The organism is Kribbella sp. NPDC055071 (assembly GCF_053608045.1).
In genome coordinates this window covers 452,673-510,343 of sequence record NZ_JBSGUS010000002.1, presented here as the reverse complement: position 1 = coordinate 510,343, position 57,671 = coordinate 452,673, and the positions used below count along the sequence as shown (strand labels likewise).

At 68.2% G+C, this 57,671-nt stretch carries 44 protein-coding genes (1 of these 44 only partly in view); 21 read left to right on the top strand and 23 right to left on the bottom strand.

The genetic code is table 11. The annotated features are described in order from the left end of the window. Positions 1 to 147 precede the first annotated feature (147 nt). The 10 genes from ACWF4Z_RS05775 (at position 148) to ACWF4Z_RS05730 (ending at position 12,677) form a co-directional block, all read left to right on the top strand. Positions 148 to 1,077, top strand: a complete 930-nt coding sequence (locus ACWF4Z_RS05775; protein WP_452241941.1) for a LysR family transcriptional regulator — start codon at positions 148 to 150, stop codon at positions 1,075 to 1,077. Between the two features lie 177 nt (positions 1,078 to 1,254). After that, the gene (locus ACWF4Z_RS05770) at positions 1,255 to 2,178 is read left to right on the top strand and encodes a carbohydrate ABC transporter permease (RefSeq protein WP_452241777.1); all 924 of its coding nucleotides are present in this window, start codon (positions 1,255 to 1,257) and stop codon (positions 2,176 to 2,178) included. A gap of 10 nt (positions 2,179 to 2,188) precedes the next feature. Beyond that, positions 2,189 to 3,064, top strand: coding sequence for a carbohydrate ABC transporter permease (locus ACWF4Z_RS05765; protein ID WP_452241776.1), 876 nt, complete (start codon positions 2,189 to 2,191; stop codon positions 3,062 to 3,064). Between the two features lie 32 nt (positions 3,065 to 3,096). Further along, positions 3,097 to 4,452: an ABC transporter substrate-binding protein gene (locus ACWF4Z_RS05760; RefSeq protein ID WP_452241775.1), complete on the top strand. Its 1,356-nt coding sequence runs from the start codon at positions 3,097 to 3,099 to the stop codon at positions 4,450 to 4,452. Positions 4,453 to 4,459: 7 nt separating this feature from the next. Then, entirely contained in the window at positions 4,460 to 6,856 is a 2,397-nt protein-coding gene (locus ACWF4Z_RS05755; protein ID WP_452241774.1) for a glycoside hydrolase family 95 protein, read from the top strand. Continuing rightward, positions 6,853 to 7,782 (top strand): alpha/beta hydrolase, encoded by a 930-nt coding sequence (locus ACWF4Z_RS05750; protein WP_452241773.1) that lies wholly within the window; start codon positions 6,853 to 6,855, stop codon positions 7,780 to 7,782. The genes ACWF4Z_RS05755 and ACWF4Z_RS05750 overlap by 4 nt, the downstream gene beginning before the upstream one ends. 1 nt (position 7,783) lies before the next feature. After that, positions 7,784 to 8,206 (top strand): nitroreductase family deazaflavin-dependent oxidoreductase, encoded by a 423-nt coding sequence (locus ACWF4Z_RS05745; protein ID WP_452241772.1) that lies wholly within the window; start codon positions 7,784 to 7,786, stop codon positions 8,204 to 8,206. 318 nt (positions 8,207 to 8,524) lie between these two features. Further along, complete coding sequence (locus tag ACWF4Z_RS05740; RefSeq protein WP_452241771.1) at positions 8,525 to 10,066, top strand: aldehyde dehydrogenase family protein; 1,542 nt, start codon at positions 8,525 to 8,527, stop codon at positions 10,064 to 10,066. Continuing rightward, a complete protein-coding gene (locus tag ACWF4Z_RS05735) occupies positions 10,063 to 11,370 on the top strand; it encodes an aminotransferase class III-fold pyridoxal phosphate-dependent enzyme (RefSeq protein WP_452241770.1) in 1,308 nt (435 codons plus the stop codon). Before ACWF4Z_RS05740 ends, ACWF4Z_RS05735 begins: the two co-directional genes overlap by 4 nt. Then, positions 11,367 to 12,677, top strand: a complete 1,311-nt coding sequence (locus ACWF4Z_RS05730) for an aminotransferase family protein (protein WP_452241769.1) — start codon at positions 11,367 to 11,369, stop codon at positions 12,675 to 12,677. The genes ACWF4Z_RS05735 and ACWF4Z_RS05730 overlap by 4 nt, the downstream gene beginning before the upstream one ends. Before the next feature lie 4 nt (positions 12,678 to 12,681). Here the strand turns inward: ACWF4Z_RS05730 and ACWF4Z_RS05725 are convergent, their stop codons facing one another. Together ACWF4Z_RS05725 and ACWF4Z_RS05720 are read right to left on the bottom strand one after the other, a co-directional pair. Further along, positions 12,682 to 13,638 carry a methylenetetrahydrofolate reductase gene (locus tag ACWF4Z_RS05725; RefSeq protein ID WP_452241768.1) on the bottom strand — a complete coding sequence of 319 codons (957 nt, stop codon included), beginning with the start codon at positions 13,636 to 13,638 and terminating at the stop codon, positions 12,682 to 12,684. A gap of 63 nt (positions 13,639 to 13,701) precedes the next feature. Continuing rightward, on the bottom strand, positions 13,702 to 14,208 hold the full coding sequence (locus ACWF4Z_RS05720; RefSeq protein ID WP_452241767.1) for an Lrp/AsnC family transcriptional regulator: 507 nt from the start codon (positions 14,206 to 14,208) through the stop codon (positions 13,702 to 13,704). An 83-nt stretch (positions 14,209 to 14,291) separates the two neighbouring features. Here ACWF4Z_RS05720 and ACWF4Z_RS05715 point away from each other — a divergent pair, with 83 nt between their 5' ends. The 5 genes from ACWF4Z_RS05715 to ACWF4Z_RS05695 are packed head-to-tail and all read left to right on the top strand — an operon-like array spanning position 14,292 to position 19,127. Continuing rightward, a complete protein-coding gene (locus ACWF4Z_RS05715; RefSeq protein ID WP_452241766.1) occupies positions 14,292 to 15,698 on the top strand; it encodes an MFS transporter in 1,407 nt (468 codons plus the stop codon). Beyond that, the gene (locus ACWF4Z_RS05710) at positions 15,698 to 16,636 is read left to right on the top strand and encodes a carbon-nitrogen hydrolase family protein (protein WP_452241765.1); all 939 of its coding nucleotides are present in this window, start codon (positions 15,698 to 15,700) and stop codon (positions 16,634 to 16,636) included. The genes ACWF4Z_RS05715 and ACWF4Z_RS05710 overlap by 1 nt, the downstream gene beginning before the upstream one ends. After that, positions 16,578 to 17,768, top strand: coding sequence for a trans-sulfuration enzyme family protein (locus tag ACWF4Z_RS05705; protein WP_452241764.1), 1,191 nt, complete (start codon positions 16,578 to 16,580; stop codon positions 17,766 to 17,768). The genes ACWF4Z_RS05710 and ACWF4Z_RS05705 overlap by 59 nt, the downstream gene beginning before the upstream one ends. Further along, positions 17,765 to 18,235, top strand: coding sequence for a RidA family protein (locus ACWF4Z_RS05700; RefSeq protein WP_452241763.1), 471 nt, complete (start codon positions 17,765 to 17,767; stop codon positions 18,233 to 18,235). The genes ACWF4Z_RS05705 and ACWF4Z_RS05700 overlap by 4 nt, the downstream gene beginning before the upstream one ends. Positions 18,236 to 18,263: 28 nt before the next feature. Further along, entirely contained in the window at positions 18,264 to 19,127 is an 864-nt protein-coding gene (locus ACWF4Z_RS05695; RefSeq protein WP_452241762.1) for a helix-turn-helix transcriptional regulator, read from the top strand. Here the strand turns inward: ACWF4Z_RS05695 and ACWF4Z_RS05690 are convergent. Continuing rightward, positions 19,037 to 20,218, bottom strand: coding sequence for an MFS transporter (locus ACWF4Z_RS05690; RefSeq protein WP_452241761.1), 1,182 nt, complete (start codon positions 20,216 to 20,218; stop codon positions 19,037 to 19,039). The genes ACWF4Z_RS05695 and ACWF4Z_RS05690 overlap by 91 nt on opposite strands. Positions 20,219 to 20,420: 202 nt before the next feature. Between ACWF4Z_RS05690 and ACWF4Z_RS05685 the strand changes: the two genes are divergently transcribed. After that, complete coding sequence (locus tag ACWF4Z_RS05685; protein ID WP_452241760.1) at positions 20,421 to 25,916, top strand: hypothetical protein; 5,496 nt, start codon at positions 20,421 to 20,423, stop codon at positions 25,914 to 25,916. Positions 25,917 to 25,918: 2 nt separating this feature from the next. On the opposite strand, the gene ACWF4Z_RS05680 is transcribed toward ACWF4Z_RS05685, so the two are convergent. From ACWF4Z_RS05680 to ACWF4Z_RS05645, 8 genes are read right to left on the bottom strand one after another with little or no spacing between them, the layout of a single operon-like run. Continuing rightward, positions 25,919 to 27,406, bottom strand: a complete 1,488-nt coding sequence (locus ACWF4Z_RS05680; protein ID WP_452241759.1) for a glycosyl hydrolase family 28-related protein — start codon at positions 27,404 to 27,406, stop codon at positions 25,919 to 25,921. Further along, positions 27,403 to 28,287, bottom strand: a complete 885-nt coding sequence (locus ACWF4Z_RS05675; protein WP_452241758.1) for a 2-hydroxy-3-oxopropionate reductase — start codon at positions 28,285 to 28,287, stop codon at positions 27,403 to 27,405. Before ACWF4Z_RS05675 ends, ACWF4Z_RS05680 begins: the two co-directional genes overlap by 4 nt. 13 nt (positions 28,288 to 28,300) lie before the next feature. Then, positions 28,301 to 28,951, bottom strand: a complete 651-nt coding sequence (locus tag ACWF4Z_RS05670) for a bifunctional 4-hydroxy-2-oxoglutarate aldolase/2-dehydro-3-deoxy-phosphogluconate aldolase (protein WP_452241757.1) — start codon at positions 28,949 to 28,951, stop codon at positions 28,301 to 28,303. Then, the gene (locus ACWF4Z_RS05665) at positions 28,948 to 30,054 is read right to left on the bottom strand and encodes a hypothetical protein (protein ID WP_452241756.1); all 1,107 of its coding nucleotides are present in this window, start codon (positions 30,052 to 30,054) and stop codon (positions 28,948 to 28,950) included. Before ACWF4Z_RS05665 ends, ACWF4Z_RS05670 begins: the two co-directional genes overlap by 4 nt. Then, entirely contained in the window at positions 30,054 to 31,274 is a 1,221-nt protein-coding gene (locus tag ACWF4Z_RS05660) for an enolase C-terminal domain-like protein (protein ID WP_452241755.1), read from the bottom strand. The genes ACWF4Z_RS05665 and ACWF4Z_RS05660 overlap by 1 nt, the downstream gene beginning before the upstream one ends. Positions 31,275 to 31,280: 6 nt before the next feature. After that, complete coding sequence (locus ACWF4Z_RS05655) at positions 31,281 to 32,153, bottom strand: carbohydrate ABC transporter permease (protein ID WP_452241754.1); 873 nt, start codon at positions 32,151 to 32,153, stop codon at positions 31,281 to 31,283. Beyond that, the gene (locus ACWF4Z_RS05650) at positions 32,150 to 33,061 is read right to left on the bottom strand and encodes a carbohydrate ABC transporter permease (protein WP_452241753.1); all 912 of its coding nucleotides are present in this window, start codon (positions 33,059 to 33,061) and stop codon (positions 32,150 to 32,152) included. The genes ACWF4Z_RS05655 and ACWF4Z_RS05650 overlap by 4 nt, the downstream gene beginning before the upstream one ends. Positions 33,062 to 33,102: 41 nt before the next feature. Further along, on the bottom strand, positions 33,103 to 34,410 hold the full coding sequence (locus tag ACWF4Z_RS05645) for an ABC transporter substrate-binding protein (RefSeq protein ID WP_452241752.1): 1,308 nt from the start codon (positions 34,408 to 34,410) through the stop codon (positions 33,103 to 33,105). Between the two features lie 169 nt (positions 34,411 to 34,579). Between ACWF4Z_RS05645 and ACWF4Z_RS05640 the strand changes: the two genes are divergently transcribed. The 3 genes from ACWF4Z_RS05640 to ACWF4Z_RS05630 all read left to right on the top strand — a co-directional run bounded on the left by ACWF4Z_RS05640 (position 34,580) and on the right by ACWF4Z_RS05630 (position 37,834). Next, complete coding sequence (locus ACWF4Z_RS05640) at positions 34,580 to 35,368, top strand: NAD-dependent epimerase/dehydratase family protein (RefSeq protein ID WP_452241751.1); 789 nt, start codon at positions 34,580 to 34,582, stop codon at positions 35,366 to 35,368. Then, complete coding sequence (locus ACWF4Z_RS05635; protein ID WP_452241750.1) at positions 35,365 to 36,141, top strand: IclR family transcriptional regulator; 777 nt, start codon at positions 35,365 to 35,367, stop codon at positions 36,139 to 36,141. Before ACWF4Z_RS05640 ends, ACWF4Z_RS05635 begins: the two co-directional genes overlap by 4 nt. 88 nt (positions 36,142 to 36,229) lie before the next feature. Next, positions 36,230 to 37,834 carry a glycosyl hydrolase family 28-related protein gene (locus ACWF4Z_RS05630; protein ID WP_452241749.1) on the top strand — a complete coding sequence of 535 codons (1,605 nt, stop codon included), beginning with the start codon at positions 36,230 to 36,232 and terminating at the stop codon, positions 37,832 to 37,834. Between the two features lie 1,363 nt (positions 37,835 to 39,197). Here ACWF4Z_RS05630 and ACWF4Z_RS05625 read toward each other — a convergent pair. Then, the gene (locus ACWF4Z_RS05625) at positions 39,198 to 41,291 is read right to left on the bottom strand and encodes a DUF222 domain-containing protein (RefSeq protein ID WP_452241748.1); all 2,094 of its coding nucleotides are present in this window, start codon (positions 41,289 to 41,291) and stop codon (positions 39,198 to 39,200) included. A gap of 289 nt (positions 41,292 to 41,580) precedes the next feature. Next, positions 41,581 to 44,313 carry a carbohydrate-binding protein gene (locus ACWF4Z_RS05620; protein ID WP_452241747.1) on the bottom strand — a complete coding sequence of 911 codons (2,733 nt, stop codon included), beginning with the start codon at positions 44,311 to 44,313 and terminating at the stop codon, positions 41,581 to 41,583. Between the two features lie 376 nt (positions 44,314 to 44,689). Between ACWF4Z_RS05620 and ACWF4Z_RS05615 the strand changes: the two genes are divergently transcribed. Continuing rightward, the gene (locus tag ACWF4Z_RS05615) at positions 44,690 to 45,916 is read left to right on the top strand and encodes an MFS transporter (protein WP_452241746.1); all 1,227 of its coding nucleotides are present in this window, start codon (positions 44,690 to 44,692) and stop codon (positions 45,914 to 45,916) included. A 166-nt stretch (positions 45,917 to 46,082) separates the two neighbouring features. After that, a complete protein-coding gene (locus ACWF4Z_RS05610; RefSeq protein WP_452241745.1) occupies positions 46,083 to 47,384 on the top strand; it encodes a diguanylate cyclase in 1,302 nt (433 codons plus the stop codon). Here ACWF4Z_RS05610 and ACWF4Z_RS05605 read toward each other — a convergent pair. The 10 genes in view from ACWF4Z_RS05605 to ACWF4Z_RS05560 are tightly spaced (at most 10 nt apart) and all read right to left on the bottom strand, a layout consistent with a single transcriptional unit that may run on beyond the window. Next, positions 47,381 to 48,427: an LLM class flavin-dependent oxidoreductase gene (locus ACWF4Z_RS05605; RefSeq protein WP_452241744.1), complete on the bottom strand. Its 1,047-nt coding sequence runs from the start codon at positions 48,425 to 48,427 to the stop codon at positions 47,381 to 47,383. The two genes, ACWF4Z_RS05610 and ACWF4Z_RS05605, sit on opposite strands and share 4 nt — an antisense overlap. Further along, the gene (locus ACWF4Z_RS05600) at positions 48,424 to 49,203 is read right to left on the bottom strand and encodes a DUF1684 domain-containing protein (protein ID WP_452241743.1); all 780 of its coding nucleotides are present in this window, start codon (positions 49,201 to 49,203) and stop codon (positions 48,424 to 48,426) included. The genes ACWF4Z_RS05605 and ACWF4Z_RS05600 overlap by 4 nt, the downstream gene beginning before the upstream one ends. Beyond that, the gene (locus tag ACWF4Z_RS05595) at positions 49,200 to 50,309 is read right to left on the bottom strand and encodes an LLM class flavin-dependent oxidoreductase (protein ID WP_452241742.1); all 1,110 of its coding nucleotides are present in this window, start codon (positions 50,307 to 50,309) and stop codon (positions 49,200 to 49,202) included. The genes ACWF4Z_RS05600 and ACWF4Z_RS05595 overlap by 4 nt, the downstream gene beginning before the upstream one ends. Beyond that, entirely contained in the window at positions 50,299 to 52,197 is a 1,899-nt protein-coding gene (locus ACWF4Z_RS05590) for an FAD/NAD(P)-binding protein (RefSeq protein WP_452241741.1), read from the bottom strand. The genes ACWF4Z_RS05595 and ACWF4Z_RS05590 overlap by 11 nt, the downstream gene beginning before the upstream one ends. Next, positions 52,194 to 53,510, bottom strand: a complete 1,317-nt coding sequence (locus ACWF4Z_RS05585; RefSeq protein WP_452241740.1) for an NtaA/DmoA family FMN-dependent monooxygenase — start codon at positions 53,508 to 53,510, stop codon at positions 52,194 to 52,196. The genes ACWF4Z_RS05590 and ACWF4Z_RS05585 overlap by 4 nt, the downstream gene beginning before the upstream one ends. Continuing rightward, positions 53,510 to 54,532 (bottom strand): LLM class flavin-dependent oxidoreductase, encoded by a 1,023-nt coding sequence (locus ACWF4Z_RS05580; RefSeq protein WP_452241739.1) that lies wholly within the window; start codon positions 54,530 to 54,532, stop codon positions 53,510 to 53,512. Before ACWF4Z_RS05580 ends, ACWF4Z_RS05585 begins: the two co-directional genes overlap by 1 nt. After that, positions 54,529 to 55,584 carry an NADPH-dependent FMN reductase gene (gene ssuE, locus ACWF4Z_RS05575; protein ID WP_452241738.1) on the bottom strand — a complete coding sequence of 352 codons (1,056 nt, stop codon included), beginning with the start codon at positions 55,582 to 55,584 and terminating at the stop codon, positions 54,529 to 54,531. Before ssuE ends, ACWF4Z_RS05580 begins: the two co-directional genes overlap by 4 nt. Before the next feature lie 8 nt (positions 55,585 to 55,592). Beyond that, complete coding sequence (locus ACWF4Z_RS05570) at positions 55,593 to 56,549, bottom strand: ABC transporter substrate-binding protein (RefSeq protein ID WP_452241737.1); 957 nt, start codon at positions 56,547 to 56,549, stop codon at positions 55,593 to 55,595. A gap of 10 nt (positions 56,550 to 56,559) precedes the next feature. Then, the gene (locus ACWF4Z_RS05565) at positions 56,560 to 57,507 is read right to left on the bottom strand and encodes an ABC transporter substrate-binding protein (protein WP_452241736.1); all 948 of its coding nucleotides are present in this window, start codon (positions 57,505 to 57,507) and stop codon (positions 56,560 to 56,562) included. A gap of 3 nt (positions 57,508 to 57,510) precedes the next feature. Beyond that, positions 57,511 to 57,671, bottom strand: partial view of an amino acid ABC transporter ATP-binding protein gene (locus ACWF4Z_RS05560; RefSeq protein ID WP_452241735.1) — the 3' portion only. The gene runs 592 nt beyond the window's last position; the window shows 161 of its 753 coding nt (coding positions 593-753); its start codon lies off the right edge, out of view; it ends in the stop codon at positions 57,511 to 57,513.

Genomic DNA, 57,671 nt, shown 5'->3' with positions numbered 1-57,671 from the left:
GGCACCGCCATTCAGACATGCCGGACTGCTCCGGAACAACGCCGATGTACGAATACAGGGATTTCGTCCGACGAATACCGATCGGCGCCGCCCCGGAGTCCGGCTGATAACGTCCGAATCAGTCGAAGTGCGGAGGATGCGGTCGTGATGGACGTCGAGCTGTCCTGGCTCCGTACCTGGATCGAGGTGGTGGACTCGGGCGGGTTCGCCCGGGCGGCCGCACGTCTGCACCTGTCCCAGCCCCGGGTCTCGGCCCGGGTCGCCAGCCTCGAGCGCGCCCTGGGCTGTGTCCTGATCGAACGGCGGATGCGTCCGCTCACCCTGACCGACGACGGCAAGCGGTTGCTTCCCCGGGCCCGGCTGATCGTGACCGAACTGGACGACACCGTCTCCGACTTGCGCGCCACAGCCGGATCGCTGTCCGGGAAGCTGGCGATCGCGAGCTTCGCCAGCGGGAGCTCGGAGTTCCTTCCCGGCATCCTCAAACAACTGCGCACCGCCAACCCTCTGCTCGAGATCGCCGTCCTCGACGGCGACGTCGACATCAGCGACGAGTGGCTCGCCGACCGGCGCGCGGCGATCGCGCTCCGTCCGCTCCGGCCGGAGCCGGCCGAGCACACCTGGATCTACCGCGGCCTGTGGCGCGAACCGTTCGTCGTACTGACGCCGCCCGGCCACCCGATCCTGGCCATGGACACGATCGGCCTCGACGACGTGGCGGCGTACCCGATGATCACGATCGGCGATCCGCTCGGCGACCCCAGCCTCGGGTACGAGGCGTGGTCGGCGATGCAGGCGAGCCGGATCGAACCGGCCGGCGGCATCGTCTCCCACCAGCCGACCACGCTGGCGGCGATGGTCCGGGCCGGGCACGGCATCGGCCTCATCAACGGGCTCGCCGCGGCGATGGTGCGCACGGACGGACTGGAGGTGCGGCAGGTGGACACCCCGCAACTCCATCGCGACGTCGGCCTGTGGTGGACCTCGGAGCGTCCGCTCAGCCGGGCCGCGCAGGCCTTCGTGGACCTCGTCCTCGCGGCGGACCGCCCGGCCGGAACCCTGCCGATCCCGACCTGAGCGGGATACCAGCCTCCTATTCGCCGGACGAATACTGTCGATCCGGAATGCGTCGTTGCACCGGTACGGGCGGGCATGACTGAATGTCCACAAGATTAATTCCGTGAGTCGTACCGAATTCGCAGCCGGTCATTCCAGAAATCGGCTCGCCGCATTTGTTCCGCGAAGGAGCTCACCGTGGTGACACTCGCCGCCGCCACGCGGTCACGCACGAAACGAGTCACCGGCCCGGCCCACCGGACCGACGGGAAACTGGCCCTCGTCCTCATTCTTCCGGCCACCGTGGGGTTCATCGTCTTCGCCGCCGTACCCGTATTTCGAGGTATTTACCTGAGCTTCACGAGATTCCGGATCCTGACGCCGGCGACCTGGACCGGGCTGGACAATTACCGGCGGTTGCTCGGCGACTCCGTGTTCTGGAGATCGCTCGGCACCACCGTCGAGTACGTCGTCCTCTCGGTCGCCCTCGGGCTGGCCGTCTCGCTCGCGACGGCGGTCATCATGCACCGGCTGACGCGATCGAGTGTGATCCGCGGGATCGTGCTCCTGCCTTTCCTGGTGTCGGGTGTCGTCGCCGCGCTGATCTGGCAATGGATGCTCGATCCCGGGCTCGGCATCGTGAACGTGGTCGTCAAGGCGGTCACCGGCCACGAGGTGCTGTTCCTCGGCTCGCAGGGCTGGGTGATCCCGACGCTGGCGTGCATCGGCGTGTGGAAGTCGATGGGGTACAACGCGATCCTGATCTTCGCCGGGCTGCAGACGATCGCGCCGCAGATCTACGAGGCCGGCCGGCTGGACGGTGCGACCGAACCACGGATGTTCCGGTACCTCACGCTGCCGCTGCTGCGGCCGATCATGGCGATGGTCGCCGTCCTGACCGTGATCAGCTCGTTCCAGGTCTTCGACCTCGTGGCCGTGACCACCAAGGGCGGCCCGGCGAACGCCTCGAACGTCCTGCCGCTCTACATCTATGCGAAGGGCTTCAACGAGTTCGACTTCGGCTACGCGCTGACCATGTCGATGGCGCTGTTCGTGCTGCTGCTGGCGATCACGTTCGTGCAGCTGCGGCTCCTGCGGGCCAACGAATCCGACACGAACTGAGGGCGCACCAGTGAAGCCATCCATCGGCAGGACCGCGGCCTGGATCTACCTGATCGGGTTCCTCGTCGTCACGATCTTCCCGTTCTACTGGATCGTCCGTACGGCGTTGTCCAACAACTACGCGCTGCTCGACCACCCGTCGTCGCTGCTCCCGGTCGACCTCACGCTCGGTCCGTTCGAGCGCGTGCTCGGACTGGCCACCCGGGAGCAGGCCGTCGCCGAGGGCGGTTCCGGGGCGACCATCCAGCTCGGCCTGTACCTGCGGAACTCGGTCATCTACGCCACCTCGCTGACCGTGCTCGTCGTCTTCTGCTCGCTGCTCGCGGCGTACGCGTTCTCGCGGCTGCACTGGCGGGGCCGCGATCTGGTCTTCGGCGTCTTTCTCAGCGCGCTGATGATCCCCGGCATCATGACCCTGTTCCCGAACTTCGTGCTGATCCACGATCTGGGTCTCACCAACACCTTCGCCGGGCTGATCCTGCCCGGTGCGTTGTTCTCCGCGTTCAGCATCTTCTTCCTCCGCCAGTTCATGCTCGGGCTGCCGACCGAGATCGAGGACGCGGCCCTGATCGACGGCCTCGGCCGGCTCCGGCTGCTGTTCCGGATCACCGTCCCGATGAGCCAGGGACCGATCACCACACTGGCGCTCCTGACCTTCATCAACGCCTGGAACGACTACTTCTGGCCGCTGATGATCGCCGGCAACTCCGACGTCCGGCCGCTGACCGTTGCCCTCGGCGTCTTTCAGCAGGCTTCACCCCAGACGCAGCCGGACTTCGCCGGCCTGATGGCGGCCACCCTCGTCGCCGCGTTCCCGATGCTCCTGCTCTTCCTGCTCTTCGGCCGGCGGATCGTCGACTCGATCGGCTTCACCGGACTCCGGTAGCCGGCCTCACTCCGAACCTCTAAGGGGAAACGGTGCACACTTCTCGACTCACCAAGGCTGTCGCCGCGACAGTCGTCGTACTGACCGCTCTGGCCGGCTGTTCGAAGGACGGCTCCGGCGACGCCGGTGGCGCGACCACCGTCAACTGGTGGACCTGGTCACCGGACCAGGCGATCGCCTACCAGCAGTGCATTCCGGCGTTCGAGAAGGCGAACCCGGACATCAAGGTGAAGATCACCAACTACAACGTCAGCGACTATTTCACCAAGCTGACGGCCGGCTTCGTCTCCGGTGACGCCCCGGACGGGTTCATGAACAGCGTGACCTTCCTGCAGTCGTACGCCGGGCAGGGACAGCTGCTCGCGCTCGACGACTACATCAAGAAGGACAACCTCGATCTGGGGCAGTACGCGATCGGGGCCGAGGGCTGGAAGTACAAGGACGGCAAGCAGTACGCGCTGCCGATGGACTGGGCCACCGGTGCGCTCTACTACAACAAGGATCTGCTCGCCAAGGCCGGCTACACCGACAAGGACGTCGCGGCGCTCAACTGGACGCACACCGACGGCGGCACCTTCTGGAAGATGATCAAGCATCTGACGGTCGATGCCAGCGGCAAGCGCGGCGACCAGCCGGGCTTCAACCCAAGCACCGTGAAGACGTATGGCCTCGGCAACCTCGAGTCCACCGGCGACCCGTTCGGCCAGAACGCCTGGGGTTGGCTGCTGCCGAACGACGGCATCAACATTCCCGACAAGCAGCAGTGGGCGACCGTCTTCAACTACAACGACCCCAAGGTCGTGCAGTCGGTCCAACTCGTTCGTACGCTCGCCAACGACGGGTTCACGCCGAAGCTCAACCAGTTCACGACCGCGAACAGCCAGCAGGTCGGCTCCGGCAAGGTCGCGATGGTTGTCGGCGGTACCTGGGAGGCCGCGACGTACGGCGGGCTGAAGGGCACCAAGGTCGGTACGGCGCCACTCCCGGCCGGCGCCGACGGCAAGCGGGCGCTGATGACCAATGCCAACGGCAACAACATCTGGGCCGGGAGCAAGCATCCCGACCAGACCTGGAAGTGGGTCAAGTACCAGGAGAGCGAGGACTGCCAGACGACCGCGGCGAAGTACAACGCGTCGCTCTTCCCGTCGATCGCGGCATCGATGAAGGCACTGGCCGACCAGCAGACCGCGAAGGGCATCGACTTCTCGGTGTTCAACCAGTACCTGACCAGCGGTGCGCTCGTACCGTGCCCGGTGTACAACAACGGTGCCGCGCTGACCAACGCGATGACTCCGCAGTTCGAGGCGTACTTCACCAACAAGGCCGACGACAGCATCTTCGCGAAGATGCAGGACCAGAGCCGTACCCTGCTGGCCGAAGACAAGTAGCCGATTCATGCTGACCCCATCACCTACGCCCGACCAACAGCCCGTCACCCCAGCAGGCGAACTCTGGTACGACCAGAGCGGCGAACGCTGGTTCGACGCACTCCCGATCGGCAACGGCCGGCTGGGCGGCATGGTGTACGGCGGGCTGCCGACCGAGCGGATCGATCTGTCCGAGTCGACGGCCTGGTCCGGTGGGCCGTCGACCGCCGACCTCGATCCGACGGCTCGAGAGCACCTTCCGCACATCAGGAAGCTGCTCTTCGCAGGTGATTACGCCCAGGCTCAGCAGTTGGCCGCCGACCATCTGCTGGGCACCCGGGCCTCCTTCGGCACCAACCTGCCGCTTCCACACCTGTGGCTGACCTTCGATCACAGCAACGCCACCGCCTACCGACGAGCGCTCGACCTGGACCGAGCCCTGGTGTCGGTCGCCTACGAAGTCGACGGGGTCCACTTCACCCGGGAGGTGCTCGCATCGCACCCGCACGGCGTGATCGCCGTACGGCTCACTGCGGACCGGCCGGGTGCGATCAGCTTCACGACCGGCCTCGCCGGGTCGGTGTTCCCGGGGCGGACGACCACCACGAGGACCGGGATCGCGTTCAGCGGCAGAGCGGTCGAGTCGCTGCACAGCGACGGCGCCACCGGAGCACTCGTCGAGCTCCGCGTCCACGTCGAGGCGCTCGGCGGATCGACTCGGCTCGGGGATGAGTCGTACGAGGTCGTCGGTGCGGACTCCGCCGTCCTGTTCGTTGCCGTCGGCACCGACTGGGACGGCGAGGATCGTGTCGACGACCTGGTGGCCGCGGCCGTCGCAGCCGGCTACGACGAGATCCGGACGGCACACGTCGCCGATCACTCCGGCCTGATGCGCCGGGTCTCGTTGCGCCTGGGTGATGGGCAGGACGCAGAGCCGACGGACCGACGACGGGAATGCCTGGCCGCCGGGCGGGTAGACGACGGACTCCTCGCGCTGTACTTCCAGTACGGCCGCTACCTGACGGTCGCCGGATCGCGCGCCGACTCGCCGCTACCCCTCGCCTTGCAGGGTCTGTGGAACGACGGCCTCGCCAGCAGCGCCTCGTGGAGCAACGACTTCCACCTGGACATGAACACCCAACAGAACTACTGGGCCGCGGAGTCCACGAACCTCGCCGAGTGTCACAGTCCCCTGTTCCGCCTGCTCCAGCGTCTCGCCGAGACGGGCAGGTCGACCGCGACCCAGCTGTACGACGCTCCCGGCTGGGTCGCCCACACCGTGACCAACGCGTGGGGCTACAGCGCCCCCGGCACCGCGATGGGGTGGGGCCTGAACGTCACCGGCGGCGCCTGGCTCGCCACGCACCTGTGGGAACACTTCGAGTACGGCGGAGACCAGCAGTTCCTCCGGGATACGGCGTACCCGGTCCTGCGTGGCGCCGCCCTCTTCCTGCTCGCGTACCTGACCGAGGACCCGGCCACCGGGGAGCTCGTCGCAGGTCCGTCCGAGTCGCCCGAGAACTGGTACGTCGCACCGGACGGCTCCCGCTGTTCGGTTGCCATGGGCAACACAGTGGACCGGGTGTTCGCCGCCGCCATCCTGACCGACTGCGCCGCCGCCGCGGAGATCCTGGCCGTCGACGCGGTCCTGCGCCGCCGGATCGGGTCGGCGCTGGCGCGGCTTTCGCCGTACCGGATCGGACGGCACGGCCAGTTGCAGGAATGGCTGCACGACTTCGAGGAAGCCGATCCCGCCCACCGGCACACCTCCCATCTGTGCGCGCTCTATCCCGAGCGCCAGCTCACGCCACGCACGACACCCGACCTGGCCCGCGCCGCGGAGGTCACGATCGACCGTCGGCAGACCGCGGCCGGCTGGGAGCAGACCGAGTGGGTCGAGGCCAACTTCGCCCTCTTCCATGCCCGCCTGCTCCAAGGCGACCAGGCGCTCAGACATCTCACGAGCCTCGTCACCGATGCGAGCGAGGCCAATCTCCTGAGTTACTCGGTCGGTGGCGTGGCCGGAGCCGCGCAGAACATCTACTCGTTCGACGGCAACGCGGGTGGGACCGCGGCAGTCGCCGAGCTGCTTCTCCAGTCCGACCGCACCGAACTCGAACTGCTGCCCGCCCTCCCCTCCACCTGGCTCGACGGCTCGGTCCGGGGCCTCCGCGCCCGCGGCGGCCTCACCGTCGACATCACCTGGGCGAACGGGCGTCTCGAGCACGCCACCATCTACCCGTCGGGCTATCCGTCGGGCGCCGCGACCCATCGCGTCCGGTACGGCGATGACGTCGCGGACCTGGTGTTCGTGGACGGGCAGCCGGTGACTCTGCGGGTGAATCACCGGAATCCGGTGATGTCCGACGCGGGTACCGGCGGCAAGACTCGCAGTGGTTCGCGGGCGAAGGGAGACCTTGGGTGAGTACTGAGCAGCGCGCGACGCTCGATGCGATCTTGCGGCAAGCGCCGTTCCCTCCGGATATCGGCGTCAAGGAGCAGCGGGAGCAGCTTCGCGCCTTGTTGTCGGCGCAGCCGCTGCCTGCTGACCTGACCGTCACCGCGGGCGAACTCGGCGGCGTGGCCACGGCCGAAGTCACCGTCGAGGGCATCGAACCGCGCCACACGGTCTTGTACTTCCACGGCGGCGTGTATGTGCTCGGCGAGGCGGCGCTCTCAGCCGACCTGGCGTCGCAGATCGGCCGGCGGATCGAGGCCAAGGCGATCTCGGTCGAGTACCGCCTCGGCCCCGAGCATCCCTATCCCGCCGCGGTCGACGACGCGGTGGCGTCGTACCGAGGCCTGCTGGACAACGGCGTCTCGCCCGCGGACATCGTCCTGGCGGGCGAATCCGCCGGCGGTGGGCTCGCGGTCGCCGTCCTGATCAGCGCCCGCGACCAGGGCCTCCCGTTGCCGGCGGCGGCGTACCTGATGTCGCCGTACGTCGATCTCACGCTCAGCGGGGAGAGCATGCGGACCAAGCGCGAGGCCGACCCGCTGATGAGCTTCGATGCGCTCCTCGCCCGGATCTCCGACTACACCGCGGGACAGGATGCCGCGCTCGGCCTCATCAGCCCGATCTTCGCCGACCTGTCCGGCCTGCCGCCCCTCGTCATCCAGGCCGGATCGCACGAGGTCCTGCTCGACGATGCCGTTCGGCTCGCCCGCCAGGCCGCGGCCGCTGATGTCGAGGTCACCCTCGAGATCACCCCCGGAGTGCCGCACGTCTTCCAGGCGTACCACGCGATTCTCGACGAGGGCGCGACGGCGCTGGACCGCGCGGGACGGCTGCTGGCCGGGCATATCGCCGAAGCAGCCGGCGTTGAAGATCAGCGAGCGATCGGAGCTTGACATGAGCGACTGGAACACCCAGAACATCGATGCATTCCGGGCGAACGACGGCAAGCTCGGCGGACCCTTCGAGGGTGCCCCGGTGGTCCTGCTGCACCATCGCGGCCGCAAGAGCGGACGGGAGTACATCGCTCCGACGATGTACCTCGCCCACGAGACCGACCCGGACACGATCTACGTCTTCGCGTCCAAGGGCGGCGCCCCGACGAACCCGGAGTGGTACATCAACCTCACCGCCGCCGGCGAAGGCGTCGTCGAACGAGGCACCGAGACCTATCCGGTGAAGGTTCACGAGATCACGGGCGCCGAGCGCGACCGCATCTACGGCATCCACGCCGGCCGGTACCCAGGCTTCGCCGAGTACGAGCGCCAGACCGCCGGCATCCGGATCATCCCCGTCCTCGAACTCAAGCGCGCTCAGTAGTCCGACCACACCCGCAGGCGGGTTCCTGCGGGTGTGACGGACGCTGTCTGGCGATCGTGCCCGGATTGGTGGTACAAAGGCGTCGTCAGCGTCCGCGTTGCCGATCGGCTGCGGACGGCCGTGAGTGGCTGGTTCACAGTCTGTTGAGGGGAGCGAGGCCCATGCGTCCTCCGGGCTCCCTCAAGCCGCTCACGATTCTCCCCCCTGGGTAACGCTTGCCCGTTCCGCCACCAGTGCTTGCACTCGGTGGCCATTGGCACGTCCCCAGGGTCCCGGCCGCCTCCGGCCCCCTTTCCCCCTCTCGTGGAAGGACAATCGATGGCGACATTCCGCGTCACCTATGCAACTCTCACCGCCGACAACGACGAGTTACACGCCGCCTACGAGCACGGCGTGACGACCGCACGCACCTGGCTCGGCAGCACCCTGACCGGTTTCGTGAACGGCGAGCCGACGACCGGCGAAGCGTTCACCCTGACCAGCCCGGGCGATCCCGAGCTGGTGTTGTGCACGGTTCACGCCGCGACGGCGGCCGAGGTCGACGCCGCGGTCGCGGCCGCGAAGGCGGCGGCTCCGTCCTGGTCGGACCGCCCGTGGCGCGAGCGCGTCGACGTCCTGCGCAAGGCCGCGGACCTGATCAGCGAGCGCTCCAACGAGCTCGCCGCGCTGATGTCACTCGAGGTCGGCAAGAACCGGCTCGAAGCGCTCGGCGACGTCGAAGAGTCGGCGGACCTGATCCGCTACTACTGCGACCAGTTCAGCAAGAACGACGGCTTCGTCCGGTCGATGGACCAGCTGTCCGATCGCGAGCTGACCACGAGCGTGCTCCGGCCGTACGGCGTCTGGGGCGTCATCAGCCCGTTCAACTTCCCGATGGCGCTGGCCGCGGGTCCCACGGGTGGTGCGCTCGTCGCCGGCAACACCGTCGTACTGAAGCCGAGCCCGCAGGGCAGCTTCACCGCGGTCAAGCTGTACGAATGCTTCCGGGACGCGGGCCTGCCTGCCGGCGTGCTGCACCTACTGCCCGGCGGCGACGAGGTCGGCAAGCAGGTCGTCGCCAACCCGCAGGTGGACGGTCTGACCTTCACCGGGTCGTACGCGGCCGGCATGCAGATCTACCGCTCGTTCGCCCATGACTACCCGAAGCCCGTGGTGTGCGAGATGGGCGGGAAGAACCCGGCGATCGTCTCCGCCAAGGCCGACCTCGCCACCGCCGTCGCCGGTATCGCTCGCTCTGCCTTCGGCTTCTCGGGCCAGAAGTGCTCGGCCTGCTCGCGCGTGTACGTCGAACGCCCGGTGTACGACGAGTTCCTGGCCGGACTCGCCGAGCGGGCCGGTGAACTCGTCGTCGGTGACCCGACCGCGCGCGACGTCTTCGTCGGCCCGGTGATCGACGACGCCGCCGTGGACCGGTTCCGCGCCGCGGTCGAGCACACCGAGAAGGCCGGGAAACTGGTTGCCGGCGGCAAGGTCATCGAGGGCCGCTACCTGCAGCCGACGGTCGTCACCGGTCTGCCGGACGACGACCGGCTGCTGACCGACGAGCTGTTCGTGCCGTTCGTCGCGGTCCAGCCGGTCGACTCGCTCGACGAGGCGATCACCCTGGCCAACGCGACCGAGCTCGGCCTGACGGCAGGATTCTTCTCGGCCGACGATGCCGAGGTCGACGCGTTCCTCGACCGGATCGAGGCCGGCGTCGTCTACGTGAACCGCGCCGCCGGCGCGACCACCGGCGCCTGGCCCGGCGTCCAGCCCTTCGGCGGCTGGAAAGGTTCCGGCAGCTCCGGCAAGGCCGGTGGTGGTTTGTACTACGTCCAGCAGTTCCTGCGTGAACAGTCCCGAACGGTGGTAGCCCGATGACGATCAACCAGCTCTCGACCCGGCCCGACTGGCTCCCCGCCGATCGCCCGGTGCCGGACCTGCGGACCGCGATCCCCGGCCCGCTGTCGGCGGCCGTCGTCGAGCGTGACCTTGCGATCACGAGCCGTTCGCTGCCCCGCGCGTACCCGCTGGCACCGCGTCGCGGCCACGGCTGTGCGATCGAAGATGTCGACGGCAACCTCTTCCTCGACTTCAACGCCGGCATCGCGGTCAACTCGACCGGCCACGCGCACCCGCACGTGGTCGACGCGGTGAAGCGGCAGGCCGAGGATCTGCTGCATTACTCCGCGAGCGACTTCTTCCTGCCGATCTACTCGGAGATGTGCTCGGCCTTGGCCGCGACCTCGCCGATCAGCGACCCGGTCCGGGTGTTCCTGTCGAACTCCGGCGCCGAGGCGGTCGAGGGTGCGCTCAAGCTGGCCCGGTACGCGACCAAGCGCCCGTACGTGATCAGTTTCTACGGCGCCTTCCACGGCCGGACGATGGGCGCTGTCACGTTGACCGCATCCAAGGCGAAGTACCACCAGGGCTTCGGGCCGCTGCTGCCGGGCGTGCTGCACGCGCCGTACGGCGACGACAGCACGTTCGAGCACCTGGAGAACGTGCTGTTCCGGTACCAGGTCGCGCCGAGTGAGGTGGCGGCGATCTTCGTCGAGCCGATCCAGGGCGAGGGTGGCTACATCGTCCCGCCGCCGGGGTGGATGGCCCGGCTGCGCGAGCTGTGCGACCGGTACGGCATCCTGCTGATCGCCGACGAGGTGCAGTCCGGCGCGGGCAGGACCGGCAAGATGTGGGCGATCGAGCACACCGATGTCGAGCCGGACGTGCTGATCAGCGCGAAGGGTCTGGCCTCCGGACTGCCGCTCGGTGCCTTCATGGCCCGCTCGGAGCTGATGGAGAGCTGGCCGGCCGGCGCCCACGGTTCGACGTACGGCGGCAGCCCGGTCCCGTGTGCCGCGGGCCTCGCCACGCTCGAGGTGATCGAGCAGGAAGGACTGCTCGACAACGCCACCACGATCGGGAAGATCCTGCTCGAGGGTCTGGGTGACATCAAGGCCAAGTTCCCCGACCAGATCGTCGACGTGCGGGGGGTCGGGCTGATGATCGGCGTCGAGTTCGGCACCGCCGAGCAGGCCGCCGCCGTCCAGCAGCGGGCCTTCGAGCACGGACTGCTCGTGCTCGAGTGCGGCGAGAGCTCGATCCGGATGTCGCCGCCGCTGGTCGTCACCGCGGCGGAGGCGAAGACGGCGCTCGACCTCTTCGCGGCAGCGGTGGCCGGGTGACCGGTCGGCTCTTTTCCCGTGCCCCTGGCAACGACCTCCCGGTCATTGCCAGGGGCAACGGCACTGAGTTGTTCGACACCGCCGGCCGCCGCTACCTGGACGGTGCCGGTGGGGCGATCGTGGTCGGCATCGGCCACGGCGTCCGCGCGGTCGCGGACGCGATCGCCGACCAGGCGGGACGTGTCGCCTACGCACACGGCACGGCCTTCACCTCGGCGCCGCTGATCGAGTACGCCGAGGCGCTCGGCCCGCTGCTGCCCGTCGACGACCCGCACATCTATCCGGTCTCCGGCGGCAGCGAAGCGGTGGAGACCGCGCTCAAGATGGCGCGGGCCTACCATCTCGCCCGCGGCGAGGACCGGTACGTCGTGATCGGCCGGCACGGGTCGTATCACGGCAACAGCCGCGGCGCGCTCGACGTGTCCGGTCGCGCCGGCCTGCGAGCGCCGTACGTGCCGTGGCTCGGACCGGCGCGGCACACGACCTCGCCGTACGAATACCGCTGCCCGTTCCCGGAGACGCATCCGGACGGCTGCGGCCGGCGGCACGCCGAGGCACTGGAGCAGCTGATCCTTGCCGAGAGCCCCGATCGGGTCGCGGCCTTCATCGCCGAGCCGGTGGCCGGTGCCGCGCTCGGCGCCTGTGTGCCACCGGACGACTACTGGCCGGCGATCGTCGAGGTGTGCCGGCGGTACGGCGTTCTCGTGATCGCGGACGAGGTGATGACAGGGTTCGGGCGCACAGGTCGCTGGTTCGCCAGTGAGCACTGGGGTGTGCGGCCGGACCTGCTCGTCGCCGCGAAGGGCGCGGCCTCGGGCTACTGGCCGCTGGGACTGGCGGTGAGTAGCGGCGAGGTCCACGAGACGATCCAGCAGACCGGGTTCACCCACGGATTCACGTACTCGCATCACGTGGTCGGCGCGGCCGCCGGTCTGGCCGTGCTCGGCGTACTGCAGGATCGCAAGCTCGTGACAGCAGCGGCCGAGCGAGGCGAACAACTCGCGGACGAGCTGCACGCCAACCTCCAGGGTCATCCGCAGGTCGGCGACATCCGCGGCCTTGGGTTGCTGCGTGCAATCGAGCTGGTCGCGCACGGCGATACGCCGTACGACCGGAAAGACCGGGTCGCCGAACGCGTCGTGCGGCGGGCGAAGGAACTCGGCCTCCTGCTCTACCACTCGACGGGCTGCGCGGACGGAACGAACGGCGACCTGATCCTGCTCGGTCCCCCACTGGTCATCACCCCGGCGGAGGTCACCGAGCTGGCCACCCTCTGCGCGACCGCGCTCCACGACGTCCTGGACTAGGTGGTCAACCGACGACGGTGCGCAGCTCCTTGACGAGCTCGACGCTGGCGTCGTTCTCCACCCGGCGGGTCGAGACGCTCTCGACGTTGAAGCCGAACGGCAGGCCGCGGTCGCGGCAGAACGCCGACAATGTCCGCGCGATGCTGACACAGTGCGCGGACGAGTCGGCGACCGGGTCGCTGGCGTGCGTCAGCTCGTTGCGGAGCCAGCGCGGTACCTTGACGCCGAGCCAGGCAAGGAATTCCAGCGTCTTCACCGAACCGCAGATCGACAACGTGAACACGATCGGGACCGGCTCGACTCCCTCCGCGCGGCACAGGTAGAGGTAGTCCGACGCGAGGTCCATCGCCGCGCCGACGTCGTAGATGATCTGGGTGACGAAGAACGAGCAACCGCTCTGCTGCTTGCGCAGCAGCCGGTGGTGTTCATCGAGCCGGGACGCGTGCCGCTCGGGAATCGTCACACCCCCGAGCGGCAGCACCGATCCGCAGCGCTGCCACAGGTCGTACGCCGTCGGCAGGCTCGTCTTCATGTCCGCAGCACTCGTCGCGGCGCCGACCATGACCGTGCCGATGCCCGCGGTGGACCGGCGTACCCAGGAATCCAGCTCGGCCGGGCTGTACTTGCCGACCGCGCGGTAGATGATCGTCGGCCGGTCCCACCACGCCAACTGGTCGGCGAGGAACTCCGCCGGATCCATCGTCGGGCTGAACGGGAACGGCCGCTCGTCGGGCGTCCGCTGCGCCTCGTCGTCGATGTCGTAAAGGATCAACGCATCGATGTCGAGCTGCTGCAACCGCGTCCTGGTCACCGCGGCGAACCGCTCGAGCGCCTCCCCCTCGATCGACCGCCGCGGCGGAGTCATCCCGTAGAACAACAACTCCGTACGACGCCCGCTCTCGAGCATCGTCGAGAGCCGCGGACGCCCAGCGCCATCCGCAGCAGCGGACAAGATGTTCAAACGTCTCTCCTCGGCACGTTGGTCTGAACTAGAAAGAGCACGCTAACGCCCCGGTGATACCGGTCACCCGTCTCGCGCTACTCGCTCCGGATCGTCGTCGGCGCTGGGTGGCAGCGGGCGATCGCGGACCGGGCTGCTGTAGGCGAGGCTGGTGGTGACCAGGCCGAAGGTGAGGAACTTGCCGGTCAGGTGCTCGAGGTCGGGCATCGAGCGGGCAATCAGCTTGAGCAGGAAGCAGTCCTCGCCGGTGACGTAGTGCGCTTCGAGGACCTGGGGCATGGCATCCAGCAAGTCGTAGAACGCCTTGCCGGCCGGGGTGGCCATCCGGAGCCGGACGAACGCCGTCAACGGGTAGCCGAGCGCGACCGGGTCGACGAGGGCGCGGTACCCCTGCAGGACCCCAAGATCGGTGAGCCGCCGGACCCGGTCCGCGGTGGACGAGGGGGACATCGAGATCGCCCGTGCGAGCTCGGCAGTGGTCATCCGCCCGTCCTGCTGGAGGAGCTGCAGGATGGCGTTGTCCGTGGCGTCCAGCGCTGCTCGTTGATTCACCGGCACAGCTGCGAGCATAGCCTCGATTCCACGCCGTCGGGCCGGTGATGCCGGTGGATTCTCGTTCCACCACGGGTACTTGCCCGGAGATCATCGTCACCGTGACTACTGCGACCACCCACGTCCGGGACCGGATGGCCCTGGGCGCGATCTGCCTGGCCGGGCTCATGTTCGCCCTGGAGATCTCCAGCGTTCCGGTGATCCTGCCGACCATCGGCAGTGTCCTGCACGGTGACTTCGCCGACCTGCAATGGATCATGAACGCCTACACCATCGCCTGCGTCGCCGTCCTGGTCGCGACCGGTGTGGTGGCCGACCGGTTCGGCCGCAAGCGGGTGTTCGCGATCACCGTGGTCGCCTTCGGCATCACCTCGCTGGTGTGCGGGCTGGCCGCGAGTACCGGCGTACTGATCCTCGGCCGGGCACTGCAAGGGCTGAGTGGTGGCGCGATGCTGATCTGCCACGTGGCGATCCTCTCGCACCAGTTCCAGGACGGCCGGCAGCGGGCGCGGGCCTTCGGGACATGGGGTCTCGCCTTCGGTTTCGGACTGGGCTTCGGTCCTGTCGTCGGCGCTGGTCTGGTCGCGATCCTGACCTGGCGCTGGGTTTTCCTCGTTCATGTATTCGTTGCCGCAGTCACCTTTGTGCTGGTGGTGCTCGGCGTTCGCGAGTCCCGCGACCCCGAGGCCGGGCGGTTGGACATCCGCGGGATGGCGACGCTCGGCCTCGCCGTCCTGGGGCTGGCCTTCTACATCACCCAGGGTCCGAGCCTCGGGTTCGGCAGCGTGATCGAGCTGGTGATTCTCGGGCTGACCGTCGCGCTGGCTGCCGCCTTCGTCGTGGTGGAGAAGACCGGACCGCAGGCGATGTTCCAGTTCTCGCTGTTCCGGATCCGCGCGTTCTCCGGCGCCTTGCTCGGCTGCATCGGGATGAATTTCAGCTTCTGGCCGCTGATCATCTACTTGCCGATCTATCTGCAGCACGGGCTGCGCTACGGCGTCGGTGCAGCTGCGGTGGTCCTGCTCGCGTACACCCTGCCCACGCTGGTGCTGCCACCGATCGCCGAGCGGCTGTCGCTGAAGTACCGGCCCGCAAAGATCATCCCGCTCGGCCTGTACGTCATCGGCGCCGGCTTCCTCCTCCTGTACGCCGGAAGCCGCGCCCCGAACGCGAACTGGGTCACCGTCCTGCCGGGCCTGCTGCTGAGCGGCATCGGTCTCGGGCTCACCTCGACTCCGGTCACCAACACGACCACGGCGTCCGTACCGAGCAATCGGTCGGGGATGGCGTCGGGTATCGACATGAGCGCCCGGCTGGTGACGCTGGCCATCAACATCTCCGTGATGGGGATCCTGCTGAACGCGTTCCCGGGGCTCGACGCGGCGGGCACCCTAGGCCCCGACGCAATCGCGCGCGGGTTCGGCGCGATCACGCTGTACGGCGCCATCACCGTCGGGGTGCTCGCCACCGCGAGCCTCATCACCTTCCGAGAACGAGGAGACCATTGATGCGTATCGCAGCAGCTCAGGCCCGGCCGGTCTGGTTGGATGCAACCGCGACCACGAAGAAGGTCGTGCAGTGGATCGAGAACGCCGCGGCTGACCAGGTCGAGCTTCTCGCGTTCCCCGAGACCTTCCTGGCCGGCTACCCGTTCTGGCTGGAGTTCACCAACGGCTCCCATTTCGGTGACACCGCCCAGCAGAAGGCGTACGCCGCGTACCTCGAGGCCGCGGTGACCGTGGACGGGCCGGAGCTGGCTCAGATCGTCGAGGCCGCGCGCGACCTCGGGGTCTTCGTCTGCGTCGGCGTTGCCGAGCGAGGCACCCGATCGGCGACCGGCACGGTCTTCAGCACGATGGTCTGGATCGACCCAGCAGCAGGGATTGTGGGCACGCATCGCAAGCTCGTCCCCACCTTCGAGGAGAGGCTGATCTGGGGACCGGGTGACGGCCACGGCCTGCGCACCCACCAGGTCGGCAACGCCCGGGTCGGCGGGCTGAACTGCTGGGAGAACTGGATGCCGCTGGCCCGACACGCCCTGTACGCCGACGGCGAAGACATCCACGTCAGCGTCTGGCCGGGAAACCCGCAGAACACCACGGACATCGCCCGTTTCATCGCGCTCGAAGGCCGGGTGTGGTCCCTGGCGGCGAACGGTCTGCTGTCGCTGGACGACGTACCGAAAGACTTCCCGCTGTACGACGTACTCGCCGAGACCGCGCCCGCGACCCTGCGCCGGGGCGGGTCTGCGATCGCCGCACCGGATGGCAGCTGGCTGGTCGAACCGGTTGCCGACGACGAGCGGATAGTTGCCGCCGACATCGAACTCGGCGCCGTCCGCGAGGCCCGTCAAACCCTCGATCCGACCGGCCACTACAGCCGTCCGGATGTCTTCGACGTCACCGTCGATCGGAGCCGCCGAGCAGCGGCCCACTTCGCGGATTGAGCTGACGACAGTGGCGAGCATCGACACGCAAGCCGTCCACGCCGGGACCCAGGTCGACCCGCACACCGGTGCGGTGATCGAGCCGATCACCTTGTCGGTGACCTTCGAGCGCGATCCCGACGGTGGCCACAGCCGCGGATACCACTACGGCAAGGCCGGTAACCCCAACCTGCACAGTCTGGAACGGGCGCTCGCCGTACTCGAAGCCGGGGAGGACGCTGTCGCCTATGCCGCGGGATCGACCGCGATCGCCGCCGTACTCGAGACCGTTGGCGCGGGTGGGCATGTGTTGATACCGGACGACGCTTATCAAGGCACGCGACGTCTGCTCGACCTGAGCCTGGCGCGCTGGGGTGTGTCCTTCAGCACGGTCGACATGACCGACCTGGACGCGGTCAGGTCAGCGGTACGACCGAACACCCGGCTGATCTGGACCGAGACCCTGTCCAACCCACTGCTCAAGGTCACCGACCTTGAATCCGTCGCCGCAATCGCCCACGAGTACGGCGCCTTGTGCGCCGTCGACAACACCTTCGTCACCCCGGTCTTCCAACGGCCGCTGACGCTCGGCGTGGACTACGTCGTGCACGCGACGACGAAGTACATCTCCGGCCATTCCGATGTCGTTGGTGGCGTTGCCATCGCGAGCGCCGACGCGCTGGCCCGACTTCGGACCTTGCAGTACGTCGAGGGCACCGGGCTGGCGCCATTCGAGTCCTGGCTGACCCGTCGCGGACTCAAGACGCTGCCGGTTCGGATGCGAGCTCACGCAGCCGGCGCTGCGCGGATCGCCGAGTACCTCCGAACGCACCCAGCGGTCTCCGCCGTGCACTACCCGGGGCTACCCGATCATCCACAGCATGCGTTGGCTACCAAGGTTCTCGACGGCTTCGGGGGAATCGTCTCCTTCCACACCACCGGCGCAACCGCCGTGGCGGCAGCAGTCCAGGTGTTCACGCGCGCCACGAGCTTCGGCGCACCGGAGAGTCTCATCCAGCACCAGGCCTCCGCCCCCACCCACGGCACCGGTACGACGCTCGCCGCCGACCTGCTGCGGTTGTCCGTCGGCCTGGAGCACCCCGACGATCTCATCGCCGACCTCGACCAAGCTCTGGCAAAGGTGTCCTCATGACTGCCAACTCCACCGCGCGCCGTCGCCTCGCCGCGATGGGCCTCGACTGGCCACCGAAACCACCAACGCACCAATATCTCCCCGCCGTACGCTTCGGACCGCTGGTCTACGTCTCGGGCCACTCGCCGTACGCCGATGGCGCCCATCAGTACCACGGCCGCGTCGGCGAGACGCTCGATCTTGATCAGGCCCGTGCCGCGGCTCGCCTGGCAGTCCTCGGCTGTCTGGTCAGCCTCGAGCATGCACTTGGCAGCCTGGACAACCTCGAACGGATCCTCAAGATCAACGGTTACGTCCACTGCGTCCCCGGCTACGAACCGCTTCCCAAGGTCACCGATGCCGCGTCCGAACTGCTCATCGACCTCTTCGACGCCGCCGGCCGGCACGCCCGCACCACCGTGGGCGTCGCCTCCCTTCCGGGTGGCGTCGCGGTCGAACTGGAGCTGACAGCGGCCGCACGGGAATAGGGCGATGGCTGGCGACTGTTTCCGAGTCATGGGCGAAACTGATCTCGCGGTCCGCACGGCTCGGTACGACATGGGCGGGCTCAAGCATCGGGAGCTCGGTCCTTGCGCGTCGCTGGATGCACCAGGGCCGTTGTGGCTCTTGGTCCTGACCGGCGCCGCCACGCTGCGGACCGGTCTAGGGACCATCGCACTGGGTCCGGGCGACGCGGTCTGGCTGGATTCACGGACCGGGTTCACGGTCGAGGGTGCCACCGGAACCGAGGTCGCGGTGGCCGATCTCCGCGTGGTCGTCGCTCCGCACGTCATCCCGAGCCCGCTGGTGGTGCGTGACTTCGGGTCGCGGCACGTGGGCGTCGCCAACCTGGTCCGGACCTGTCCGTTGGACGGTCTGTGTCGCGCTTCGGCGTTCGGAGTGGGGTACGGACAACTCATCGGCGCCGCGATGACGGACTCCTGGCTGAACGACGAAGGCAGTGGCGACGAAGGCGATCCGCTGGTGAACCGGGTGCTCGACGCGGTGGTTGCCGATCCGGCGAGCGAGTGGAGCGTCGAGTCGCTGGCGAGCCTGGTGCACCTGTCCCGATCCGCACTGAACGCACGGTTCCAGAAGGCCCTTGGGCGCAGCCCGATCCGGATGCTGCGCGACGTCCGGATGGGCGAGGCCCGGGAGCTCCTGTCCGATCCGGCGCTGCCGGTCGAGGCGGTCGCGTCGCGCTGCGGCTACGGTTCGATCGCCGCCTTCAGCCGGGCCTTCGCCGCCGAACACGGGCTGTCCCCGCAGTCCTGGCGGGCCGAATTACGTCACGACCGCGGCGCACGCAGTACGGCGAATCCGATGCCGCTGATCGCCGCAACCACCGCGCCCGCTACGAGTGCGGCCGTGACACCGTGACCGTCGACGAGCGCACCGCCCGTCGCTGAGCCGATCGTGATCGCGAGCTGGAAGGCCGTCACCTGCAGGCCCATGGCCGACTCGGTGTGTTCGCGTTCGGCTCGGGCGACCCACAGCTGAGTCGTCACCGGCATCATGCTGAACGCGATCCCCCACACCACGACTCCGACCGCGAGCAACGGGACGCCCACGGCGTACGCCGTGACGACGAGACTCGCCGACAGCAACACCGGCGCCGCAGCGGAGGCCAGGGTCAATCGTTTCGCCAATGCGCCGGCCAGGACGTTCCCCACCAGCCCGCCCAGTCCCCAGGCGAGCAGCAACCAGGCCGAGCCGTCGGGTGCGATGCGCATGATCGCCAACCTGATGTACGGGTAGGCGACGAAGTTCCCGAAGACGGCGAGCACGATCAGGATCAGACCCGCGATCAGCCTCGGATTGCGCAGCGCGCTCCGCATCATCGCGAGCCCCGCCGCCGGGTGCGCCGGAACCGATGGAAACACCATGGCCAGCACCAGCAGGCTGACCCCGGTCAACGCAGCGGCCACCCCGAACACCGGCCGCCACCCGGCCGTGTCGGCTCCGATCGATGCCAGCGGTACGGCGACGATCGTGGCCAGGCTCACCCCGACCGACAAGCTGGTTGACACCAGCCGCTCACGGCCAGGCAGCGCATGGACTCCGGCTCCGAAGGCGAACGACCAGTAGCCGGCGATCGCGATCCCGAGCAGCAGGCGTCCCACCAGCATGACCACGAAGCTAGGCGCCAGCGCCACCGCCAGGTCGGCAACGGTGGCGGCCAGGAGCAGTCCGAGCAGCACCCGCCGGCGATCCACCCGCGGCACGATCAGGGCGATGGACGGCGCGGTCAGCGCACCGGCGACCGCGGTGGCAGCGACCGCCAACCCGGCCGTACCTTCGGAAACACCGAGGTCGGCAGCCATCCCAGGCAGCACGCTGGCCGGCAGAAACTCGCTCGCGACCAGCATGCAGATACCCAGATCAAGAGCGAGCAACGGCACGAGCCCCCGGCGGCGCTCTCGGGTCAGCGGCGGGGCATCGAGCGAACCGGAGTCACAAGTAGAAGTCACCCGCCAACCCTCGCAACTACTACCCCTCAGCAGTTGACTACCTGACGCGACCGCTTGATCAGAGCACTCGTTGAGCAGGGCGCTCGTCGTGCTGAATGACAGTTAAGTCTAGTTCGTTGGTTGAGATACGTGACTAGCGGTGACCGATCCTTGCTAACGTCAACGATCCGGGTCAGGCGGGCTGGACGGAAGGGAAACCGGCGTGACGACTGCGTCACCAGGCCGCCTGGTCAGCGATCTGATGGCGGGGGCGGCCCGCCTCGTCGGCCGGGCGCGGGATCGGACTGCGAGCGCGGCGGCCTCGGTTGATGCGGCCGCCGAGTTGCTCCGGCTGGCCGATGAACAAGAAGCTCTTCACGACGACGCCGCCGCTGAGCGCGCGCGGAAGCTCCGTCTCCGTGCAGCCAGCAAGCTCGCGTCGGCTGACCGGCACTGCACGATCGCTGAGACGTGCTTGACCGCCGCGCGGCATGCGAACGCTGCCGTGGCCGGGGCGGACATCGAGGTCTACAAGGCTGCGGAGGCTGCCACCCTGCCGGCCAAGACTGTCCAGCAGAACGCGCTCCCGTCGGGCCGATTGCCGTACCTGACCGTCCTGTGCAGGGAGCTGAACAAAGCGCTGGCCGCGCGCACGTCGTCGTACCGCTTCACCCCAGATGTCCTGCATGGCTTGCTGCGCGCGGAGACCCGGCGGCTGCTGTCTCCGGACGGTTTTGTCCTGACCGTCGGCAACGACCCGCGCGCCGACGTCGACGACCTGATCCAGCTCGAGTTCACACTCGACCCCGGTGAACTGCAGGAGGTCCTCGACAGCCCGGTCAGCTTCGATGAGGCGTGGGTCGGGCAGATGGCTCAGGCCGCGGCCGGCATCACCACCGCCGCGAACGACGCTACCGGGGTGACCGCCGGGGTGAGCCTCAAGGGCCTGACGGCGGCGCTGCCGGACGGCAGCAGGCTCAAGGCGCTGTCCGTGCTGGCCTCCCCCGGCGCGGAGGTCACCACCGGTCGCCACCGCAGTACGAGCGGCGGTGCGACCGAGTTCATGTTCACCGGTGCCGTCGAGGTGCTCCGCGGCCAGATCCTGCACTACCGCTCGACCAAGCCGCGCTGGACCTGGCGTATCCGTTCGTCTGCCCGCGACGCGTGGTCACGGACCCATGTCGTCGAAACCGGTGACGCTCAGGATGCGACCACCCTCGATCTCGGATACGGCGAGACCTACACCGTCGGTCCACCGGCGGACACCGTCTCGCTGGAATCGCTCGGGCTGTCGGCAGAGCGCCGTACCGCATTGCCGGAGAACGTCGCCACTCGGGCCGACGGACTGGCCGACCTGTGCGACCAGGCCGTTGCCGGATTGCGGCAAGGACTCGGCGGCCTCGATCGCGTCGGTCATGACCGACTCCGCGGCCTCCTGGTCGAGGACGCGATGACCAGGTTGGACGAGTCCACTGCGCCGGGCGGACTGTGGCGGCTCATCACCAGCGGTGGCCGGCCGGTCGCCTATGCCCAGTTGGAAACCTTCCCACAGCCGGAATCCGCGGAACTGCTGAGCGACAGCTCGCCCGACCACAGAATCGACTTCTGGCGCGTCGGCACCTCCGGCGCTGTGGGGGCCCAGACCACCAGCAGGTCCAAGACGATCGCCGGGACCTTGAATGGTGCCGGCGACATCCTTTCCGACCTCGGTACGACGGGGGCCGACGTGGGTCTGGGAGTGCGGGCCGGTCGCTCCACGAGCAGTGACGACGGCATGAGTACCACCGATCAAGGCACTCGCTGGAGCGGTCACCGACTCGGGCCAACCCTCGGCATGAAGCTGCGGATGCGGCACAAGGTCACCATCCATCGGCTGGATCGCGAGCAATCGTTCACCGTCCGCGGTGAAGGCGACGTCTGTCTGCGGATGGTCGAGCGGGACGCGTTCCGCTACGGACTCCCGGTGCCGACGGGCGCGCTCCTTCGCGATGCGCACGGCGTCCCCCTGCGGGGAGCGGACGGCCGGCTACTGCTCCGGGGCGATCCGCAGCACACCGACGAGGATCTTCGCCTGCCGGTCTGGCTGGGCGACGGTCCAGGGCAGTTGCGCGGCGCGGGACCAGCCATCATCCGCGAGTTCGAGGGCGCCGACGCCGCTCTGCAGGCCTTCCTCGCCAGCCAGGCCAACGACTCTTTGCTCCCACCACTTGCTGCCGGACAACCAGTGCCGAGCGAACTGTCCGGTCAGAACGAGGCTCTGATTCTCAGCCAGTCGGAGAACCTGGAGCGAGCCCGGCGGCAGCTCGCGAAGCCGCGGTTCGAGATCGGCTACGACCAACTCACCCAGGAAGGCGCCCTGTTCCACCTGACCAGGCATCGCACCGGGATGCCGCCGAGTGTCCACACCTATCGGATCTCGGTCCGGCAGGACTTTGGCCGGGCCAAGCTGGTCGGGCTCACGGACAGCGACACCGTCGTCAACCTCGACATGGGCGTCAACTCGGTGGCCCGCTCCGGCAGTGACGCGAAGAGCCTGCCGTGGTTGGCCAAACTCGGTCTGACCGACGGCCCGGCGGGTGGCACATCGCAGGTCGGTGCCAGCCACGGCCAGGCCCCGTTCGGCCGCTTCTCCAATTGGGCCCGTTCCAACTCGGCCTACCGGATGTCGATGTCCGAGTCCAGCGCGCGCGTTGCGGTGTTCGACGTACCGCACACCATCGTGATCACGGAAGTCACCGCGGACGGCGACTCCGAGCCGCTGGTGACGGTGGGCGGCCGGTCCCAGGTGTGCCTGGACAGTGAGTTCTGCGATCGTGGGGTCGAGCCGGCCACCTCGGTCGCCGAGCTGGTCGATCCCGGACTGTTGCAGACGGCAACGATTCAGCACCTCGACGCCCGGGATCCGCTCAGCCGGCTGATCGACGCCGTCCCCGAACTGGCCCGCGCCGACAGCGCCGCGCTGCACCACGTCAGCGGCTTCCTCGCGACCCGGAACCTGGTCGCCCGGCCGGAACTGCTCAACACCACCTTTCGCACCGGGCTGATCATCAATCCCGGTCAGTCGAGCCTGAGCGTCACCCACCGGATCCAGAATCTCCGGTACGTCGGCAGCGGCCATCCCGTCATCGCCGACCTCAACACCGCCATGGACAGCGTCAGCGGTACCTCAGGCATCACCACCAGCCGGACGACCGGAGCCACCGGCGGCGCGGCCGCGGACGGCGGATCGCTCGGCGGCACGCTCGGCGCGACGAAGACAGTCAGCAGTTCGGCGGCGAGCACCGAGACCAGCACCACCGGAGTCGAGCGCACGCTGTTCCGGGCCGGGCAGCATTACCAGTTCTGGGGTGATCTCGTCCTCGCGGCCGAGCTCCGGGCCGACGGCAGCGAGGTCCGCGCGGTGGAGCTGAACGGTGGCGCGATCGTGCTCACGGTGCCGGAAGGCGACGCGCTCCGGTCGTACGGGCAGGGCAAGCTCGACCTGCCGCTGGCGAAGACGTCCGATGCGGTCGAGCGACTGCTGACCGGGAACCTCACCCTCCCTCGGCGGACGGCGATCGGGCTGATCCGGCGATACCTGACAGCCAAGGCCGGGGCGACCGACGGGCTCGCGGTCACGCACACCGCCGAGCGGCTGGCGGACAAGCTCCGGACGATGGCCGACCTGCGGCCGGATCCGGACGACACGCTGACCGACGTACTGGTCAAGGCCGAAGACGTCATCCGGCAGCGCGTCGAGGTCACGCTGCCGCGCCACTACCGGACCACCATGGGTGCGGCGATCGTCGACCGGACCTCGATGCAGGATCTGGACGGCAACGACACCGATCTGCTCCGCGAGGTGTACGCCGCGATCGAGCGCCACGATCCGGCTGCGCTCGCTGACCCGGTGCTCACCAGCGGGCTCAACGGCGACTTCGCGGGCCGGCGCGGCCGCGGGCAACTGGAGACCATGCTCGACCCGGAGGGCCTGGTCCGCGAGTATTCGATCGACCAGTCCGGCAAGCGGCGAAACCTCCGCGTGCGGGTCCGGTGTGTCTTCGACGGACCCGTCACCGTCGAGGGCGGCGACCCGACCGATCATCGCGAGGACGCCTGGAATCTCGTTCAGCTGTGGGCGTTTCGCGAACACGGCCGCAGCACCTCCGCAACCACGTCGTACGGCGGAACGGTCGGCGCCACCGGCTCCGGCGGCACCAGTGCGTCGGTCGGCGTCGGCACCGACCTCGGTACGACGGCTTCCTCGGCAAGCGCCGACGTGCGAGCACGCATCAGCGAGGCGTTCTGGTTGAACACCACCCGCGTCGAGCGGGACTTCCGACTGGTCGTCGACATCGAGGAGTCCACTGATCCGGGCGGCAGCGCGAGCCAGACAACCCGGCGGGAGTCGACCGGCCGGCTGAGCATGTTCGTCCCCTCCTCCGTGGTCCGACCCGCGTCCCCTGAGGACAAGGACAAAAGGACAGGGAAAGAGGAGATAGAGGTCGAGGACCACCGCTCGGCGACCTTGCCGGCGAACTATCTGCCCGAAGGCACGCAGCCGTACCTGACCGGCGACACCGCGGTGAACACGCTGTTCGAGGCTGTCTACCGTCGCCTCGGCCGGCGGGATCTACTCACCGCCGACGGTGCTCGCACGCACAAGACCACGTTGGCGACGATGCTCGGCGCCGCCGGCCGGAACGTCGCGTTCCGGCAGATGGCCGATCCGGCCGGATACGAGCTGGTCCCGCTGCCGGTGCCAGGGCAGCCGCGGCGGGATGTCCTGGTCCGTATCAGAGCGCGGGCTTCCGGGCTGGAACTCGTGTCGAATCCCGACGACCAGAGCAGAGTCCAGCTCGGCGAGAACACCCGCGAGATCCAGACCAGCCAGCTGGCCACGCAGAGCAACAGGCCACGGCCGGCCACCACGACCGTCGGCGGAACCACCGCCGGCGGTGCGCTGACGGCGTCGGTGACCAAGGGCGAGCAGGTCGCGGAGAAGGACAGCAGTACGGTCGGCGGACGGCACGAGGTCGGCGTCTACGAGTCCGGCGAGGTCGTCACGGTCAAGGTAACGGTCGACTACCACCTGGAGTTCGAACGCCGTCGGCTCAGCCGCCGCGGCAAGCCGACGGTGACTCGCTCGGACTCCCTGCATCACGCCGCGACGGGCGAGGCGTACCTGACGATGTTCCGCCGCGAGTACGACGCGATGCGGGCCAGGATGGAGGCTGGAGAGCCCGCATTGACCGGCTGGGATCCGGCCCAGGCACCCCGGCCGCCGAAGCCTGCGACTGTCCGGGTCACCGTGCTCGCCGACGAGCAGCACCCGTATCAGCCGATGGTCGACGCACTCCATCGAGCGCGCCGCGAGGGCGTTGTCGTTCGGCTCACCATCCGCGCGGCGAACGGGACCCGCCAGGTGTACAAGGCCAAACCCGACGGGACCATGACCAGCCGCAACGACAACGGATTCGCGGCCGCGTTCGCGACCTTGCACCCCCGGCTGGCCCTGCTGGCCGAAGGACACGAGGATCTGCGCGCGTTGCACGCGGCAAGCAACCGTACGGCCCGGTTCACCGGCGTGGTCGTCGCGGCCCTCCAGCAGCGCGGCATCCCAGCCGCGGCGCTGCTCGAGACCGACTCGGCGCTCCACACGGTTCCGGGCGCCACCGCGCCGGAGCGCGAGACCTGGCAACGCAAGGTTTCCGGCAACCCAGGCCTAGGCGTCGGCTGAGCTCACTGCTCGTAGCTGACCAGCGGAGGTTTCACATCCGGTCCGAGGGGCGTGCCCAGCTGGTCGAGCGAACGCAGCGGGACTCCTTCAACCACGATGTCCCGCAGCACGACGTTGTCGATAGCCCCCGCCGGGTTGCCTGCGGCAATCAGCGGTTTCATGCTGCCGGCATCGCGGACGTTGATGCGTTCGATCCGTACGCCGGAGACCGGCCCGATCCCCAGACCACGTTCGCGGGTGTTGATCAGCAGCCAGCTCTGGTTTCCGCGATCGTGGTCGAGGGATTCGATGTCGATGTCCACGTAAGCGATGTCCGTGCACGGTTCACTGCCGTAGCACGGGTCCACGGCGATCGCACGCGTCGCGTTGTACACGTACCCGTTGCGATAGGTGATGTCGCGCTGGCGTGAGTAATGCCCGTTGCCGACCTTGAACGCGGCACAGTGGGTCCACGCGACCACGTCGTCGAACAGGACCCGCTCCACCGGCTGCCGCGGTTGCGGCCAGCTCAACCCGATCTCGGCATCCTCGGCCCAGGCCTTCGTCGAGTAGGGGTCGTCCTCGCAGATCGCGATCGCGTGCCGGACCGTGACGTCCTGGCACTCGTTGATGTCGAGTACGTCGTTCTCGAACTGGAGCTGGGTCTGGAAGCCCTTGTAGTTCGTGATGTGTACGTCGGAGCATCGGCTCGGCAGAAACGCCCAGGACCCGGAGTCGCGGCCGATCACCCCGTCGAGAGTGAACCCGCGCGTGCCGACCGGGACCAGCAATTGGATCAGGAACCCGCCGTACTCGCGCATGCGCGCGCCCTGCCCGTCGATCGTGCCGCGCCCGAAGACGGTGATGTCGGACGAACCCGGTTCGGTCGAGATCAGCCAGGTCCCGTCCATGCCCAGACTGGGGTGACGGAACTTGAACTCGTAGTCGCGTGGATCACCCGTTGCCCGAAGCACCGATCCCCCGGCCAGGTAGAGCCGTACGTGGGACCGCAGCACGATACTGCCGATGGTGAAAACTCCTGCCGGCACAAGCACCACACCACCCCGGGCGGCGTGCGCAGCGTCGATCGCCGCCTGAATCGCTCTCGTGGCCAAGGTGACGCCGGTCGGATCGGCGCCGAAATCCGTTGCTACGTTGAAGAGTTCGCCCTCAGGCAGCACCTCCGCGGGGTCGGCGGCGATGACCAGCTCACGCAGCTCGTCGATCTTCACGATCAGGTAGCGACTGCGGTCGAGCGTGAACGTCAGCCTGTTCTCGCTGACCTCGACCGGGAGCGCGAAGGCCAGCGGGCTGACGCGGTGCGTGGTGATCGGATTCCGGGTCGTGATCTGGACGGTCGCGCTGTCGCTGAAGGAGAAATGTGCGTAGTGGTACTCGATCTCGCCGCAGGGTGCGAACGCCGTGACCGGCAAGTTGTGCCCGTCGACGGTGACGGCGAAGTCGTCCGAGACCAGGTAGATCGAGGGCAGCGGATAGCTCTGCACACTCACGTCTTCGCCCGACCCGACAACTGCTCGACCCCGAGGATCAACGCCGAGTGGTCGAGATCGCCGTACCCCTGAGCGCGCGCCGACGCCATCAACTGGGCCACGATCGCACCGACCGGGATCACCACCCCGGCCGCGCGGGCCGAGTCCAGGACGATGCCGAGATCCTTGTGGTGCAGGTCGATCCGGAACCCTGGCTTCAGCTCGTGCCGGATCATGCCCGCGGCCTTGCGGTCCAGGATCCGGTTCCCGGCCAGGCCGCCGGCGAGGACCGCCACGGCCGGTTCCAGGTCGACGTCGTACGCATCGAGGAAGGTGAGCGCCTCGGCCACGAGCTCGATGGTACCGGCGACGATCAGCTGGTTCGCCGCCTTCACGAGCTGTCCGGATCCCGATGATCCGACGTGGACGACGGTTGCCCCGAGCACCGAAAGCACGGGACGGGCCGCCTCGACGTCTTCGGCCGCACCGCCGACCATGATCGACAGAGCGGCGTCGATCGCGCCCTGCTCGCCGCCGCTGACCGGCGCATCGAGCGCCCGTACGCCCACTTCTGCAGCAGCCGCGGCGACCTTACGCGCGGTGGCCGGGGCGATCGAGCTCATGTCGATCAGGAGTGCGCCCGGCTGGGCTGCGGCCAGCACCCCGTCGGCACCGAGGACGACCGCCTCGACGTCCGGCGAGTCCGGAAGCATCGTGATGATCACGTCGGCCCCGTCGACCGCGTCGGCCGGCGAGTCGGCGGCAACCCCACCCGCTGCGGCCAGGCGCGACGTCCGGGCCGGACTGCGGTTGTACCCGCGGACGACGTACCCGGCCTCGACCAGGTTCACGGCCATCGGCAGGCCCATGATGCCAAGCCCGATGAAGGCGATCCGAATCATTGTGCTCCAGTCACTAGGCCGCGGAGGCGGCGTGGTTGTCAACGGACCGGACCGCGCGGACGGCGCGCTGCGCGAGCGCGGCCAGGTCACCGCCGGGCAGTAAGGCATCCCGCGTCAGGTCTCGGCTCACCCCGACCATGGCCGCCCCGGCCGCGAGATATTCGCCCGCCTCATCGATCAGGACCCGCCCGGTCGGCAGCAGCGGGACATCAGGCAGCGGACCGACCAGCTCGGCGAGGTACTCGACGCCGCCGACCGGCCCGATCGGCGACACCTTCACAGCCTGTACGCCGTACGCCCAGGCGTGCGCGATCTCGCTCGGAGTCAGGGCACCCGGGACGAACGGCACGCCGCGAACGTGCGCGGCCTCGATCACGGCCGGGTCGGTGAGCTGGCTGACCAGGAACGACGCACCCGCGTCGATCGCCCGGTTTGCCTGCTCGACGGTGCGCACGGTGCCCGCGCCGACCAGGACTCCGGCCGGCAACTCGTCCCGGGCCCGTCGGATGGCGCCGATCGCACCGACAGACGTGAGCGTGAACTCGACCGCCGGGATGCCGGCTTCGGCGAGTACGAAGGAGACTTCGACGAACCGGTGTGCATCGGGCGCCCGCAGTACGGCGACCACCGGTCGCGTCCGCAAAGCCTCGCGCAGCTGAATCATCGTCCCGCCTCCTGGAGGGTTCGGTGGATCGCGTCCAGCCGGCGATCGGACGCCAGCCCCGCGTGGTACAGATGCAACTCGTCCGCGCCGGCTTCCACGAGGGTCTGCCAGTGCTTCGCGAGTACCTCTGGGTCTGGCGGCACCGGTGGCAGCACGGTCACGTACGCCGCCAACCGCGGCGCCGCCCCGCGGAGCGCCTGGACGCGTTGCGCCGCGGCCTGGGTGAGGTCCCACGCCGGAGCGATGCAGGTGTCGACCCCGGCCATCGGTCCCGTCACCGCGGACGCCGGCCCAGTTGCCCACGGGTCGGCCACGGCGTGCATCGCAATGTCTGTGACGCCGAGGGCTCGGGCCTCGCCGACCACAGCTTCCCGAAGGGCTCGGGCAGCTTGGGATCGGACCTGCAGCACCACGTCTGCCTCGGGCAGCTCCCCCGCGCGGACCGCTGCGGCGAGGTGCTCGACGTCCAACCCTGCCGTTGCGAGCGACGTCGTACAGGCCGAGCAGAAGCAGATCGACAGCAGTGCGAGATCGGTATCCGACCAGTCCGCGCCTGCTGTCTTCTCGTGATGGCCGAGGTGGCTGACACCCAGCGGGCCGCAGGCCTCGAGCACAAGGTGCGTCACGTCGGAGCCGCGCACTACTTCGCCCACCAAGGTGCGGGCGTACTCGCGAACCGCGGCATTGCTCGGGCAGAGCGCGTAGGAGTAGACGTCGCCGAAGGCGTTCCGCACGCAAGCCCAGGGATTGGCGAGTCCGACGGCCGTGCTGTGGGTCAACACCACCCACGCCCGCACCGGGAGGTCGACCGAACGCAACGCGGCGGCCGCACGGTTGAACGAGTCCTCGCCGGCCCACGCTGCCGCGGACGCCGGAACCAGAGCGTCCCCCGACCACGCATCCGGCCGCACCGGAAGATAAAGCGCGGCGGACTCAGCCGTCATCACGCGATGCTGCGGATGCCGTGGGGTCGCGGCGCGCACCGAGTGGTACGCGGCGGCCAGCACGACTGCGTCGACTCCGAGCTTCGCGAGTCGCTCGGGCGCCGCGTCGTCGCCGTTGAGGTCCCATGGATAGATGTAGGCGGCCGTCCGGAACGCCATCAGAACCTCGGCAGTGTCGGGTCGTATCCGGGCTCGACCAGCCGCATGTACGTGGTGTCGTCGCGCGTCGTCCGTCCGGAGTCGACGTACCGACTGTGAAGCTCCGCCAGCTTGGCGTCGTCCAGCTCGACGCCGAGCCCGGGACCGGCCGGCACCCGCAGTGCACCGCCGACGAACTCCAGCGGCTTCGTGACCACGTCGTCCGCGCGGTTCCACGGGTAGTGCGTGTCGCAGGCGTACGCCAGGTTGGGAGTCGCCGCGGCCACGTGCGTCATCGCGGCGAGCGAGATGCCGAGATGCGAGTTGGAGTGCATCGACATGCCGAGGCCGAAGGTGTCGCAGATTGCGCCGAGCTCGCGCGTGTGCCGGAGTCCACCCCAGTAGTGATGGTCGGACAGGATGATCTGCACCGCGTCCCGGCGTACCGCCTCGGGGACCGTCTCGGGACTGACCACGCACATGTTGGTTGCCAGCGGCATCGATGCCTCGGCGGCGACGGCGGACATCCCCGCCGTGGTCAGGGTCGGATCCTCGAGGTACTCGAGGACGCCCTTCAGCTCCCTCGCGACCCACTTCGACGTCTCGACCGACCAGGCGCCGTTCGGATCGATCCGCAGCGGCATCGAGGGGAAGGCGTCGGCGAGCGCCCGGATCGCGGCGATCTCCTGCTCCGGCGGGAACACCCCGCCCTTCAGCTTGAGCGAGCCGAACCCGAACAGCTCGACCATCCGCTGCGCCTGCGCAACCAGCCCAGCGGGATCGAGCGCCGCGCCCCACTCGTCCGTCGCGGCGCCCGGATGACCGGCCCACTTGTAGAACAGGTACGCGCTGTACGGAACCCACGAACGGACCGCGCCACCCAGCAGGTCCACGACCGGCAGGTCAAGGAGTTTGCCCTGGGCATCGAGGCAGGCCACCTCGAGGATCGAGAAAACACTGCGCTTCTGCACGGGCGTGACGTCCGGACCGAGGATCGAGAAGACGATCGACTCGATGATGCCGGTCTCGAACACGCTACGCCCGATGATCGCCGTACGGACCTTCTCCAGCCGGTCGATCACGACGAGTTCGCCGGACCCTTCGCCGAGGCCGACGACACCTCCGTCGACGACGAGTTGGACGACGGTGCGCAGCGCGAGCGGCTCGTGCACTCCGGTGGAGTTCAGCAGCGGTGGATCCGCGAAGGCGAGCGGAGTGATGACGAGATCGACGATTTTCACGGAGGTTCAGCCCTTCATCGCGCCGGAGGTGATACCGCGGATCATCGACTTCTGCATGAGGAGATAGACGATCAGGCTCGGCAGCAGGGCGATCAACGCGCCGGCCAGCAATACGCCGGGCCCGACATCGGCGTCCGACCGCAGGAACGCGAGCGCCACCGTCAGCGTGTAGTCGCCGGGCTCGTTCGCGGCGATCAGCGGCAGCAGGTACTGGTTCCAGATCATCATGAACCCGAAGATCGTGATCACTCCGAGCACCGGCTTGCACAGCGGCAGGACGATCGTCCAGAGCATCCGGATGTCGCCGACCCCGTCGATCCGGGCCGCCTCCTCGATCTCCTTCGGGATCTCCTTCATGAACTCCGCCATCACCAGGATGGAGAACCCCCAGATCGCCACCGGCAGGATCACGCCGAACACGCTGCCCTTCAGGCTGATACCGAACACCGGCAGGTCCGCGAGCACCTGCGCGAGCGGGATCGCGATCACCTCCTCCGGCAGCATCATCGTCAGCAGGAACAGCATCATCACGACCAGCTGACCCCGGAATCGCAGCCGTGCCAGCGCGTACGCCGCGAGCACCGACAACGTCACCTGGAGCAGCAGTCCACCACCTACGATCACCAGCGAGTTGGCGAAGTACCCCCAGATCCCTTTCTCCGCGGCGATCTTGAAGCCGAGCAGGGTCGGGTGCGACGGGTAAAGACTGACCTGAGTGGAATCGGTCGTCTCGTTGAACGCACCGGAGATGATCGTCACGAACGGCGCGGCGAACACGAACAGCACCACCGCGCACAACGCGATCCGTACGACGAGGCCGGGGCCGAACCGCGGCGACCAGCCCAGTGCCGTGTCGAACCGCGTGCTCTGGTTGCTCATCGGGCCTCCCGGCTCCTGGTCACCAGGCGCACGCCGATGGTGAGGATCATGGTCACGAACAGCAGCAGCATCGATGCGGCCGAGGCGACGCCGAGATCGTTGCGCTCGAACCCGAGCGAGTAGACCCGGGTCATCCAGACCTCGGTCGATCCGGCCGGTCCACCGCCGGTCAGCACATAGACCTCGGTGAAGATCCGCAGGCCTCTGATCGCGGCCAACGTCAGTACGACGGTCAGCGCCGGCCGCAACCCGGGCAGCACGATGTAGCGCAACCGCTGTCTGCGATTGACCCCGTCCACCGCGGCCGCCTCGTACAGGCTGCGGTCGATCCCGGCCAGTCCGGCCAGGATGATCACCATGTCGTACGGCGCACCGGCCCAGATGCCGACGGCCATCACCGACCCCAACGAGGAGTGCGGATCACTCAGGTAGCCGAACGGCCCGATGCCGAACGTGCCGAGGATCTCGTTGATGAAGCCGGTGCTGGTCGGGAAGTACAGGATCCGCCAGACCTCACCGATCACCGCGACGGCAGTGACCACGGGCAGGAACACCGCGGTCCGCAGTACCCACAGAGACCGGGCCTGGCCCTCGAGCAGGAGCGCGAGCCCGGAGCCGACCACGAGCGCGCCGACCGTCTGGCCGACGCCCAGGACCACGGTGTGACCGAGGGCGTCGAGGAAGCGCTGGTCGGTGAGGACGGTGACGTAGTTCTGCAGGCCCACCCATTGGTCACCGAGGAACGGCTGCACCTTGAACAGGCTCATCCGGATGCCCTCGACCATCGGGAAGAACTTGAACATCGTTGCGAACAGCAACGCCGGCGCGAGGAACAGCCACGGCAGCCACGACGAGCCTCGCAGCAGCGCGGGCCGACGGCGGTCCGGCCCGGCAGGCCGTGGCCTCACAGCCTGCCGGGGCCGGTCCCGTAGCGGGGTGGGGGTCGAGGTCACTCGGCGAGCCCCTGCGACTTGAGTTCGGCCGAGATCGCCTGGTCGAGCGACGTCAGGCCCGCATCCAGATCGCTGCTGCAGCTCGACATCATCTTGTTGATCCCCTCGCCCAGCGCCTGCCGGACCGGCTGGAAGTTGATCGCCCAGACGAACGCCTTCGAGTTGGCGTTGTACTCGTCCTGGACCAGCGTCCAGCGCGGATCGTTGCGAACGGCACCGGCTTCGAGGGTCTTGTTCACCGGAAGCCGGACGACGGGCTGGTTCGTCGTCCCCGCGGCCATGCCGATCTTCTGGGCCTCCGGCGAGATCAGGAACTCGGCGAGTGCCTTCTGCTCAGCGGTCTTCTTCGAGCCGGCGCCGAAGTAGATGTTCTCGCCCTCGGCCAGCGTCGTCGTACCGACCGGACCCTTCGGCATCGGGATGACCTCGTACTTCGCCTTACCGGGCGCCTGGTCGTATCCGCTCATCGTGTACGGCCCGGTCAGGTAGATACCCGCGGTGCCCTGGCCGAAGAACGGCGTATCGGAAGTGGTGAGGTTCAGTGAGCCGGGGACGACGTTGCCCGGCGTACAGAACTGGGTGCGGATCCACTCCAGCGCGGTCTTGGTCTGCGGCGAGTTGATTACCGACTTGTACTTACCGTCGCCGGTCTTCTCGATGATGTCGCCACCGGCCTGCCAGATGTACGACGACGCCCACCAGCCGATGTAGCCCTTCTTGCTCGAACCGGGCACCACCATGCCGTACGTGTCGGCCTTGCCGTCGCCGTCCGGGTCCTTGGTCGCGAACGCGTTCGCCAGCGCGGCGAGCTCGTCCCACGTCTTCGGCACCGGCAGACCGAGCTTCTTGCGCCAGTCCGACCGGACCAGCGTCACGAACGACTGCCGCGAGTACGGGACGCCGTAGATCGAGCCGTCGAGGCCCTGGTTCTGCTCCCAGGTCTTGTCCGGGATCTGATCGCTGCCGGCGATGTCGGACTTCTCGATCTTGGTGACGTACCCCTGCGACTGGTACGAGCCGAGCAGCCCGGCATCGTTGATCCAGACGTCCGGGAGATCCTTCGACGAGGCCCGCGCCTGCAGTTGCGTGTCGAACTCGATCACGCCCTTGTAGTCGACCTTGATGCCGGTCTTCTGGGTGAACGCGGCCATGATCGCGTCGTACGTCTTCGCCGGGTCGGGCGCGCTGCGCGACCAGACCTCCAGCGGTTTGCTGCTGTCCGAGCTCTCGTCGCGGCCGCCCCCGCAGGCGCTCACCGAGCCGACCAGGACCAGCGCGGACAGAGCGGCCACGGCCCTCGTCACCGGCGAAATCCTCATGCTCAGTCCCATCCCTTCGACGCACTGTCCATTCACGTATGTGAATGCTCTACACACTGGCGGAACGTTTTGAAACGTATTAGCTTGTTCACGTATCTGTCAACGCATCGAAACACGTGGGTGTCCTGATCCGGCCACCAGGAAGGCAGGGACAGTGCTCGTCGTGATCACCGGAGCGGCCGGCTTCGTCGGCGGTCTGATCCGCCCGCGGCTGCTCCGCGCAGGCCACACGCTGCGGCTGGTCGACATCGCCGCGATCGACGGGCTCGCGGCCGGTGAGGAGTTCGTGCAGGCGTCGGTCACCGAGCTCGACACGATGACCGAGGCCTTCCGGGGCGCGGAGCTGGTCGTCCATCTCGGCGGCTACCGCAGCGAACGTCCGTGGCAGCAGATCCTCGAGACCAACATCCAGGGCGGATACGTCGTCCTCGAAGCAGCGCACCGAGCCGGCGTACGACGAATCCTGCTGGGCAGCTCGCTGCACGCGACCGGCTACGTCCCGGCCGCACGCGCAGCCGACTCGCCCGTGCTCCAGCCCCGGCCCGACACGTACTACGGCGTCAGCAAGGTGACCCTCGAAGCACTCGGCAGCCTGTACGCCGATCGCTGCGGCCTGACCGTGGTCTCCGCCCGGATCTGCACCGTCGCCGAGACGATCGGAACCGACGGACGGACGCTGTCGACGTGGGTGTCACCGGACGACCTGGTCCGGCTGATCGAGGCGGTGGCCGTCCTCGACCAGCCGGGGCATCATCTGGTGTGGGCCGTGTCGGACAACACGCGCGGGTGGTTCTCGCTCGAGGCCGGCAAGGCGATCGGGTTCTCTCCGCAGGATGATGCCGAGAGCCACATCGGCCCGGATACCGACGTACGCACAGATCCGTCCACGTTGCTGGCGGGCGTTTTCATCGACGCCGAGCACCCCCTGGGAGGCACCTGGTGACCACCGCCGAGACCCGGCTGGTCAAGTCGGCCGAGCGCAGTCTGCGCATCCTCGAGGTGCTCGGGGATGCCCGCGGGCCGATGTCGGTCACCCAGCTGCACAAGGAGACCGGCTATCCCCGGTCGAGCCTGCACCAATTGCTGCACACGATGATCGCGATGGGCTGGATCGAGTCCACGAACGAAGGTGCCATGGTCGGAATAGGGTCACGGGCGCTGCTCGTCGGTACGGCGTACCTCGACCGGGATCCGGCGCTGCCACACGCGATCCACACCCTCGAGCTGATCCGCGAGCACACCGGCTACACCGCTCACTACGCGCGACTCGAAGGTGCGAGCGTGATCTATCTGGCGACCCGCGAGTCGCGCGAACCACATCGCGCCACCAGCCGGGTCGGCCGGCAACTGCCCGCGCATGCGACCGCGCTGGGCAAAGCGCTGCTCGCCGAGTTGACCACCACCGAGGTCTCTCTCGAGTTGCCATCGGATCCCCTGCCCACCTTGACCGTCAACACCGTCGCCACTCATGCGGCGCTGACGGAGGAGCTGGAGCAAACCCGGCAACGCGGCTACTCGATCGAGCGTGAGCAGAACACGCTCGGGCTGGGCTGCATCGCCGTACCGGTCCCGTACCGCATCCCTGCCACGGACGCGATCAGCTGCTCGATCCCGCTTCCCCGCTACACCGACAGAGAGATCTCCCGGGTCGCCCGCATCATTCGCGACCAGGTCCAGCACCTCGCGGTCACCCTCCGCTCGGAAGGTATCCGCTAGTCCCCCCGCCCCTCGTCCGTTAGTCCCGCCGCCCAGTCCCGCCGCCCTATCTCACCGCCCTGTCTCACCGCCCGGAAGGGATTCCGTCATGCTGCAAGGCTTGGTTCGTGCTGCCCTGATACCGGTTCTGATCGCCGTGGGAGGTCTCGTGCCGTCCGCTCCCGCACACGCCGCGGCCGCCCGGATCGACTCGTACGCACAGCCGTCGATCTACCAGCGCTCCCCCGACTACGAGTTGACCGTCAACGGCAAGAAGATCGACGTGGTCGACTACCCGAGCTACGACTACGCGCACTTCTCGATGGGTGGCGGCTCGGCCACGATCTCGGTGCGCAAGCTGAACAACACCGCCATCGGTGCCTACACGATCTCGCCGCGCAAGCTCGGCCTACAGGGCAGCGTCAGCGGCTCGACGCTGACCTTCACGATCCCCTCCGACGAATACCTGATCGTCAAGCTGGACGGCCGCCCGGATCTGGTGATCGCGGCGGACCCGGCCGAGACGGATCGCCCGGCGTCATCGGGTCCGCGGATCCACAATGTCGTTGCCTACGGCGCCGATCCGACCAACTCGTCCTTGTCGACGGCCGCGGTGCAGCGGGCGGTGGACGACGCGACCGCCGCGGGCGGCGGGACCGTGTATGTGCCGGCGGGCGTCTACAAGGTCGGCAACGTCGTACTGAAGAGCAACGTCTCGCTGTATCTCGAGCCCGGCGCGGTCTTCCGCTTCACCGGCAACCCGGCCGACTACACGAAGAACTGGCACAAGGACTCGCAGAACCGGGATCTCACCTGGTGGATCACGACCGCGTTCGGCTCGGCGCACATCCGGATCTACGGCCGCGGCACCCTGGACAGCAACGGCTCCGAGGCGATCAGCACGTACAACTTCGCCGCGAACGTCGTGGTGCCGATCGCAACGACCGACTTCCGCTTCGACGGCCTGATCGTGCGTGAGTCCGGCGCCTGGGCGATCGTCGCGGCCCGCTCGGATCACCTGAGCTTCACCAACGTCAAGGTCTTCAACCGCCTCGACATGGGCGAGAACGACGCCCTCGACATCAACGAGTCGCAGCACGTCGTCGTACGCCACGGCATCGGTATCAGCCTCGACGACCCGTGGTCGACCAAGACCTGGCAGGCCGACACCGACATCGCCAAGCCGTGGCCGGGTCAGCCCGAACCCCTCGACGACGTGGTCTTCGACGACCTGATCTCCTGGACCCGCTGCTACGCGTTCAAGGTCGGCCAGGGCACCCTCCAACCCCAAACCAACGTCACCTTCCGCAACGGGGTCGTGTACGACGCCGCAATTGGCCTGGGCATCCACCACCGCTACGGCGCAGCGACCGTCTCCGGAGTCCACTTCGAAAACATCGACATAGAACGCATCGGCGTGAAACTCGTCGACGACCGAACCTGGCTCCGCTTCATCATCGAAAACCGCAACCAGGGCGTCGGCCCAGTCCGAGACGTAGACGTCAAGAACATCACCGTCCGAGACAAAGGCACCACAAACGCAGTCCTGAAAGGCTTCGACTCCACCTCAACCATCACCGCCGTCCGCTTCAACAACATCCTGATGCCCGGCGCAACCACCCCCGCAACCACCCTCACCGCCATGAACATCCTCGACCGAGCCAACTACAGCAACATCACCATCCTCCCCAAGCAAGACCCCGAACCCCAGTAACACCAAGCCGGGCACCCGAAGAGATGAAACTCGCCGGGTGCCCGGCAAGATTCACGCAAGAGTCCAGCAGGAGCCCCACACCACACACAGCAGCTACCCCAGCGCCACCCAGGCACACCACCCGATCACAACCTCAACCCACACCCCAGGCCTCACAGGCACCCTCTCCACCGCATCACCACCCACCACCTACCACCCCCAGCCAGCAAATGCCCACCTGACGCGACCCGTCACGCCGCTACCCCGTCACCCGTCCCCTCCAACTCGACCACCCGTCACTCCGTCACCAACACCCCGGTCATCCGTCGCCCGCTAGCCGCCGCCCGCCGCCCGCCGCCCGCCGCCCGCCAGACAACACGAGTGCCACCGCGACCAACCACCACCCACACCAACACCGCCCAACAGCAGCTCACCGCCGGCAACGACGGCCCGTGCACCACAGTGACCACGGCCCGTGCACCACAGTGACCACGGCCCGTGCACCACAGTGACCACGGCCCGTGCACCACAGTGACCACGGCCCGTGCACCACAGCAAACACACACGCGACCCACTCACCGAACCACCACCCCAACCACAAGACCGAGTAACCACGCGGCCCAGTCAACGGGCGCAGCGGCGACCAATTACCGCGCACCTCACCGCCCGTACCGCCGCCTCCCGAGGTTCTCAGCCGCATGCGGCTGACTAGCCCTGCGGGCTGAGCTGGTCTGTGGCTGACGAGCTGGTCCCGCAAGTGACCGAGCACCCGTTCGCCGTGGTGACCGCGCGGTGGCGAGGGCGACCAAACTGGCGCACACCGGCCACATCTCCTCGCCCCCCTCAACGCAACCGCCCTCCGACCACCCCGAACAAACTGATGCCACCGGCAACCGAATTCCTGTTCGTCGTGACATCCGCGCCACGGTTGCAACGGTCAAGCTGCGGAGTCAGAGTCGGGCTGCGGACTGCGGACTGCGGACTGCGGACTGCGGACTGCGGCAAGGATCGGGGCCACATCGGTCAGCGGACGGCGCCCACCTCCAAACCAGCATCGGGCAGTGCACCGCAGACAGCGACCGCCCACCACAGACAGCAGCAAACGCCCCCTCCCACCCCAACCCCGAAACGGCACACCGACTGCAGGCTGCAGGCTGCGCCAGGACCGGTGCTGCAATCGGCATCAGCGTGAAACGTCGATGTTCGCGGCCAGCAGCCCGCCGCCAAAGCCGCCCCACCATCGGTCAGCGGGTCGTGACCGGGGTCGGGTCGGCATCGGTCAGCGGGTCGTGACCGGGGTCGGGTCGGCATCGGTCAGCGGGTCGTGACCGGGGTCGGGTCGGCATCGGTCAGCGGGTCGTGACCGAAGCCGCCCCACCATCGGTCAGCGGGTTGTGGCCGGGGTGGGGTCGGTGTCGGCCCAGGGGTTGAAGTCCTGGCCGGTTCGGTCTGGCTGGGTGCTGCGGGGTGGCGGTTCGGGAGGTGGGTCTTCACCCCAGATGGCACGCATGGTCGCCGCGCGTACCTCGGCTTCCGACAACGCCGCGTCCTCAGCGCACCCACCAGATCCGCCGCCCTCGCCGGTTGCGACGGAGAGCGTGCTGCGGGATCGCGGTTCAGGGGATGGGTCTTCACCCCAGATCGCACGAACCTCTGCTGCACGAACCTCCGCCTCCGACAACTCCGCGTCCCCGCCGCACCCACCAAGCCCGCCGCCCTCAGCGCGCTCACCGGGCTCACCGGGCTCGCCGGGCTCGCCGGGCTCGTCACCTTCACCGCGGACGCCCGACTGACCGGGCTCAGCGGATTCACCGGGCTGGGAGTGTTCGCCACGGTCGTCGTTCGGGCTCGCTGGGGTCGCCCTGAGGCCGCTGTTGGGGGTGGGTCTGGTTCGTGGGCGCGAGGGTGGGTCGGCCCAGGAGGGGCGGTTGACGTGGACGACGCCGTTGGTGATGGTGATGACCCATTTGCCGGCGTGGAGGTCGCGGTGATGGATTCTGCATAAGAGCGCGAGGTTGCTGACGGCGGTGATGCCGCCGTGGATCCAGGACTGCAGGTGGTGGGCGTCGCACATGACCGGTGGTGCTCCGCAGACCACGCAGCCTTTGTCGCGGGCGTTCAGGGCGCGCCGCATCGCTCGGGTGACGAGCCGTTCGGACCGGCCGACGTCTAGTGGTTCGGAGTTCGAGCCGAGGACGAGTGGGATGACTTTGGCGTCGCAGGCCAGGCGGCGGATTGTTTCCGCGGACAGGGCGCCGGTGTAGACGGTGTCACCGATCGCGTTGGCTGTTGCTGCTTGGAGGTCTTGCCAGTCGATGGTGACGACCAGGTTCGCCTTCGCACCGAACCCCGGCACCCAACTGTCAGCCACGCTTACACCGCACGGCGCACCGAGCCCGGTCGCGGCCGCCGCCTCGTCCGGGGTCGCTACTTCGGGAGTCTCTTCTTCTGGGGTGGTTGCCCCACGAGCCGCTGTGGTCCCGGTCGTCATGCCGTCGGCGATGGTCACACCGCCGGTGGGCGTCATACCGCCGGCGGGTGTGTCATCGCGCTCGGGGGTGGTGCCTGCGGTGGCCGCCGCATTGCTGGCGGGTTGGGTGTCGGTTGTGCTCGGACCTGCCGGAGTCGTCGCCGTCCCGGTGTCGCCCGCGCTCGGAGACGCCTGAGCCGGCGGGGTCTCGGCGGGTGTGGGTTGGGGGTTGGTGGTGTGGACGGCTGCGGCGTCGGTGGCTGCGGTGGCGATGGACAGGAGGAGGGAGAGGGCGTCGGCTTGGCGCTTTTCTCGGGAGCGCGGGTCGAGTTCGCCGTCCAGGGTGCGGTGGGGGCGGGCGCCGGTGTTGATGCCGGCGCAGAGGCGTTCGGCGTTGTCGTTGGCCAGGTAGCCGCTGAACTTCACACCGCGGTCATCGATGGTGAGCTTCAGGCGTTCGCGCGCGTAGGCCATATCTTCGTCGGGCTCGGGGCCGTCGGGATCGAGCAGGTCACGCACCATGGCGGCAGCTCGGCGGAGTTCGTTCGGCAAGCACTTCCGGGCGAGGCCGACGAGTTGTTCCTCCGCGACCCGCAGATCCTCCACCGGGACCGTGTCCGGGACCTTCTCGAGCGCGTTGACGATGACGTCGGCCTGGTCGGGGCGCAGCAGAACCTCCGGCGGGAGAGTCTCATCGGTGCCGTCGGGGGCCGGGACGGGAGTGGCGGGATCGGGCAGTGCGTCGGTGACGGCGGCGTATTTGGGCAGGGTGCGGGCGAGGCGGACCTGGTGGAGGGCTTGGGCGCGGTCGATGCGGTAGCGCAGCGCGAGGAGCTCGGCGGTGTCGCGGGCGCCGGCGTCTTCGGCGTGGCCGAGCTGGTCCAAGTGGGCGATGAGGTGGAGGCGGTAGGTCTTGAGCTGGGCGAGCAGCGCGTCGGTGGAGTCGATGGTGGCCAGCGTTTGGCTGCCGTCCATCGACCACACCGGCCGTTGCCCGAGAAGCTCCATACCGACAACTCTAGACACATCCACCGACAGTTTCCAAAGCCGGAATCCCCTTGTTTTCAAGGGAAATAGTTATCCACAGATCCCAGAACAGTCCGGCCAAGAGGTGCTGAACCGTGTAGTGCGCGTGGATACTGTTGCCTTGGGCACCCAAACCGCCGTACGACGAAGGGTCCTGTGTCGCGAGTGTTTTCCGTCGGCCGCAGCGGACCGGACTACTTCGCTCTGTACGTCGGAGCAGTAGTAGCCGCCGTTCTCGGAGCGGTCGCTTCCGATCAAGAGCGTTCGTTGACTACTGGGTCCAGAGTTGGAATTCGGACAACTGTGCGGCCGGCCAGCCGGTGTTGGCGGTGATGGTCACCCGCCAGTACCGCTGGGTGGTGGCGGGGAAGGTCAGGGTCACCGTCGGCGCGAAGGTGTAGGTCGCGGCGGCCTTGATCGTGGTGAAGGTGTTGCCGTCGGTGGAGCCGAGGAGGGACAAGGTTTGGTCGCGGGCTCCCCAGGAAGCGGGCAACTGCAGGACGACGCGGCTCGCGGACTGGGCGGAGCCGAGATCGACCTGGGCCCACTGCGGGAAGGCGTTGTTCGTGCTCTCCCAGTACGACGACTGGTTGCCGTCGGTCACGTTGCCCGATGCGTAGCTCTGGTTGTGCGACGACTCGCTGGTGGGCTTGCCTGCTGCCAGGTTGGCGGGTGCCGTCGACCCACTGGTGAACTGGAGGCTGTTGAGGTTCCAGCCACCGTTGTCCTGGTAGACCGTCAGGGTCTGCACGCCCGCGGGCAGGGTCACCTGGGCGGTTGCGGTCGCCCAGGTCTGCCAGCCGCCGGTCGCGGGGAGGCTGACGCTGCCACTGAGGTTGGCGCCCGATGCGCTGGCCACATGGAGCGCGTTGGTCACGGCACTCGGCGCCGCGACCCGCAACCCCAGGCTGTACGTCCCCGCGGTGGCGACATTGACGGTGTAGTGGAACCACTGCCCGCTATCGGTCCAACCCAGGTTGTACCCGCCGCCAGTATCCGACGTGGCTTCCAGGTTGACACCGTCGGCGCGATAGCCGTTCGCGTTGCCGTTGACCGAGCTCACGCTGTACGCGACGCCCTGCCCGCCGGTGTTGTAGTTCTCCGCCTGCACAGTGCCAGGAACCGCAGCAGGCGTGCCACCGAACGGCCCTTCGGTGGTACCGCCCGTCTGCCAACTGTTGCCGCTGAGCGACGCGGTGAACCCGCTCGAGTTGTTGATGTACGGCGAACCACCACCGGTCACCGTATTGCCGGTGATCGTCGCGGACCCCGAGGGTGCGGGGTAGAACGCCGGCGAGATGACGACGCCGTTGCGCCACGGCGAGGTGACCGTGTTGTTCTGCAGCAGGGTGTTGGTCGACGTCGAGAAGGCGATTCCGTCGTACAGCGAATTGACGATGGTGTTGTTGCTCGCGGTCACATGGTCGACCACGCCGACGTTCTGCCCGTCGCCACCGTTCCCGATGTGGAACGCCGGTTGCCCTTGGCTGTAAGCATTTCCGCCGGACCGTACGACGGTGTTGCCGGTGGCAGTCGCCGACAGCAGATCGTTGCCGTTGACACCGAATCGTCCTAGCCCCAGGCCGATGTAGCGGGCGGTGTCGGAAACGTAGTTGTTCTCGATCCGGTGACCGCTGCCGCCGTACACGCCGACGCCTTTGCCACCCCAGGGAGCGATCGACGTATTGTTCGTGACCACTGCGTTCGCCATCGGCGTGTAGTAGACCCGTGTGCCGTCGATGTCGTTGTAGTTCACCGAGTTGATCGCCAGGGCGTCGTCACCGGTGCCGCGGACGAAGTTGTTGGTGATGGTCAGGTTGTTGCCGACGGAGTTGCCCATCGACACGTTGTTGATGTTGGCGCCGTCGGCCCAGATCGTGGTGAGGCGGTTGTTGCGGATCGTGCCGCCGGTGCCGGAGGCCCAGAAGCCGGACAGCGTGTGCTGGGTCCAGATCCCGTCGGCCACCCAGTTCGTCCCGGTGACGTCCATCGAGCCGCCGGCACCGTCGACCGTGGCGCGGCTGGTCGCGTTGGAGTCGACGTGCAGGTTCTGGATCGTGGTCGAGGTCAGGCCCCACAACGCGGGCAGCGGAGTGCTGTTCGGTAGCGGGACGTCGCGGTAGATCGTGCTGCGCCAGGCGCCCGCACCCGCGATCGTGATGCCCTGTGCCTGCAGGCCTTGCGTGCCCTTGACGTAGAAGGTGCCGGCCGGGATCCACAAGATCTTGGCCTGCGACTGCGCCTGGTTGATGCAGTTCTGGATGGCGGCCCGGCTGTCGACGGACGCTGCGTCGGCCGCGCCGTTGGTCGGCGTGTTGTCGGCGACCGCGCCGCAGTCGGTGATCGAGATCGAGTTGGCGGGCTGGGACAGGGCCGCGGGCGGGTTCTCCACGTCGACGACGTCCACGTCGTAGAAGGCGGCCGAGTTGGCGGCGTCCTTGCGCAGCATGATGGTGCCGCCGGCGGCGATCGGCGTACCGGTGACGAACGTATGCGTCTCGTCGAAGAACACCCGCGGGTTGCCGTCGGACGGATTCTGGCTGTTGCCGTTGTAGTTGTTGTTGCCCTCGTACAACCACGTCTGCTTCGAGTTGACGTTGAGCGCCTGACGCAGCCCGCCGTCGATGTACAGGTTCAGCGTGCTGGTCTGACCACCGCCGCTACTGGTGTCCGGGATGCTCACCCGGACCGTGATCGCGCTGACCGGCCCGCCGGTGTTGTTGGTCCACTGCACGCTCTGCCCGGTGCCGGCGAGATGGGCGTAGGCGTGCCCGGACGCCTCCAGCGCAGGACTGGAGAACTGCGTCGTCGGCGCGGCGGTCAGCGACACCGCGGTGGCGCCGCCGCCGAGCGTGCCGGCCTCGGCTTCGTAACTGGTGAACGGCACCGTCGCGCCGGTGACGGCGGTGGTCGCGGCCTCGGCCGCGGGCGCGACGAGCACGGCGGCAAGCGGGACGACGGCCAGGAGGGTGGCGGCGAGTCGACGGGGCGGGATGGAACGCATGGTCTTCCTCTCTGGCCACGCAGGGTCGGGAGTGGGCGTCCCGAGGGGGGCGACTGCGTGCGCCACGGTGTCAGAAACTTGCTGCGAAACATCGAAAACTTGCGATGACACCGTAGGAGGATGAAACGCGAATGTCATCCAGGCGTCAAGAGTCAGTGCACGCCCGTCCGAACCCGGCGGCCATCACCACCGGGCCCGGCAGGTTGGCCAGGACGCCGGCCCTCCGTCTGCTCCATGAAGCGGACGCCAGCGCGCCCCGAGCCGATGCCGCCGTACGACGCTCGATCGAGCACCGGGCGCTGCCCGAAGACGAGGCTCCGTCGAGGCGCGCGCACCGGTGCGACGCCGCGTTGGATAGCTGGGTACGTTGATAGGTATGGCTCGCCCCGCCGATGCACGTGAACAACAACCTGCCCGCTACAGCGAAGTGTTCGCCGTAGCCGAGTTCCGGTGGTTGTGGCTCGCGCAGCTCGGATCGGTGGCCGGGGACCAACTCGCCAGGGTCGCGCTGTCGATCCTGGTCTTCGACCGGACCGGCTCGGCCGGGTTGTCCGCGTTGACATACGCACTGACGTTCCTGCCCGACATCGCCGGCGGACCGCTGCTGTCCGGGCTGGCCGATCGGTACCCGCGCCGCCGAGTCATGGTCAGTTGCGATGTCGCCCGCGCGGGGTTGGTGGCCGCGATGGCGATCCCCCATGCGCCACTGTGGGTCCTGTGCGTTCTGCTCATCGCGGTGCAGCTGCTCGCCTCACCGTTCCAGTCCGCGCGGTCCGCGTTGATGCCGTCGGTCCTGACCGGGGACAAGTTCGTCCTGGGCAGCTCGGTGACGAACATCACGGCGCAGGCGGCCCAGCTGGTGGGTTTTGTCACCGGCGGCACCTTGGTCGCGGCCTTCGGCTCCGGCAACGCCCTGCTCATCGACGCCGTCACCTTCGCCCTGTCCGCGATCTTGCTGCGGGTCGGTGTCCGCGAGTATCCGTTGCCATCGGCAACTGGACCCCGGCCGGGCTGGTGGGCATCGCTGTCGGCGGGAGGCCGGCTGGTCTGGAGTAATCGGCAGCTGCGGTACCTCGTCGCACTCGCCTGCATAGCGGGCTTCTACGTCACGGTCGAAGGACTCGCGGCACCGTACGCGGCGTCCATCGGTGCCGGTCCGGCCGCCGTCGGGATCTTGCTGGCGGCCAACCCGGCCGGACAGATGGTCGGGATGCTGCTGCTGGCCCGGGCCGCTCCGACCCGGCGCCTGAGCCTGATGGGTCTGTTGGCGATCGGGTCATGCGTGCCGCTGATTGCTTGCGTCGCGCGGCCCGGGCTGTGGGTGACGGCCGCGTTATGGGCGGTTTCGGGCCTGTGCGCGTCGTACCAACTGGCAGCGAACGCGGCGTTCGTACTGAACGTTCCTGATGCGCAGCGCGGCCAGGCCTTCGGTCTGGCGCGCACTGCGCTCATTGTCTCTCAGGGGATAGGAGTGTTGGCCGCGGGAGCGGCGGCGGATCGATGGTCGCCTGCCCTGGTCGTGGCGGCGGCCGGTGTGCTCGGCGTGCTGGCGGCGATGGGCGCGGCGTCCGGGTACGTCGGAGCCACGCGGCAACCCGCCTGATCGGATCACCAGTCGTTGTTCATGGCGGTGGCCTCCTCCCGCGGATCTGGCGCCTTCGGGGTCTGCGCTGCGATGTATGAGAGCGAGGCCGTGACAAACGCTGACATTGCGTGAACATCACGGCTACTCTTTGACAAGGACCGACTGTGAGGCGGGGGTCTTGATCTTGAGTATCCGGCATCGGCTGGCGCAGCGTCGCGCACGACGGCGTAACGACGCGGCGTGGGTTCCGACCAGATGGGCTCTCTGGACGGTGCCCAGAAGCGTCCTGGGCTATGTCCTGGCCGTCGACATCCTCACCGTCGCTGTGATCGCCGGGTCGTTCGGCCTGGTGACGGTGACAGGGAGTGACTGGATCTGGCTCCTCGTGCTGGCCGCCGGATCGGCGATCCACCTCGAGGCCGCCCGCGACATCGAGCGGCTGCGCAAGGTCGGCGCCGAAGGCACCCCGTACACCAACCTGAAGGGCATGTGGACCTTCGCCGGGGTCCTGATCCTGCCGCCGCCGCTGGCGGCCCTGCTGATCGTCAGCACCTACGCCCACTCCTGGCTCCGGATTCGGCGGGTTCCGCCGTACCGCTCGATCTTCACCGCCGGCACGCTGATCCTGGCCGGCGCGGCAGGGGCCGTGGTGATGGCCACGATCCGGCCCGGCGTCTACCCCGGCTATCCCTCGGGGGCGCTCGGGCTCGTCGCGGTGGTCGCGGCCGGCCTGGCGTACTGGTTCGTGAACTACACCCTGGTCGCGGGCGCGATCATGATGTCGAACCCCGACTCACCCGGCCGCAACGCGCTCGGCCGCCCGTCGGACCAGCTGATCGTGGCCGGCTCGCTCGGGCTCGGGATCGCGACCGCGGCGCTGCTGCTCAGCCAGCCCTGGACCGTGGCCGTGCTGCTCCTGACCATCCTCGGGCTGCACCGCGCTCTGTTGGTCAGCCAGTTCCAGGCCGCATCGCGCACCGATCCGAACACCGGGCTGGCCAACCCCGCGTTCTGGCACGAGATCGCCGGCCGTGAGTTCGCCGGCGCCGAACGCACCAACTCGTCACTCGGCGTGCTCTATCTCGACCTCGACCACTTCAAGACCATCAACGACACCCACGGCCACCGGGCCGGGGACCAGGTCCTCAAGGCCGTCGCCGACGAGCTGCGTCACGAAGTCCGCGGCAACGACCTGGTCGGACGCCTCGGTGGTGAGGAGTTCGCGATCCTGCTACCGCAGACGTCCGCGATCGACACCGCCCTGGCCGCCGAGCGGATCCGTCGCCGGATCGCGAACCTCGCCGTCACCATCACGACCGCCACCGGGTCCGAGCTGTGCGACACCATCACGTGCTCGATCGGCACCGCGACGTACCCGGAATCGGGCGCCAGCCTCGACCAGCTGCAGATGGCCGCCGACCTGGCGATGTACCACGCCAAGGACAAGGGCCGGAACTGCGTAGTCACCGCACCGACCGAAGACTAGGCGGGCCAGACGCGGCTCGGGTACGACGTCCGCAGGACCGGCATCACCTCCGTGACGAAGGTCTCCACGGACGCGCGGCTTTCGTCGTCGGGCAGACCCGGCACCTCCAGCGAGACGCCGGAAAGCTCGTGCCCGAAGGCCTCGTGATAGCGGCCGAACTTGTCGATCACCTGCTCCGGCGAACCGACCAGCACCGATCCCTGCTCGAGGAACTCCTCCAGCGTCGTGAAGGGCAGCTTGTTGTGCTTGGCCCCCGGTGAATCCATGAAGGCGTCGAAGATCGGGCGGTAGCCGTCGAGTGCCTCCTGCGAGTTCTTCTTCACGTACAGCCCGTTGAACCCGGCCCCGACGACAGCATCGGCCGGATCGCGTCCGTACGCCTCCCACCGCTCCCGATAGTGCCGGATCAGCCCGGCGTACTTCTCCAGCGGGTGAAAGCCGTTCGCCGAGAAGAGTGGATCGCCCCACTTCGCCGCCAGTTCGGTGGACTCCGTCGACGATGCCGACCCGTGCCACAACGGGATCCCGTCCGTGCGGAACGGCCGGGGCTGCGTCGTCGCATCGACCAGGTCGGGACGATACGTGCCCGACCAGCTGACCCCGGTCTCCCGCAGCAACCGCCGGAGCAGTTCGTACTTCTCCCGGTTCCGATCCCACTGCCCGTCCAGGTCATACCCGAACAGCGCGTTCTGATCCGGGTCGTTGCCCTTGCCGATGATGATGTCGAGCCGCCCGCCGGACAGCTGATCCAGCGTCGCGTAGTCCTCGGCCACCCGCACCGGATCAAGCAGGGACAGCACGGTCACCGTGGTCAGCAGCCGGATCCGCGAGGTCGCCGCCGCGATGTAGGCGAGCACCACCGGCGGCGACGACGAGATGAACCGCTGCGCGTGCCGCTCGCCCACGCCGTACCCGTCGAAGCCGAGCTCCTCGGCCCACTGCGCCTGGCGTACGACGTGCTGGAACCGCTCGTACGACGTCAGTTGCACCCCGCTGATCGGATCCGGTGAGTTGTCGATCAGCGTGTACGTACAGAACTTCACCGGACCCTCTTCTCGCCCGCGGTCACCGGCAGACCGAGCCGGTTGCCCGCCACCGGCGCCGGGCACGTCCCGTACGCCGTGAACGCGAACGGCAGGTTGATCGTCCGGTTGAAGTCGATCCGCACCGATCCGTCCCGACCGACCACCCCTGTCGTCACAGTCCGCCAGGGTGCGGTCTCTTCCCCGTTCGTCTTGTCGTGGAACGACAGACTCAACCGGCCGTCACCCGCGGCCGTCGCCACCAACTCGTACGCCGTTCCGCCCAGCGCGACGTGAACAGCGCCGACCGCCGTCACGTGCTGGTGCAGATCGTCGCGTGCAGTCTGCACCTCCACCCGCTCCGGCGTCGGGTACGGCGTGAAGTACCCCGTCACCACCCAGTCGTCGTTCACCGGGTACGTCGGAACCCCGGCGAACCCGCGTCGCGTCGAGGCCCGCGGATCGCGCTGACGAATGGCGTACCGCCCACCCCGCAACACGAGCTCGGCCAGGCGATCGCCGTACATGAGCCAGCTGAGCCGCCCGGCCTCCGGCACGCTGGCCGAGACCTCGCCGTGCACCGCCGTACCGCTCAGCGTCAACTCGCCGTCGGCGGTGACGTGGGCCCGCTCGCCGTCCGCCCACCACTTCCCCGGCAGTCCGTCGATCGCGGTCGGTGCTGTAGGCAACCAATCGAAGGCGACGATGGACAACCAGCCGTAGTCGGTGTCGAGATCCTGTTCACGGGCCGCGTGCCAGGTCTGCCAATCCTGGTCGAGATCGCTGACGACAGTCATGACGCGAGGTCCTTCCGGGCGTTCTGCTCGCGGTGCGCGACCTCGGAGCGGACCAACGGGATCACGTACCGTCCGAAGTCGATCGCGTCGTCGTAGATGTCGTAACCGCGCGCCGAGAAGATGCGGATCCCAAGGTCGTAGTAGTCGAGCAGCGCGGCCGCGACGGTCTCCGGCGTACCGACGAGGGCCGTCGAGTTGCCGCCACCACCGGTCAGTCCGGTCGGCGCGGTCCACAGTGCACGGTCGTGGCGCTCACCATCCGCAACAGCCTTCAGCAGCCGCTGCGAGCCGGCGTTCTCCGGCGTCTTGGAGCGCAGGCGGGTCGTAGTTGCTCCCCCGGCCTGCACGTCCTTGATCCGGCCGAGGATGCTCTCCGCCTTCTCCCAGGCCAGGTCCTCGGTCGGCGCGAGGATCGGCCGAAAGGCGATCTGGATGGTCGGCCGGTCGCTACGGCCGGCGTCGGCGGCCGCCTTGTCGATCGTCGACAGCTGCTCCCGAGTCCCCGCCAGCGGCTCACCCCACAGCGCGAAGATGTCCGCCTCCGCGGCCCCGACCGCGTACGCCGCCGCCGACGAGCCACCGAACGAGATCCGCGGCCGCGGTTGCTGCAGCGGCTTGATGTCGGCCAGGAACTGCTCGAACCTGTAGTGCTCACCGTCGAAGTCGAAGCGCTCGTCCGAGGTCCAGGCCCGCTTGAGGATCTGGATGAACTCGCGGGTGCGCCCGTACCGATCGTCCTTGGCCAGGAAGTCACCCTCGGCCGCCTGGTCGGCGGTCGACCCGCCCGTGATCACGTGCACCTCGAAGCGGCCGCCGCTGATGTGGTCCAGCGTCGCGAACGTCTTCGCGGTCAGGGTCGGATAGGCCACGTTCGGGCGATGCGCGATCACCAGGTTGATCCGCTCGGTCTTCCCGGCGACGTACGCCGCGACCTGGGCCGGATCGGGTGAGCCCGAGTGGTAGGCGAACAGGATCCGGTCCCACCCGTTGTCCTCGTGGGCACGGGCGAGCTTGGCCGTGTACTCCAGGTCCAGTGGGCCACCGGGTCGTGGTGTGACCTCGCTGGCCGGGTTCGTCCCGGCGATGCCCAGGAACTCAACTGGCATGACGTTCTTCCTTCCGTACGGTGGGTTCGAGAAGTCCGAGCAGGGTCCGCGCGACCGCGTCGTTCTGGCGGAAGCCGGGACCGTTGAAGTGCGGCCGGGAGAATCCGGACGATCCGGCCGAGCCGGAGACCGACGGCCCGAGCAGGAACAAGGCCGGGTGGACCGTGCCGTCGGCCTGGATCGCGCGCGAGTCCGAGTCGGCCTTGAGCTGTCCGCCACCCAGGCTCGTCCCGTCCGCGGCGAACAGTTCGTCGGCCGCGAGGACACCTGACTCCAGGAGTCCACGCAGCAGCGGATCGGTGCTGGCCAGTACGTCGGGACGCGGCAGCCGGGCCTCGACCAACGCGCGGGCCTCGATCCGCCCGTTCACCTGAGGGCTCTGGGCAACGAACTTGTTGTTGTCAATGGCAACCTCCAGGTCGGGCCCGGCGAAGCGGACGATGCCGGCCCGATGCAGCGCCAGCAACTCCTCCAGCCGACGCGGCGGCGGTCCACTGGCCACGAACGAGAAGAACCCGTGCCACTCGGTCTCCACCCGCCGAACCCGGTCCTCGTTCGAGAATCGTCCTTCGACGCTCGCCCGCGACAGCACGGCGTAGATGGTCAGCAGCGCATTGAACACCGCAAGATCGGCCGAGTACGCCGGATCCGCGCGCCGCAACAGGTCCGTCTCGATCAACTCGGTGAGCGTCCGCTCGAGCTCGTCGCGGTCGGCGAACGACGTACCCGCCAGCGGGCGGTCCACGCCCGCACGGACGAACCGATCGGCCGGATCAGGAACGGCGGCCTCGACCGCCGACACGAACGCGGAGTCGTCGACCGGGAACCGGTCCAGGACGTCGGCGAAACGCTCCCACGACCAGCTGGTGCGTTCTGGATGGGCGGCGAAGAGCCGCTGGTAGTGCGCGAACGCCAGCTCCTTGTCGATCAGCGGTCGCACCTGCCGATCGAAGTCGAGCACCCCCGGCCCGAACGCGTCCAGCGCAGCCGCGGTCAGGTACCGCGTCGGGACCGGTTTGGTGCCGGCGACCGTGTAGCCGAGCTTCGCGTGATACGGGACGCCCCGGCGGGAGCCGACGTACAGGGTCGGTTCGTCGCCGGACGGGTGATAGGTGAGCAGGCCCTCGCACTCGTCGTACCAGCCACCGCGACCCTCGGTCAGCAGCACCATCAGGTCGATGAACGCCTGGCCGAAGCCGCGGACGATCACGTTCTCCTTCGGCCACAGGCCGTCGAGGTCAACGTCCGCGGTGTAGCCGGGCGGGATGTAGGTCAGACCCGCGTCGGCCGCCTGCGCGGCCCAGGCCGATTCCGATGCCGTCGGCAACCGATCGAGGTACCCGATCGCCAGGACGACGATGTCGGCAACGATCTCCTGGCCGGAGGCAAGAACCACCCGATGGTCCGGGGTCAGTTCGACGGCCGGCTCGAGGTGGGTGGTGACGGTCGCGGGCAGGTCGCGGACGACGCGCTCCCAGACCCAGGCGAGGTACTCCGCCTGCACCAACCGGGGCGGAAAGTCCATCGGGCCAGGGACTTCCAGCCCGGCCCGCTCGAGCCGCACCGCACCCTCGCCCGCGACCCAGGTGGCCAGATCGGGACCGGGGACGATCGGCCCGTCACACTCCACCGATTCGTCGGTGAAGATCGTGACGTCCGACGTCATCGAGTTCATCCACAGCAGCCGCGACTGTTCCCGTCGCCAGATCCGCCCGCCGCCGGCCGGATAGGGATCTACCACATGAATCTCGACCGGTCGGTCGCCCAGCAGCTCCGGAGCGCTCGCCGCGAACCGCTCCAGCACGCCAACGGTTCGCGGACCGCCCCCGACAAAGACCACGGTTGCCGGCGGTTCTTCCCACGGTCTGCGCAGTTCGGCCACGGTCATACCGTGATCCCGAGATGCGAGCGCAACGTCGTACCGGAGTACTCCGAACGGAAAACGCCGCGCTCGCGGAGCAACGGGACGACCCGGTCGACGAAGTCGTCCAGCCCACCGGGAGTGAGATGCGGTACGAGGACGAACCCGTCGGCGGCATCCTCCTGCACGTGCCGGTTGATCGCCTCGGCGACCGTGGCCGGCGAGCCGATGAAGGTCTGCCGGTTCTGCTGGTTGATCACGGTCTGACGCAGCGACCAGCCGTTCGCCGCTGCCTGCGCGCGCCACTCGGCGACGATCGGACCCGGATCGTTGTAACCGACCCGCCCCTGCGTCACGGTCGACCCCACCACCGGCTCCTCGGCCGGCGGCGGTCCGTCCGGGTCGTACGACGAGAGATCGCGACCCCACAGGAGCTCTGCGAGTACGAGCGCCGTCGCTCCGGAGACCTGCTGTTCACGGATGTACGCCGCCTTGTCGATCGCCTCGGCGTCCGTATCCGCAACGACCACCGTGACTGCCGGCATGATCTTCAGCGACTCGTCCGTACGGCCGTACCGGGCCAGACGCGCCTTCACATCCTTGTAGAAGGCCTGCCCGGCCTCGAACGTGCCGTGCCGGCTGAAGATCACGTCCGCACCCGACGCGGCGAACTCACGGCCCTCGTCGCTGTCCCCGGCCTGGATGATCACCGGCCGTCCCTGTGGCGACGGCGGCAGCCCGAACCGGCCGTGGATGGTGAAGTGCTCGCCGTCGTCCGCGAAGGCCCCAGCGCCTTCGCGGGCGAACAGCCCCTCGGCCTGGTCGAGGACGAGCTCGTCGCCCGACCAGGAGTCCCACAACTTCTTGACGATCCGCAGCGACTCCTGCGCGCGGACATAGCGGTCCGCCTTGTCGAGATACCCGCCGCGGCGGAAGTTCTCGCCGGTGAAGGCATCCCACGACGTGACGACATTCCACGCGGCTCGACCGCCGGAGAGGTGGTCCAGCGTCGACAGCCGCTTGGCCAGCTCGTACGGCTCGTTGAACGTCGAGTTCACCGTGCCCGCCAGCCCGAGATGAGTGGTGACTGCCGCCAACGCGCTCAGCACCGTCAACGACTCCGGCCGGCCCACCACGTCGAGGTCGTGGATCTTCCCCTTCACCTCCCGCAACCGCAGCCCCTCGGCCAGGAAGAAGAAGTCGAACGTCCCACGCTCGGCGGTCTCGGCCAGGTGCCGGAACGACGCGAAGTCGATCTGCGAACCGGAGTCCGGATCCGACCACACCGTGGTGTTGTTCACGCCCGGAAAGTGCGCCGCCAGATGAATCTGTTTACTCATCACGCCCTCCTCGTCGCGTAGCTGTTCTCCGGTCGCCGGAGCCCGAGCCGACTACGAAGCGTCCCCGCGCGTTCCGAGGTGGCGACCAGGCCGCAATCACGCAGGGCCGGCAACAGTTCATCCGCGATCACCGGCACATCCAGCTCGAGCGACGCGGGCCGCAGATGGACGCCGTCGACACCCGCCTCCGCCCACTCCGCGATCAGGTCGACGAGCTGCTCCACGCCAACGACGTGCGGCCGAACGCTCACGGACACCAGCACGCGCGCGGATCCGGCGGAACGTACGGCGGCCAACCGGTCGGCCAGCCCTTCCACACCGGGCAGGAACACGAGCTCCGCGTCGGCCGCCACCTGCAACGCCTCCGGGCTGCTCACCCGCACGGCCGTGAGGGGGTGACCCTGCGGCGGCCGCGGCACGATCGACGGACCCTTGACGCTGAAGTTCGGACTCTCGAAGTCGACGTAATGGATCCGGTCCCGGTCGATGAAGCGGCCGGTGGCGGCATCCCGGATGATCGCGTCGTCCTCCCACGAGTCCCACAACCTCTTGCTGACGTCGGCGACGTACCGGGCCTCGCGCCAGATCTCCGCGGCCGGTGCCGGTTCCCGCCGGCCGATCACCGCGGCAGCCTCGGCGGAGGTCGACACGTCCGCGATCCATCCACCCCGGCCGGACGAAATGTGGTCGAGCGTCGCGACGGACGCCTGGACGTGGAAGGGCTCGGTGTGGGTGACGGCAACGGTCGGCAGCAGCCCGATGCGTTCCGTTGCCGGCGCGATCCGCGCGGCCAGACCGAGGGCTTCGAGCCGGACACTCACCTGCGACGGCACGTCGGCCGGCGCCTCCAGCGTGTCCACGAAGGTGGCAAGATCGATTCCCGCCGCCTCGGCCCGCTGCACCGCGCGCAGGGCCAACGCGCCGGTGAGGATCTCCGCCGGATCGACCTCGGAGCCGCGCCACGCGTTCGGGTTCTCGCCCGCGCCGTCGATCTCGATCGCCGTGATCAGCCGCGTGCTCATGAGGCCACCTTCAAAGCGAGTTGCAGGTCCTTGCTGAACGGGAGCGGACCGATCGACTCCAGATCCGCCTCGATGTCGAACTGCGGCTGGAAGCCGGCCGCCAGATACAGACCGGCGGCCTCCGGCTGGCGTGGACCCGTGGTCAGGTACAGCCGCCGATAGCCAAGATCGGCGGCCGCCGCCTCGAGCTCGGCCAGCACGCGGCGGCCGAGACCCTGCCGCCGGTACAGATGCGAGGTCCACATCCGCTTCACCTCGGCGGTCTCGTCGTCGTACCGGCGAATGGCGCCCCCGGCAACGGTCTGGTCGCCGTACCTCAGCAGGACGAACGCGCCGCCGCTCTCGGCGTGGAAGTCGGACGCCGGCACCTCGGTGAGCTCCGTGTTCGCATTGACCCGGCCGTAGCGGGTGCTGTACTCGACCTTCAGATCGGCCAGGAGCGGTGCCGCTTCGGGGTCTTCCGGCCGAGCCCGCACCGCTTCGACGGTGGCCGCCTGCACCGGTACGCTATCCGCCGGCCGACCGCCTTCGACCGTGGCCAGGAAGGCTTCGGTCACCTGGTAGAGCGGAACCGAAGCGACCGGATCCAGCAGCAGCCCGCCACCGTCGTACAACTGGATGTGCGACGACAGGACGAACCAGCCCTGGCCGATCGCGTCCGCGCCGAGGCTGGTCAGGACCGGCCGGAGGGCGTAGTCGATCACGAGTACGTGCGCCGGCGTACCACCCGTTGCCAACGGCAACACCGTCTTGCCCTTCAGCGCGTACTGCGGGAGCAGGTCGAGAAACACCTTCAGCAGGCCGGAGTACGCCGCCTTGTACACCGGGGTCGTGACCACGACCGCATCGGCGGCCTCGAGGATCTTGGCCGCGGCGGCAATCTCCGGGTCGTCGGCCTGCCCGCGGACGAGTGGCGCGGCAGGCAGGTCGCGCAGCACGATCGGCGTGACGTCGTGGCCGTGGCTGATGATCCGCTTGGTGACGTAGTCGAGCACCGCGTCGGTGCGCGACGGTATGGAGGGACTGCTCGAGATCGTTGCGATGGTCGCCATGAGTTCTCCTACTTCTTCGGGAGTCCGGGCGGGTTGATCAGAGACTTCGGGACGGCCTCGTCGTCGAGGCCCCACTTCTTCAGGACCTTCGCGTAGCTGCCGTCGGCGATCGCCGCGTTGAGCGCGTCGGCGAGCGGCTTGACCAGGCCGTCGTCCTTCTTCGTGGTGATCCCGACCAGCCCCTGGACCGGGTAGCTGGACGAGACGGTGCCGACGATCTCGGTCTTGCCCTGGGTCGCGACGTGGTACGCCGCGGTCGGGTTCGGGCCGAGGTAGAGGTCGATCCGACCGGACTGCAGAGCGAGATACGTGTCGGCGGCCTGCTGGTAGTACTTGAGGTTCGCGGGCTTCAGGCCGGCGGCGACGTTCTGCTTGTTCCAGTCGACCAGGATCGCCTCCTGGAGCGTTCCGGAGCCGACCGCCACGGTCTTGCCGGAGATGTCGGCCGGACCCGTGATCTTGATCCCGGAGCCCTTCTTCGCCTCGAACGCGTGCAGCCCGAGCCGGTACGTCGCGAAGTCGTACTTCTCCTTGCGCAGCTCCGACACCCCGATGTTCGAGATGCCGACCTGGTACTTGCCGGAATCCAGTCCGAGGAAGAGGTTCTCCCAGCTGGTGGTGTCGATCTCGGCCTTCAGGCCGAGCACACTGGCCACCAGGTAGGCGATGTCGATCTCCACCCCGATCGGCGTCTTGTTGTCGTCGGCGGTGAATCCCAGCGGCGGCAGTCCACCACCGGCGGATCCGTTGCCGACGACAAGCTTTCCGCTGTCGCGGACGGCGGCCGGCAGCTCGGCGGCGATGCTGTCGACCTTCGCCGACGTGACGTGCTGCTGATCGGCCGAGGTGTCGAAGGCGACCACCGACGCGTCACCGGTCTTCGGTGCCGCTTCGGTCTGCGGGTCGGCGCATCCGGCCACCCCGAGCAGTACGGCGGCAACCAGGATCGAAAGGCGTTTCGTCATCAGAGGGTCCTCAGCTCGTCAGTGGGAGGCCGGGCGGGTTGATCTCGGAAGTGGTGACGGCCTCGCTCGACACGTTCCAGCGGGCCAGCACCTTGGCGTAGCTGCCGTCCGCGATCACCGCGTTCAGTGCCGCCTGGTAGGCCTTGACCAGGCCGCTGTCCTTCTTCGTGGTCGCGGCGATCAGGCCCTGCAGCGTCGGACCGGCGCCGGAGAACTTGCCGATCGTCTCGGTCTCGCCCGACGTCTTCACGTGGTAGGCGATCGAAGGGTTCGGGCCGAGGTAGGCATCGATCCGGCCGGAGCTCAGCGCCAGGTAGGTGTCGGTGTTCTTCTGGAAGTACTTGATCGTTGCCGCCGGCAACCCGGCCTTGACGTTCGCTTCGTTCCAGTCGACCAGGATCTTCTCCTGGTTGGTTCCCGAGCCGACCGCGATCGTCTTGCCGGCGATGTCCTTGGCGCCGCTGACTCGCCAGGTCCCGCCCTTCTTGGCCTCGAACGCGATGTCGTCCTTGCGATAGGTGGCGAAGTCGTACTTCTCCTTGCGCTTCTCGGTCACCGTGATGTTCGAGAGGCCCACGTCGTACTTGGCCGAATCGAGCCCGACGAACAGGTTCTCCCAGCTGGTCACCTCGAGCTCGGGTTTCAGGCCGAGCGACCCGGCGAGGAGATAGGCGATGTCCACCTCGAGACCGATCGGCGTCTTGTTGTCGTCGGCGTAGAACCCGAGCGGCACACTGCCGCTGCCGAAGCCCTCGCCGACGACCAGCGTGCCGCGGTCGCGGACCTTGGCCGGCAGCAGCGCCGCAGCAGCGTCGTTCTTCGTGGTCGTGACCCGATTCTGGTCGGCCGAGGTGTTCACACCGGTGTCGGTGGCGGCACTGGCCTGTGGGTCGGCACCGCAGCCGGCCAGTCCCAGCAGCAGGAGGCCGGCGGTGGCGATGATCAACGGAGTCTTCATCAGTCAGAGAACCTTGGAGATAAAGGCGCGAGTGCGCTCGTGGGCAGGGTTGTCGAGCACCTCGTGCGGAGGTCCGGACTCGACGATGCGGCCGCCGTCCATGAAGACCACCGTGTCGGCGATCTCCCGGGCGAAACCGATCTCGTGGGTGACGACGACCATCG

Coding starts and splice junctions, on each gene's coding strand:
- ACWF4Z_RS05775 (WP_452241941.1), top strand. CDS start 148: ATGGACGTCGAGCTGTCCTGGCTCCGTACCTGGATCGAGGTGGTGGAC.
- ACWF4Z_RS05755 (WP_452241774.1), top strand. CDS start 4,460: ATGCTGACCCCATCACCTACGCCCGACCAACAGCCCGTCACCCCAGCA.
- ACWF4Z_RS05745 (WP_452241772.1), top strand. CDS start 7,784: ATGAGCGACTGGAACACCCAGAACATCGATGCATTCCGGGCGAACGAC.
- ACWF4Z_RS05740 (WP_452241771.1), top strand. CDS start 8,525: ATGGCGACATTCCGCGTCACCTATGCAACTCTCACCGCCGACAACGAC.
- ACWF4Z_RS05735 (WP_452241770.1), top strand. CDS start 10,063: ATGACGATCAACCAGCTCTCGACCCGGCCCGACTGGCTCCCCGCCGAT.
- ACWF4Z_RS05720 (WP_452241767.1), bottom strand. CDS start 14,208: ATGCTCGCAGCTGTGCCGGTGAATCAACGAGCAGCGCTGGACGCCACG.
- ACWF4Z_RS05710 (WP_452241765.1), top strand. CDS start 15,698: ATGCGTATCGCAGCAGCTCAGGCCCGGCCGGTCTGGTTGGATGCAACC.
- ACWF4Z_RS05705 (WP_452241764.1), top strand. CDS start 16,578: ATGTCTTCGACGTCACCGTCGATCGGAGCCGCCGAGCAGCGGCCCACT.
- ACWF4Z_RS05700 (WP_452241763.1), top strand. CDS start 17,765: ATGACTGCCAACTCCACCGCGCGCCGTCGCCTCGCCGCGATGGGCCTC.
- ACWF4Z_RS05695 (WP_452241762.1), top strand. CDS start 18,264: ATGGGCGAAACTGATCTCGCGGTCCGCACGGCTCGGTACGACATGGGC.
- ACWF4Z_RS05675 (WP_452241758.1), bottom strand. CDS start 28,287: ATGATTCGGATCGCCTTCATCGGGCTTGGCATCATGGGCCTGCCGATG.
- ACWF4Z_RS05670 (WP_452241757.1), bottom strand. CDS start 28,951: ATGATTCAGCTGCGCGAGGCTTTGCGGACGCGACCGGTGGTCGCCGTA.
- ACWF4Z_RS05665 (WP_452241756.1), bottom strand. CDS start 30,054: ATGGCGTTCCGGACGGCCGCCTACATCTATCCATGGGACCTCAACGGC.
- ACWF4Z_RS05655 (WP_452241754.1), bottom strand. CDS start 32,153: ATGAGCAACCAGAGCACGCGGTTCGACACGGCACTGGGCTGGTCGCCG.
- ACWF4Z_RS05630 (WP_452241749.1), top strand. CDS start 36,230: ATGCTGCAAGGCTTGGTTCGTGCTGCCCTGATACCGGTTCTGATCGCC.
- ACWF4Z_RS05625 (WP_452241748.1), bottom strand. CDS start 41,291: ATGGAGCTTCTCGGGCAACGGCCGGTGTGGTCGATGGACGGCAGCCAA.
- ACWF4Z_RS05620 (WP_452241747.1), bottom strand. CDS start 44,313: ATGCGTTCCATCCCGCCCCGTCGACTCGCCGCCACCCTCCTGGCCGTC.
- ACWF4Z_RS05615 (WP_452241746.1), top strand. CDS start 44,690: ATGGCTCGCCCCGCCGATGCACGTGAACAACAACCTGCCCGCTACAGC.
- ACWF4Z_RS05600 (WP_452241743.1), bottom strand. CDS start 49,203: ATGACTGTCGTCAGCGATCTCGACCAGGATTGGCAGACCTGGCACGCG.
- ACWF4Z_RS05595 (WP_452241742.1), bottom strand. CDS start 50,309: ATGCCAGTTGAGTTCCTGGGCATCGCCGGGACGAACCCGGCCAGCGAG.
- ACWF4Z_RS05590 (WP_452241741.1), bottom strand. CDS start 52,197: ATGACCGTGGCCGAACTGCGCAGACCGTGGGAAGAACCGCCGGCAACC.
- ACWF4Z_RS05585 (WP_452241740.1), bottom strand. CDS start 53,510: ATGAGTAAACAGATTCATCTGGCGGCGCACTTTCCGGGCGTGAACAAC.
- ACWF4Z_RS05580 (WP_452241739.1), bottom strand. CDS start 54,532: ATGAGCACGCGGCTGATCACGGCGATCGAGATCGACGGCGCGGGCGAG.
- ssuE (WP_452241738.1), bottom strand. CDS start 55,584: ATGGCGACCATCGCAACGATCTCGAGCAGTCCCTCCATACCGTCGCGC.
- ACWF4Z_RS05570 (WP_452241737.1), bottom strand. CDS start 56,549: ATGACGAAACGCCTTTCGATCCTGGTTGCCGCCGTACTGCTCGGGGTG.
- ACWF4Z_RS05565 (WP_452241736.1), bottom strand. CDS start 57,507: ATGAAGACTCCGTTGATCATCGCCACCGCCGGCCTCCTGCTGCTGGGA.